The 57,671-nt window shown below is 72.3% G+C and carries 33 protein-coding genes and 2 tRNA genes (2 of these 35 running past the window's edge); 29 read left to right on the plus strand and 6 right to left on the minus strand.

Features of this window, described 5'->3' with window-relative positions:
* Nucleotides 1-608, minus strand: the 5' end (the start) of a protein-coding gene (locus ACQPZ4_RS05030; RefSeq protein WP_433056587.1) for a zinc-dependent metalloprotease. It extends 751 nt beyond the left edge of the window; only the first 608 of its 1,359 coding nucleotides appear in the window; it begins with the start codon at nucleotides 606-608; its stop codon lies off the left edge, out of view.
* A 56-nt stretch (nucleotides 609-664) separates the two neighbouring features.
* Here ACQPZ4_RS05030 and ACQPZ4_RS05035 point away from each other — a divergent pair, with 56 nt between their 5' ends.
* From ACQPZ4_RS05035 to ACQPZ4_RS05045, 3 genes are all read left to right on the plus strand, one after another.
* Complete coding sequence (locus ACQPZ4_RS05035) at nucleotides 665-1,699, plus strand: YlbL family protein (protein WP_433056589.1); 1,035 nt, start codon at nucleotides 665-667, stop codon at nucleotides 1,697-1,699.
* A gap of 49 nt (nucleotides 1,700-1,748) precedes the next feature.
* Nucleotides 1,749-4,760, plus strand: a complete 3,012-nt coding sequence (locus ACQPZ4_RS05040; RefSeq protein WP_433066267.1) for a UPF0182 family membrane protein — start codon at nucleotides 1,749-1,751, stop codon at nucleotides 4,758-4,760.
* 97 nt (nucleotides 4,761-4,857) lie between these two features.
* Nucleotides 4,858-4,931: transfer RNA gene (locus ACQPZ4_RS05045), tRNA-Met, on the plus strand.
* A gap of 46 nt (nucleotides 4,932-4,977) precedes the next feature.
* Here ACQPZ4_RS05045 and ACQPZ4_RS05050 read toward each other — a convergent pair.
* Nucleotides 4,978-5,640 carry a hypothetical protein gene (locus ACQPZ4_RS05050; RefSeq protein ID WP_433056590.1) on the minus strand — a complete coding sequence of 221 codons (663 nt, stop codon included), beginning with the start codon at nucleotides 5,638-5,640 and terminating at the stop codon, nucleotides 4,978-4,980.
* An 83-nt stretch (nucleotides 5,641-5,723) separates the two neighbouring features.
* Here ACQPZ4_RS05050 and ACQPZ4_RS05055 point away from each other — a divergent pair.
* The 5 genes from ACQPZ4_RS05055 (at nucleotide 5,724) to ACQPZ4_RS05075 (ending at nucleotide 19,253) form a co-directional block, all read left to right on the plus strand.
* Nucleotides 5,724-5,797 (plus strand) — tRNA-Met (locus ACQPZ4_RS05055).
* A 306-nt stretch (nucleotides 5,798-6,103) separates the two neighbouring features.
* Nucleotides 6,104-7,048 carry a hypothetical protein gene (locus ACQPZ4_RS05060; protein WP_433056592.1) on the plus strand — a complete coding sequence of 315 codons (945 nt, stop codon included), beginning with the start codon at nucleotides 6,104-6,106 and terminating at the stop codon, nucleotides 7,046-7,048.
* Nucleotides 7,049-7,413: 365 nt separating this feature from the next.
* Nucleotides 7,414-11,955: a LamG-like jellyroll fold domain-containing protein gene (locus ACQPZ4_RS05065; protein ID WP_433056594.1), complete on the plus strand. Its 4,542-nt coding sequence runs from the start codon at nucleotides 7,414-7,416 to the stop codon at nucleotides 11,953-11,955.
* A gap of 5 nt (nucleotides 11,956-11,960) precedes the next feature.
* On the plus strand, nucleotides 11,961-18,482 hold the full coding sequence (locus ACQPZ4_RS05070) for an RHS repeat-associated core domain-containing protein (RefSeq protein WP_433056597.1): 6,522 nt from the start codon (nucleotides 11,961-11,963) through the stop codon (nucleotides 18,480-18,482).
* A 15-nt stretch (nucleotides 18,483-18,497) separates the two neighbouring features.
* Nucleotides 18,498-19,253, plus strand: a complete 756-nt coding sequence (locus tag ACQPZ4_RS05075; protein WP_433056599.1) for a hypothetical protein — start codon at nucleotides 18,498-18,500, stop codon at nucleotides 19,251-19,253.
* Nucleotides 19,254-19,313: 60 nt separating this feature from the next.
* On the opposite strand, the gene ACQPZ4_RS05080 is transcribed toward ACQPZ4_RS05075, so the two are convergent.
* Entirely contained in the window at nucleotides 19,314-21,053 is a 1,740-nt protein-coding gene (locus ACQPZ4_RS05080; RefSeq protein WP_433056601.1) for an ArnT family glycosyltransferase, read from the minus strand.
* 82 nt (nucleotides 21,054-21,135) lie between these two features.
* Nucleotides 21,136-22,254, minus strand: coding sequence for a cellulose binding domain-containing protein (locus ACQPZ4_RS05085; protein ID WP_433056603.1), 1,119 nt, complete (start codon nucleotides 22,252-22,254; stop codon nucleotides 21,136-21,138).
* A 107-nt stretch (nucleotides 22,255-22,361) separates the two neighbouring features.
* On the opposite strand from ACQPZ4_RS05085, the gene ACQPZ4_RS05090 reads away from it, so the two are divergent.
* Nucleotides 22,362-23,417, plus strand: coding sequence for a Gfo/Idh/MocA family protein (locus tag ACQPZ4_RS05090; protein ID WP_433056605.1), 1,056 nt, complete (start codon nucleotides 22,362-22,364; stop codon nucleotides 23,415-23,417).
* Here ACQPZ4_RS05090 and ACQPZ4_RS05095 read toward each other — a convergent pair.
* Complete coding sequence (locus ACQPZ4_RS05095) at nucleotides 23,414-24,166, minus strand: alpha/beta fold hydrolase (protein ID WP_433056607.1); 753 nt, start codon at nucleotides 24,164-24,166, stop codon at nucleotides 23,414-23,416. The two genes, ACQPZ4_RS05090 and ACQPZ4_RS05095, sit on opposite strands and share 4 nt — an antisense overlap.
* 82 nt (nucleotides 24,167-24,248) lie before the next feature.
* Here ACQPZ4_RS05095 and sigJ point away from each other — a divergent pair, with 82 nt between their 5' ends.
* From sigJ to ACQPZ4_RS05110, 3 genes are all read left to right on the plus strand, one after another.
* Nucleotides 24,249-25,175, plus strand: a complete 927-nt coding sequence (gene sigJ, locus ACQPZ4_RS05100; RefSeq protein WP_433056609.1) for an RNA polymerase sigma factor SigJ — start codon at nucleotides 24,249-24,251, stop codon at nucleotides 25,173-25,175.
* The gene (locus ACQPZ4_RS05105) at nucleotides 25,172-26,353 is read left to right on the plus strand and encodes an NAD(P)-binding protein (protein WP_433056611.1); all 1,182 of its coding nucleotides are present in this window, start codon (nucleotides 25,172-25,174) and stop codon (nucleotides 26,351-26,353) included. The genes sigJ and ACQPZ4_RS05105 overlap by 4 nt, the downstream gene beginning before the upstream one ends.
* A gap of 67 nt (nucleotides 26,354-26,420) precedes the next feature.
* The gene (locus ACQPZ4_RS05110) at nucleotides 26,421-27,596 is read left to right on the plus strand and encodes a M6 family metalloprotease domain-containing protein (protein ID WP_433056613.1); all 1,176 of its coding nucleotides are present in this window, start codon (nucleotides 26,421-26,423) and stop codon (nucleotides 27,594-27,596) included.
* Here ACQPZ4_RS05110 and ACQPZ4_RS05115 read toward each other — a convergent pair.
* Complete coding sequence (locus ACQPZ4_RS05115; RefSeq protein WP_433056615.1) at nucleotides 27,584-28,702, minus strand: glycosyltransferase; 1,119 nt, start codon at nucleotides 28,700-28,702, stop codon at nucleotides 27,584-27,586. The two genes, ACQPZ4_RS05110 and ACQPZ4_RS05115, sit on opposite strands and share 13 nt — an antisense overlap.
* A gap of 176 nt (nucleotides 28,703-28,878) precedes the next feature.
* Here ACQPZ4_RS05115 and ACQPZ4_RS05120 point away from each other — a divergent pair, with 176 nt between their 5' ends.
* From ACQPZ4_RS05120 to ACQPZ4_RS05200, 17 genes are all read left to right on the plus strand, one after another.
* Nucleotides 28,879-36,315, plus strand: a complete 7,437-nt coding sequence (locus ACQPZ4_RS05120; RefSeq protein WP_433056617.1) for a condensation domain-containing protein — start codon at nucleotides 28,879-28,881, stop codon at nucleotides 36,313-36,315.
* Nucleotides 36,312-41,510: an amino acid adenylation domain-containing protein gene (locus ACQPZ4_RS05125; RefSeq protein ID WP_433056619.1), complete on the plus strand. Its 5,199-nt coding sequence runs from the start codon at nucleotides 36,312-36,314 to the stop codon at nucleotides 41,508-41,510. Before ACQPZ4_RS05120 ends, ACQPZ4_RS05125 begins: the two co-directional genes overlap by 4 nt.
* Complete coding sequence (locus tag ACQPZ4_RS05130) at nucleotides 41,503-41,685, plus strand: MbtH family protein (RefSeq protein WP_433056621.1); 183 nt, start codon at nucleotides 41,503-41,505, stop codon at nucleotides 41,683-41,685. The genes ACQPZ4_RS05125 and ACQPZ4_RS05130 overlap by 8 nt, the downstream gene beginning before the upstream one ends.
* Nucleotides 41,682-42,080, plus strand: coding sequence for a phosphopantetheine-binding protein (locus ACQPZ4_RS05135; protein WP_433056623.1), 399 nt, complete (start codon nucleotides 41,682-41,684; stop codon nucleotides 42,078-42,080). The genes ACQPZ4_RS05130 and ACQPZ4_RS05135 overlap by 4 nt, the downstream gene beginning before the upstream one ends.
* 2 nt (nucleotides 42,081-42,082) lie before the next feature.
* Nucleotides 42,083-43,132 carry a glycosyltransferase family 4 protein gene (locus ACQPZ4_RS05140; protein WP_433056625.1) on the plus strand — a complete coding sequence of 350 codons (1,050 nt, stop codon included), beginning with the start codon at nucleotides 42,083-42,085 and terminating at the stop codon, nucleotides 43,130-43,132.
* Nucleotides 43,129-43,989: a thiamine pyrophosphate-dependent dehydrogenase E1 component subunit alpha gene (locus ACQPZ4_RS05145; RefSeq protein WP_433056627.1), complete on the plus strand. Its 861-nt coding sequence runs from the start codon at nucleotides 43,129-43,131 to the stop codon at nucleotides 43,987-43,989. Before ACQPZ4_RS05140 ends, ACQPZ4_RS05145 begins: the two co-directional genes overlap by 4 nt.
* A complete protein-coding gene (locus ACQPZ4_RS05150; RefSeq protein WP_433056629.1) occupies nucleotides 43,986-44,924 on the plus strand; it encodes an alpha-ketoacid dehydrogenase subunit beta in 939 nt (312 codons plus the stop codon). The genes ACQPZ4_RS05145 and ACQPZ4_RS05150 overlap by 4 nt, the downstream gene beginning before the upstream one ends.
* Nucleotides 44,921-45,940 carry a 2-oxo acid dehydrogenase subunit E2 gene (locus tag ACQPZ4_RS05155; protein WP_433056631.1) on the plus strand — a complete coding sequence of 340 codons (1,020 nt, stop codon included), beginning with the start codon at nucleotides 44,921-44,923 and terminating at the stop codon, nucleotides 45,938-45,940. Before ACQPZ4_RS05150 ends, ACQPZ4_RS05155 begins: the two co-directional genes overlap by 4 nt.
* 9 nt (nucleotides 45,941-45,949) lie before the next feature.
* Nucleotides 45,950-46,996 (plus strand): NADPH:quinone reductase, encoded by a 1,047-nt coding sequence (locus ACQPZ4_RS05160; RefSeq protein WP_433056633.1) that lies wholly within the window; start codon nucleotides 45,950-45,952, stop codon nucleotides 46,994-46,996.
* Nucleotides 46,997-47,172: 176 nt separating this feature from the next.
* The gene (locus ACQPZ4_RS05165) at nucleotides 47,173-47,580 is read left to right on the plus strand and encodes a hypothetical protein (protein WP_433056636.1); all 408 of its coding nucleotides are present in this window, start codon (nucleotides 47,173-47,175) and stop codon (nucleotides 47,578-47,580) included.
* Nucleotides 47,577-48,584: a phosphate ABC transporter permease subunit PstC gene (gene pstC, locus ACQPZ4_RS05170; protein ID WP_433056638.1), complete on the plus strand. Its 1,008-nt coding sequence runs from the start codon at nucleotides 47,577-47,579 to the stop codon at nucleotides 48,582-48,584. The genes ACQPZ4_RS05165 and pstC overlap by 4 nt, the downstream gene beginning before the upstream one ends.
* Nucleotides 48,585-48,586: 2 nt before the next feature.
* A complete protein-coding gene (gene pstA / locus ACQPZ4_RS05175) occupies nucleotides 48,587-49,819 on the plus strand; it encodes a phosphate ABC transporter permease PstA (protein ID WP_433056640.1) in 1,233 nt (410 codons plus the stop codon).
* Nucleotides 49,816-51,528, plus strand: a complete 1,713-nt coding sequence (locus ACQPZ4_RS05180; protein ID WP_433056643.1) for a phosphate ABC transporter substrate-binding protein PstS — start codon at nucleotides 49,816-49,818, stop codon at nucleotides 51,526-51,528. The genes pstA and ACQPZ4_RS05180 overlap by 4 nt, the downstream gene beginning before the upstream one ends.
* Nucleotides 51,528-54,161, plus strand: a complete 2,634-nt coding sequence (locus tag ACQPZ4_RS05185; RefSeq protein ID WP_433056645.1) for a hypothetical protein — start codon at nucleotides 51,528-51,530, stop codon at nucleotides 54,159-54,161. The genes ACQPZ4_RS05180 and ACQPZ4_RS05185 overlap by 1 nt, the downstream gene beginning before the upstream one ends.
* Nucleotides 54,162-54,298: 137 nt before the next feature.
* A complete protein-coding gene (locus ACQPZ4_RS05190) occupies nucleotides 54,299-55,534 on the plus strand; it encodes a hypothetical protein (RefSeq protein ID WP_433056647.1) in 1,236 nt (411 codons plus the stop codon).
* Between the two features lie 177 nt (nucleotides 55,535-55,711).
* Nucleotides 55,712-57,004, plus strand: coding sequence for an Ig-like domain-containing protein (locus ACQPZ4_RS05195; protein WP_433056649.1), 1,293 nt, complete (start codon nucleotides 55,712-55,714; stop codon nucleotides 57,002-57,004).
* An 86-nt stretch (nucleotides 57,005-57,090) separates the two neighbouring features.
* Nucleotides 57,091-57,671, plus strand: the 5' portion of a protein-coding gene (locus ACQPZ4_RS05200; protein WP_433056651.1) for a WxL protein peptidoglycan domain-containing protein. The gene runs 559 nt beyond the window's last position; only the first 581 of its 1,140 coding nucleotides appear in the window; the start codon lies at nucleotides 57,091-57,093; the stop codon falls past the right edge of the window.

The following is a 57,671-nucleotide window of genomic DNA, read 5'->3' on the forward strand; positions in this document are numbered from 1 at the left end:
GCGGCCAGCGAACCCAGCGCGGTGCCCAGCTGCCCGCCGAGCAGCGCGCCGCCCAGCGAGGCGACCATCGACGTCATCGGCCCCATCTGGGCCCGCATCTCCTCGGGGACCAGTTCGGTCATCGCCGAGACCATGCGCGCGGCCACCGGGTCGCACAGCTTGCGCCAGATCGGCAGGGTCTGGTTGAGCCACTCGCCGCGGCTCCAGGCGGCGGTCGACTGCACGCCGGACGGGAGGGACGACTCCGGCTCGAGCCACAGGTCGGCCAGGCGCAGCGCCTCGATCACCGCGGCGCGCTCCACCGCCGTCACCGACGGGTCGCCGACCGGCTTCGGGGCGTCGGGGTCGGTCGCGTCGGGCGCCGGCATGACCGGGGCGCCGGGCATCGCGAAGCCGACCGGGAACTGCGAGACGCCGGCCGCCGGGCCGCCGCCCGTGAGGTGGGCCTGGGCCAGCTGCCGAGCCAGATCCCAGTTGACCGGACCGCCTCCGGGCGTGGCGAACAGCTGCTGCAGCTGGCTCAGGAATTGCTGCATCTGGCGCGGATCATTGGGATCCGGCACGTCGCCGCCGGACGGACCGAAGCCGAACGGGATGTCTGCTGGCATTCCACAACGGTACTCGCTTCCAGGTGCGTTGGGCCGGGAGCGCTAGGCTCGCCGCCATGAGACGTCGTGGGCTGACCGTGCTGTTCGGCGCGCTGCTGCTGTTGGTACTGGCCTGGCAGGCGACCGTGGTCAAGGTGCCGTACGTCGAGATGGGCCCCGGCCCGACCTACGACACCCTCGGCACGGACACGGGCAAGGCCGGCGGCCACGCGATCATCAGCGTCGAGGGCGCCGAGGCGACCAAGTCCAAGGGCCAGCTGCGCATGACGACGGTCTCGGTCCAGCCGGACATGACCCTGCTCGACGCGATGGTCGGCTGGTGGCAGAAGGACCGCGCGGTGGTGCCGCGCGAGCTGATCTACCCGCCGGACCGCACCCAGCAGCAGGTCGACGAGGACAACAAGCGCGACTTCCAGGCGTCGCAGACCTCGGCCGAGACCGTGGCGCTGCGTGAGCTCGGTTACCCCGTGATGGTCACCGTCGCCGAGGTCACCGCCGGCTTCCCGGCCGAGGGCAAGCTGCAGAAGGACGACGTCATCAAGACCGTCGACGGTACTGCCGTCAGCAGCCCCGACAAGCTCACCGAGCTCGTGCGGGCCAAGCCGGCCGGGACCGCCCACCAGATCGAGATCGTGCGCGCCGGGCAGACGCAGACCGTCGAGGTCGCGACCAAGGCCGGCGACGACGGCAACCCGCGCATCGGCATCCAGGCCGGCACCAGCCAGCCGCACCCGTTCAAGCTCACGATCCAGCTCGACCGGATCGGCGGGCCCTCGGCCGGGCTGATGTTCACGCTGGGCATCATCGACACGATCAAGCCCGAGGACCTGACCGGCGGAATGATCATCGCCGGTACCGGAACGATCAACGACGCCGGCGAGGTCGGGCCGATCGGCGGCATCCCGCAGAAGCTCGTGGCCGCGAAGGCCGCCGGGGCCAAGGTCTTCCTGACCCCCGCGGCCAACTGCGCCGAGGCGATGGACAACCCGCAGGCGGGCCTTCCATTGATCAAAGTGAACACCATCGACGACGCGCTGACCGCCCTCGACACGTTGCGGGCCGGTCGGACGCCGACGCTGTGTAGTAGATGACTACGCTGGACGAGTTTCCATACGCGAACGGGCGGAGCCGACCGTGGTAATGCGTAATCCGATGACGAGGGTGAGCCGGCGGGGACGGGTCACGATCGCCGTCCTGGTGGTCGTCTTCCTGCTGTTCACGTTGTTCGACCGGGTGGTCGGGGCGTGGGCGGACTACCTGTGGTTCTCCGAGGTCAAGTACACCCAGGTCTTCACCGGTGTGCTCACGACCCGGATCTGGATGTTCCTGATCTTCGGCGTGGCGGTCGGGCTCGTCATCGCCGGCAACCTCTACCTGGCCTACCGCACCCGTCCGCTGCTGCGGCCGCACTCGGCCGAGCAGCACGCGCTGGATCGCTACCGGCTGTTCCTGCTCCCGCACATGACGGGCTGGATCCTGCTGGTCGCCGGCCTGATCGGGCTGTTCTCCGGGCTCTCGGCGCAGGGGCACTGGCAGGACTGGATGCTGTTCAGCAACAGCACCCCGTTCGGCCAGACGGACCCGCAGTTCCACGTCGACCTGTCGTTCTACGTCTTCGAGTACCCGTTCTGGCGGTACCTGCTGGGCGTCGGCTTCACCGCCGTGGTCTTCGCCCTGATCGGCGCGCTCGCCCTGCACTACCTGTTCGGCGGCGTGCGGCTGCAGGGCGCCGGCGAGCGGATGACCGCCGCCGCGCGGGCCCACCTGACCGCCCTCGTCGCGCTGTTCGTGCTGCTCAAGGCGGCCGCGTACTTCCTCGACCGGCGCGGCCTGCTGCTGGACAAGTTCCCGACCCAGGACCTCTACGGCGCCGGGTACACCAACATCAACGCCCTGCTGCCGGCCAAGGAGATCCTGGCCTGGATCTCGATCGTGGTCGCGATCGCCATCCTGGTGTTCTCCAACGCCTTCATGCGCAACCTCGTGTGGCCCGGCCTGGCCCTCGGCCTGCTGGCGCTGTCCGCGGTGGCGGTCGGCGGCATCTACCCGGCCGCGGTGCAGTCGTTCACGGTCAAGCCGAGCCAGCTGCAGAAGGAGTCGCCGTACTTCAAGTACGCCATCGACGCCACGCGCGAGGCGTACGGGCTGAAGGACGTGCAGACGGTGCAGTACGGCGCGGACAACACGAATCCGCCCGCGTCACTGACGAACGGCTCGGACCCGACCGTCAACAACATCCGGCTGCTCGACCCGGCCGTGGTCGGCGACACCTACACCCAGCAGCAGCAGGTCCGCGGCTTCTACGAGTTCAACCCGAAGCTGGACATCGACCGCTACTCGCTGACCGACCCCAAGACCGGCAAGGCGCGCACCCAGGACTACATCGTCGGCGTGCGTGAGATCCGCTACGACCAGCTCCAGCAGAACAACTGGCAGAACCGGCACAGCGTGTACACGCACGGCTACGGCTTCGTGGCCGCCCCGGCCAACCAGGTGGTCTGCTCCGGTCAGCCGTTCTACGTCTCGGGCTTCCTGAGCGAGAACACCAAGCCGGACGACCAGGCCGGCGAGCAGTGCGCCTCGGACAGCGACCAGATCCCCGTCGACCACCCGCAGATCTACTACGGGGAGCAGATGGGCGACGTCTACGCGATCACCGGCAAGTCCAAGGCGGCCGACCGCAACTCCGAGTTCGACCGCCCGACCGGCGGCACGGGCAACGAGGACCAGTACTCGACGTACGACGGCAGCGGTGGCGTCAACGTCAACACCTTCTGGCGCCGGCTGCTCTACGCGGCCTACTTCCGCGAGACGAACTTCCTGCTCTCCGGGGTGCTCAACGACCACTCGAAGGTGCTGTACAACCGCGACCCGGAAACCCGCGTCCGCAACATCGCGCCGTTCCTGACCCTGGACAGCGACCCGTACCCGGCGGTCGTGGACGGCAAGATCCTGTGGATCATCGACGGGTACACCACGTCGGCGACCTACCCGTACGCGCAGAAGCTGGACTGGAACACCGCGATCCAGGACTCCTCGACCGGCGGCCGGGTCTTCCCGGAGCCCCGCCAGGACGTCAACTACCTGCGCAACTCGGTCAAGGCCACGGTCGACGCGTACACGGGCGAGGTCAAGCTCTACGCGTTCGACGAGAACGACCCGGTCCTCAAGACCTGGAACAAGGCCTTCGGCGGCAAGCTGGTCCAGCCCCGCTCGGCGATCTCGGCGAGCCTGATGGACCACCTGCGGTACCCGGAGGATCAGTTCAAGGTCCAGCGTGACCTGCTCAGCCGCTTCCACGTGACCACGCCCGAGGGCTTCTTCTCCGGTCAGGACTTCTGGGAGGTCCCGAAGGACCCGGCGAACTCCACGGCCGACCAGCCGCCGTACTACCTCGTCGCCCAGCTGCCCGGCCAGAACGACGCCCGCTTCCAGCTGACGGCGGCCATGGCCCCCCGCAAACGCGGCAACCTGGCGGCCCTCATGTCGGCGTCGTACGTCAACGGCCAGCCCCGCTTCGAGGTGCTGGAGCTACCGGCCAACACCGCGATCCAGGGCCCGAACCAGACCCACAGCAGCATGACTTCGATCGCGGACGCCAGACGCGAGCTGACCCAGTTCAGCTCGCAGAACTCGGACGTCTTCTACGGCAACCTGCTGTCCCTGCCGGTGGCCAACGGCATGCTGTACGTCGAGCCGATCTATCTGAAGGCCAAGAACGAGACCGCGTTCCCGCGCCTGCAGAAGGTCCTGGTCGCGTACGGCCCGAAGTACATGGCGTACGCCGACAACCTCGCCGACGGCCTGGAACAGCTCGTGAAACAGGTCACGGGCCAGGCCCCGGTCCCGCAGACCGACAACGGCAACACGGACCAGAACACCGGCCAGCCGGGCACCGGCACGACGGGCACACCACAGGTCCAGGACGCGGTGGCCGCCATGAACAAGGCGATCGCGGACCTGAAGGCGGCCCAGCAGTCCGGCGACTTCGAGGCCTACGGCCGCGCGCTGAAGGCCTTGCAGGACGCCATCGCGAGGTACGACGAGGCCGTCAAGGCGGCCGGCGCCACCCCGTCCCCGGGCGCGTCACCGAGCACCTCCCCGAGCAACGCCACGTCGGCGGGGGCCTCCCCGTCACCTTCGGCAGGCTGAAGGTTCACCCGGGCCGGGGTAACGACTCCCGGCCCGGGTGACACCGGACACGCAATTTGGATCCCGCTTTGCCGGTGCGCTAATGTGAACAAGCCGACGCGGGGTGGAGCAGCTCGGTAGCTCGCTGGGCTCATAACCCAGAGGTCGCAGGTTCAAATCCTGTCCCCGCTACAAATCGAAGGCCCTCAGCCCTGCGCTGAGGGCCTTCGCCATTTCGTCAGCCGCGGTTCCAGACGGTCACGTTGAAGGTCACCTTCGCCGGCGCGGAGCCGACGCCCTCGACGGTGACGACCTCGAGGATTCCGAGGACTCCGCCACCCATCCGGACGCACACGAACGTCTTCGGCAGCAGGTCGCGGTACGGCACGGACCCACCGGGAGTGCCGGCGGGACAGCCAGCGTAGGTCGCCTGCTCCCGCGGCGCGACCGCGATCGCCACCGTTGCGGCCGCCTTCAGCCCCTGAAAGTCCTGGCCGAGCAGAATGTCGCGGCCGTGGCCGCAGTCGGCGTTCGTCATCGCCCAGTCCGCCGCGTCGGACTCCAGATCGGCACAGTACGAGAACGGCAGCACGAGCGTGCCGGCCCGCCGCTGCCGCCCGACCTCCGCCGCCGGCGCCGACCCCACCGAAGGCGAAGTGGCAGGAGCAGCCCCGGCCGGCGTGGGCCCGGTGTAGACGACGACGGGATTCTCGCCTCGAGCCAGCAACGAGTCGATCGTCGCCTGCTGGTCGGCGATGGTCTGTTCCTGCCCCCTGTTCGTCCAAACCGCCGCGCCGAGCAGGACGGCCAGGACCATCGAGGCCACCGCCCCGGCCGCCGCGGCCAGGACGAGAGGGCGGTGAAGGTCCGGCGTCGGTGAGGTACCACTTGGGTTCGCCACGATTGAACGGTAGCGATGCCCCGCACCACTGCGGCCCCACTGATAAACGGGTTGGAGCGCTGCGGTAGAGTTGGCTCTGCCGACGCGGGGTGGAGCAGCTCGGTAGCTCGCTGGGCTCATAACCCAGAGGTCGCAGGTTCAAATCCTGTCCCCGCTACAAAGAAAGTCCAGGTAAGAGCGCGGCTCCCGAATTCGGGAGCCGCGTTTTTGATCTGCTTCCGGGCACCGTCCGGGCAAACGAAACAACACTACCGGCACCAGCACGACGGACGAAACCGGCATCCACACCGCGTCCTGCACGTACGACAACGCGGGCAACACGACCGGCCGCCCGGGCGACAACGGCCAGCAGACCCTGCAGTGGGACGCCGAAGGCAACCTGACGAGCGTCACCGACACCGCGGGCAGCACCACCGCGTCCGGCCTCACCTGGCTCGCCAGTGACGGCCAGGGCACCGCCGACGTGTCCGTCAACGCTACGACGCAGGCGGCGACGGTCCGGCGCCGGCAGCCCTTCGGCGAGCAGCGCGGGGCCATGGTGACGTGGCCGAACGAGAAGGGCTTCGTCGGCGGGACCAACGATCCGACCGGGCTGGAGAAGGTCGGCGCGCGGACGGACGAGCAGTACTACGGCAAGTCCGGTGCCGCCAACATGGACCGCCCGTTCGATCAGGCCCAGTGGGACCGCGATGCGCAGGCCGAGCTGGACCGGCAGAAGCGGGCGAAGGAGGCGCAGCAGAAGGCCTACTGCAAGGCCCACTGGGCCGCGCGCCGGCATCTGGCGGCGCGCTACCAGGAACTGCGCGGCGAGTACGGCCGGCTGCCCAACGGCGGTCGTGCGGCCGACGGGTACGAGGCCACCATCGAGGCGAAGCGGATCTTTCCCCGCTACCGGGCCGTGGAGGCCATCCTCGTGGACGTGGAGCGGCTCGACCCGGATCGGCTTCCCGGCGCCGGCGTGGTGGCCGAGGAGCTGCTCGAGGCGGCCGAGCACGCGCAGTCCCCGTTCGTCGAGCCGCCCTCCGCCGAGGTCGAGGCCCAGGCCGCGGCCGACGAGCGGCGGCTGTTCGCGGGTGTGGTGCGGGACTGGACGGCGCGGGCCGAAATCCGGGTCGACCCCCTGCCCTACCGGCGGGTGCTCCCGCCGGAAGAGTCCGCGGACTGGCGGGCGAAGCTGGTGCGGCGGTGGGGCGTGCGGGACTTCTCGTGGCATCCGGGCTGGAGGGTTTCTGGCTCGACGAACACCAGGACTGGGTCGCGTACGCGTCGCACGAGGAGACCGTGGCGTTCGGCGGCGCGCTCGCGGCCCGGCTCGCCGCGACGTGGCCCGCGGTCGAGGGCTGGCGGTGGCCCGGCTGGCCCATCGACGGGGTCTGATCAACGCATTCGGCCACGTGGATGCGTGTGATTTTATCCGCATTGACAAAACGGCATGCCACGGACGGTAGGCAAGGCCGGGCGGTGTGGGGGGATTCGGCCCACGGTGCGTCACGCGGTGTGCCGTCCGTGTCGAGAATGTCGCTCCCCGTCAATCTTGTCGTTCATTGACGCGACTCACAGCCAACTCCTAGCCTTCCGTCGCATCAGTCGACTTGATCACGGGGAGTGGCCGACGTGAAGCTCGTGCTGCCTGTTTCGCGTGCGCATTTTCGGCCCGGCTTACTGGCCGCGCTCCTCGGTCTCGTGGTCGCACTCCTGGTGGTGCCGCCCTTTGCGGGCCCCGCATCCGCTGCGCCCAAGCCCGTTGCCTGCCCGGAGACCGCGAACGACGCGGTGAGCGCGAAGCGGCAGGCGGCGGCGTGCAAGGGGCGGGTCGAGGTCCTGTCCGGGCGTACCGAGCGGGCCCAGGTGTTCGCCAACCCGAACGGCACGTTCACCTCCTCCGAGGCGATCGTCGTGCAGCGGGTCCGGACGGCGAGCGGCGGCTGGACGGCGCCCGACTCGACGCTGCGCAAGACGTCGTCGGGTGGTTATGCGCCGGCGGCGAGCTGGCTCGGTACCACCTTCTCGGGCGGTGGCAGCGGCCCGCTGGTGACGCTGCGGCGCGACGCCGGGGAGCTGTCGATGTCGTGGCCGACGGCGCTGCCGGCACCGAAGGTCGAGGGCAGCACCGCGACCTACGCCGAGGTGCTGCCGGGCGTGGACCTTCAGCTGACCGCCGAGGTCGAGGGCTACTCCGAGGTCCTCGTGGTCAAGACGCCCGAGGCGGCGAAGCAGAAGGCCCTCGAGAACGTGCACTTCCGCACGGGGACCAAGGGCCTGAAGGCGAAGACCGGGGACGCCGGGTCGGTCACATACGTGGACGGCGCCGGCAAGACCGCGTTCTCGTCGGGCACGCCGGCGATGTGGGACTCCTCCGGTGACGTGCCCGCCGACGCCAAGGCGCTGGGGACGCAGAGCCGCACGGCGCGGATGCCGGTGGCGGTCGAGGGTGGCGACGTCGTGGTCCGGCCCGACCTGAACGTGCTGCGCGGCGGGGACACGAAGTTCCCGGTGTACATCGACCCGGCCTTCAACGCCAGCGCCTGGACGATGATCAACAGCCGGTTCAAGTCGCAGTCGTACTGGAGCTACGACCGCAACGGCTGCCCGTCGCCGTACACGAGCGTGCAGTGCGCCAAGGTCGGGTACACCGACGAGGGCCAGACGATGATCTACCGCTCGATCTTCGCCCTGCCGACCTCCGCCTACGTCGGCAAGCATGTGCTGGACGCGAAGTTCTCCATGGACCTGCTGCACTCCTGGACGTGCAGCGACACCCGCACGAGCCTGTGGTGGGTCGGCGGGATCGACGCGAACACGAACTGGGACAACCACGAGGGCAGCTGGGGCTCGCTGCAGACGTTCACGGACAACCACACCTGCAACAAGGCCCGGGTCCGCAGCGAGTGGGGCATCACGGGCCTGATCCAGACGGCGGCCGGGCAGTTCTGGAACGGCGCGACGATCGGCCTGCGCGCGGGCGACGAGGCGAACCACAACGCGTGGAAGAAGTTCGACGCCGGGACCGCCCTGCTGACGGTCACCTACAACTCGTACCCGAACGCCCCGGATCAGCTGACGGTGTCGGGCAACGCGTGTGTGACGGGTGCGGGCCGGCCGGTGGTGAAGACGGTCCAGCCGGAGCTGCGGGCGCGCACCAGCGACGCCGATGGCACGGCGCAGGCGCACAATGTGTCGTTCTGGTGGTGGCCGCTGGGCGGTTCCCGCAACGACAACGACCGCGTGACGCAGGGCTCGGTCACGCCGGGCACGACCGCGATCGTGAGCATCCCGCCGAACAAGCTCGTCAACGATGGGGTGTACCAGTTCCAGGCCCGCTCCTACGACGGCACCGACGACGGCCAGTTCTCCCAGGTCTGCGAGTTCAAGGTCGACATCGCACCCCCGGGGTCACCGTCCCAGGTGTCCTCGACGGACTATCCGAACGACGGGCAGCGCCACGGCGGGGCCGGGGTGGCCGGCACCTTCAAGTTCTTCCCACCCGCTAGCATCCCCTCCGACTTCGCCGGCTACGCCTACACCCTGGACACCGGCAAAACCGCGCCCGACGCCATCCAGGTGGCCCCGGCGGCGGACAACACGGCGACGGTGACGATCACGCCGCCGACGGACGACTCGTTCACCCTGCGGGTGTGGACGAAGGACACCGGCGGCAGCTACTCGAAGGACCCGACCTCGTACACCTTCAGCGTCGCGCAAGGGGCGGGTCCGGACGGGCTCTGGGACTTCGAGGAGGGCGCCGGCAGCACGGCGTTCGACAGCTCCAACCACGGCAACCCCCTGACGCTGACGAACACGACGTGGACGGCGAGCCGGGGCGGCACCAAGCACGCGCTGGCGTTCAACGGCTCGGCCCGGGCCGCGGCCGCGGGCCCGGTCAAGAAGAAGGACGGGACGCCCGTGCGGACCGACGCCAACTTCACGGTCACCGCCTGGGCGAAGGTGGACACCCTCGCCCCGACGACCGCGTACGTCGTGGCCAGCCAGGACGGCACGCAGACCGCGGCGTGGGCGCTGACCTACCACGGGCCGACGGGCCGCTGGCGGTTCACCATGGCCGGCTCCGACGTGCACTCGCCCGCCATCTACGCGGTGGTGTCCAACGACCCGATCACCGCGGGACGGTGGACCTACCTGGTGGCCACGTACGACGCGTCGACACACCAGATGCGCCTCTACGTCGACGGCGTCGCCCAGACGGCCACGGCCACCGTGGTCGGCGGCTTCAACGCGACGGGCCCGTTCGTGGTCGGCCGGCAGCTGGGGGACCTCGGGCCGAACAACTTCTTCGTGGGCAGCATCGACGACGTGCGGCTCTTCGGGCGCGTGGTCGCGTCCACCGACCCGCAGTTCACCGCGCCCCTCAAGCCCGAGCAGCCGATCGTGACCTTCCCCAACGGCGCCAACACGACGGTGAACCAGCCGCTGCAGGTGACGCTGAGCGCGGGCGGCGACAAGACGGTGACGGCGATCCGCTACGGACTCAACACGTTCCCGCTCAACTCGACCGTCACCCTGCCCACCCCGGGCGGCTCGGTCACGGTGACCGTCACGCCGATCGCCCAGGGCCAGCAGCACTTCTTCGCCGAGTCCATCGCGGGCACCCAGAGCAGCGATACGACCAACGCGCTGTTCAACGTCGGCACGCCGCCGGCGATCACCGGTACGGTCACGGATCCGGTCAGCGGCACCGCGGTTGCCGGCGCGGTGGTGACGCTGCGCCCGACCGGTACGACCCGGGTGACGGACGCGTTCGGTGTCTACGAGTTCACCGGCCTGACCGCGGGGACGTACACGGTGTCGACCGCGGTCGGCGACGCCTGCGGGTTGTACGCGAGCACGCAGGTCGAGGTGACCGGGCAGATGTACGTGGACCTGGCGCTGTACCCGCAGTCCGACCTCTTCGGGTACACCTGCATGGCGCAGAGCCAGGCGTTCGACCCGGCCGACGGGCCCGTGCTCGACCTGAGCGGCGACGACGCGATGGCCCAGGTGGCGCTGCCGTTCGTGATGCCGTTCTACGGGCACAACCAGTCCACCGCATGGGTGTCGACGAACGGCTTCATCACCTTCGCCGACCCCGTCGCGGCCGGGGTCGCCAACTCCGGCGCGGACGCGGCGGCCATCCCGCAGGCGGCGGCCCCGAACGCGGTCATCGCGCCGTTCTGGCGGGACCTCGAGGTGGGTGCGGGGGCCAGCGTCCGGACCGAGGTCGCCGGGGCGTTCCCGAACCGCCGCCTGATCGTGGAGTGGCGCAACGTCCAGATGTGGGGGTCGTCGAGGCGCATCACGTTCGAGGCGATCCTGTCCGAGAACGGCGACATCGCCTTCAACTACGCCGACCTGGACCCCGACGACACCGAGAAGGGCCTGGACGCCACGGTCGGCGTCGAGAGCACCGGCGGCGAGTACGGACTGGTGTACCTCCACAACCAGCCCATCCTCGACAACGACAAGGCCGTGCTCATCGACTACCCGCTGGACGCCCAGCCGATCGGCACCGGCACTGTCAGCGGCACCGTGACCCGCAACGGGGCTCCGGTGGGCGGACTGACCGTGTCGCTGGAGCCGCAGGGCCTGACCACGTTGACCGCGTCCGACGGCACCTACGCCTTCGCCGCGGTCGAGGAGGGCGGGTTCTCGGTCTCCGCCGTGCAGGACTGCGCGACCGCCTCGGCCACCGGGCACGTGTCCGGGGCGACCGTCGCGAACCTGGCGCTGGCCCCGGTGCCGGACGAGTTCGGGTACACATGCAGCACGGCTACGCAGGCGTTCGTGGCGGCCGACACCACGGTGCTCCCGCTGACCGGCGACGACGCGCACACCTCGGTGTCGCTGCCGTTCCCGGTGAAGCTCTACGGGCAGCAGTACAGCACCGCCTGGGTGTCCACCAACGGCCTGGTCAGCTTCGCCGACCTGAGCTCGGACGTGCCGGACGACCGTGCGGCGGTGCCGGATGCCACCGCGCCCAACGCGGCCCTGTACCCGTTCTGGAACGACCTGGTCGTGGAGAGCGACTCGAGCGTCCGGACCGCGGTGGTGGGCTCGGCCCCGAACCGCAAGTTCGTCATCGAGTGGCGCAACGTGGGCATGTTCGGCAACGGCTCGCTGCGGCTGAACTTCGAGGTGATCCTCGCCGAGAACGGCACCATCACGTTCAACTACACCAGCCTGGACAATCCGCCAGAGCGCGGCACCGGGGCCGTGGTCGGCATAGAGAACGCCGACGGCACCGTCGGGCAGACCTACTCCGCGTTCCGTGAGGCGCTCGCCGACAACCGGGCCATCACCTACACCCCGCCGGCCGCGTGATCGCCATGCGGACAACTCGGCGCGCGTTGATCCTCGCCCTTCCGGTCCTTGTCGCGGTGTCGCTGGGCGCGCAGGCGCCCGGGTTCGCCGGGCCGCCCAAGCCGTTCACGCCGGCGTCGGCGGCGAACGTGCCGAGCGTCAAGACGAAGGCGGTGACGGCCGGGAAGCCGGTCAAGGACACGACGAAGAAGGCGCAGGACAGTCCGGCGCCGGTGTGGCCGGGTGCGTCGTCGGCGGACGTGGCTCCGGCGGCGTCGCTGGTGGCGGGTGGTCCGGTGTCGGTGACGGCACCGACGACGACGGCGAAGGCGCGGACGATCGGGGCGGCGAGTGTGCCGATCCCGTCGAAGGTGCACGTCGAGGTGCTGGACCAGCAGGCGTCGAAGCGGGCGAATGTTCAGGGTCTGCTGTTGAGGGTGGGCAGGTCCGACGGTGGTCAGGACACCGGTGCCGTTGGCGTGAAGGTCGACTATCGGAAGTTCGCGACCGCTTATGGTGCGGACTGGTCGACCCGGTTGAAGCTGGTCGACTTGCCGGCGTGTGCGTTGACGACGCCGGAAAAGGCGGAGTGCCGGGGCACGGATCTGCCGAGTCACAACGATGCGAAGGCCGGCACGGTCACCGCCGATGTCGCGGTGTCGTCGGCGTCGCGGATGGTCGCGTTGACCGCGGGCAACTCTGGCGCGTCGGGTTCGTACGGGGCGACGAGCCTGTCGTCGTCGAGCACGTGGTCGGCTGGTGGGTCGGCGGGTGACTTCTCGTGGTCGTTCCCGATGCGGACGCCGCCGTCGTTGGGCGGGCCGTCGCCGACGTTGCAGATCACGTATTCGGCGCAGTCGGTCGACGGGCGGATGGTCACCTCGAACAATCAGCCGTCGATCGTGGGTGAGGGCTTCGAGCTCTCCACCAGCGGGTATATCGAGCGGCGGTACAAGACGTGCGCGGAGGACCCGAAGACCGGCGGGCCGGCGGCGTCGAAGACCGGCGACATGTGCTGGGCGACCGACAACGCGACGATGAGCCTGAACGGGTCCGGGTCCGAGCTGATCAAGGACGGTTCGGACCCGAACAAGTGGCATCCGCGCAACGATGACGGGTCGCGGATCGAGCACAAGCTCGGTGCGGCCAATGGTGACAATGACGGCGAGTGGTGGGTCGTCACCACGGTCAACGGGACGCAGTACTGGTTCGGCCGCAACGTGCTCCCGGGCGCGCCGGCGAACACGACGACCAAGTCGACGTGGACCGAACCGGTGTTCGGCAACGACAACAACGAGCCCTGCCACGGGGCCACGTTCGCCGCGTCGTCATGCACGCAGGCGTACCGCTGGAACCTCGACTACGTCGTGGACCCGCACGGCAACACGATGTCGTACTGGTACGGCGTCGACAAGAACTTCTACAGCAAGAACAACAGCACGGCGACGCAGTACGACCGGGGCGGCTACCTCGACCACGTCGTCTACGGCACCCGCGACGAGAGCCTGACCACCGCGGGGGACTGGACCACGGGCACCGACACCGGGTTCAGCGGGCATGCGGCCGCCCGGATCAACTACGACTACGCGGACCGGTGCCTGGCTTCCTGCGGTACCAAGGACAAGGCTCATTGGCCGGACACGCCCTGGGACCTCAACTGCGACAGCGGCGCCGCCTGCACCCAGACGTCTCCCTCGTTCTGGACGACCCGCCGCCTCGCGTCGATCACCACGCAGGTGTGGGAGGCGTCGTCGACGCCGCCGGCGATGCGGGATGTGGAGCGCTGGACGCTCACCCACACGTTCCCCGACCCCGAGGACGGTACCCGGGCGGGGCTGTGGCTGGACAAGGTGGCGCACGCCGGCCTCGTCGGCACGACCACGAACCTGCCGGACGTGAGCTTCGTGCCGACGCAGATGGCGAACCGGGTCGACGGGGTGGATGCGTCGCCGTCGATGAACTGGTCGCGGTTGACGGCGATCAACACGGAGACCGGTGGGCAGATCCAGATCGTGTATCTGGGGAAGGACTGTTTCGTCGGGTCGAGGATGCCGGCGTCGCCGGAGAACAACACTCTGCGCTGTTACCCGGTGCGGTGGACGCCCGACCCGATCACTGGTGAGGTCACCGACTACTTCCACAAGTACGTCGTGGACAAGGTCATCGAGAACGACCTGACCGGCGGTTCGAAGCGGGTCCTGCACCAGTACACGTATATCGGCGATCCGGCGTGGCACTACGCGGACGACGACGGCCTGATCTCGTCGGATCAGAAGACGTGGAACGTCTGGCGCGGGTACGCGAAGGTCGGCACATCGGCCGGCGAGGCCCCGACGGCGCCGGGTAACCCGGATGAGCGAACCTATTCGGAGACGCTGTACTTCCGGGGCATGAACGGCGACCACCTGCCTTCGGGTGTGCGCACGGTGAACGTGGTGGACTCGCAGGGCGGCAGCGTCCCGGACGACGACGCGTACTCGGGGATGATCCGCGAGACCCGGACGCTCAACGGCGTCGGCGGCCCCGAGGTCTCGGGCGCGATCAACGACCCGTGGCAGTCCGCGGCCACCGCCACCCGCACCATCAACGGTGTCACCACGACCGCGAAATACACCAACACCGCGGCCGTGCACAACCGCACCGCGCTGGACGACAACCGCGGCTACCGCCGGTCGTCGAGCAAGAACACGTTCGACGCCATGGGCATGATCGTCGCCGCGACCGACTACGGCGACGACGCGGTCACCGGCGACGAGCAGTGCACGACCACGACGTACGAGCCCCGCAACACGTCGGTCTGGCTCATGTCGTCGCAGCAGCGCACCCAGACGTTCGCGCTGAACTGTGACCAGGTGGCGGCCGGCCCGATCACGGCGGCCGACGTCATCGGCGACAGCCGCCTGTACTACGACAATGCCACCACCTTCGGCACCGCTCCGAGCAAGGGCGACGTCACCAAGAGCGAGGGCCTGAGCGTCTGGAGCGCCACCAGCCCGACGTACTACCAGGTGGGCCGGACCACCTACGACGTCCTCGGCCGTCCCCTCGAGTCGTGGGACGCCATGGACTACCACTCGGCCACCGAGTACACGCCGCTGACGAGCGGGCCGGTCACCCAGACCATCGACACGAACCCCCGCACCTGGACCACGACGACCACGTTCGAGGCGGGCTGGGGGCTGCCCACGGCCACCGTCGACCAGAACGGCCGGCGCACCGACATGGCCTACGACGGGCTCGGCCGGCTCACCGCGGTCTGGCTGCCCGGGCACGACAAGAACACCGCCCCGGCCGACACGCGGTACGACTACCTGATCCGCACCGACGGGGTCAACGCGGTCACCAGCCGGCGGCTCAACCCGGCCGGCGGCTACAACACGACGTACTCGCTCTACGACGGCCTGGTCCGCGAGCGGCAGACCCAGGCCGCGTCGCCGTCCGGCGGCCGGCTGCTCACCGACTCGTTCTACGACACCGCCGGGCGTGCCGTGCGCAGCTTCGCGGCCTACCACGACGCCTCCGCGGCCCCGGGCACGACGCTGGTGGCGCCGGTCGACGAGGGGCTCACGATCCCCTCGCAGACCCGCCTCGAGTTCGACGGCGCGGGCCGGCAGACGGCGGAAATCTTCCAGCCGTACAACACCGAGCGGTGGCGCACGTCGACCTACTACGGCGGCGACTACACCGCGGTCACCCCGCCGCTGGGCGGCACCGGCTCGCTCACCGTCACCGACGAGGACGGGCGCACCACCGAGATGCGCCAGTACGCCACGCGCGTGCCGGACCACCTCAGCACCAACCCCAGCAGCTACGACAAGACGTCGTACACGTACAACCGCCGCGGCCTGCTGTCGAAGGTGGTGGACCCGGCCGGGTACGAGTGGACCTACGACTACGACCAGCGCGGGCGCAACACGTCGTCGAAGGACCCGGACAGCGGTACCACGACCAAGGAGTACGACAACGCCGGGCGCCCGACGAAGACGACCGACGCCCGCGGCAAGGTCCTGATCACCGCGTACGACAACCTCAGCCGCAAGACCGGCCTGTACCAGAACTCGGTCACGGCGGCCAACCAGCTCGCGGGCTGGACGTACGACACGACGAAGTTCGAGGACGGCGTCACCAACGCCAAGGGCAACCTGACCGCGTCGATCCGCTACGTCAGCGGCCAGCAGTACAAGTCGACGGTCGTGCAGTACAACGACCAGTACCAGCCCACCGTCGCCACCATCACCATCCCGGCGTCGGAGACCGGCCTGGCCGGCGACTACACGTACTACACCGGCTACAACCCCGACGGCTCGGTGAACAGCACCGGCTCCCCGGCGGTCGGTGACCTGCAGTCCGAGACGACCGTGACGGGCTACAACGCGCTGGGGATGACCGACAACCTCAGCACGTTCTACGGCGCCGACCAGCGCCGCTGGCTGGTCGAGCGCACGTCGTTCAACGCCCTGGCCCAGCCGACGCAGTACTCGCTGTTCAACGGCACGACGAGCACCGACGACAACGACAACGGCGGCCCGCGGACGTACCTCAGCCGCTCCTACGAGCTGGAGACGGGCCGGCTGGCCGGGCTGAAGACCGAGCGCGACCAGGTGTCGCCGAACACGGTCTCGGACCTGCACTACACGTACAACGACTTCGGCTCGGTCAGCAAGATCGCGGACACGCCGGCCGGCGGCACCGCGGACACGCAGTGCTTCACCCACGACCGGTACGAGCGCCTCACCGACGCGTGGACGCCGAACTCCGGCGACTGCTCGACCGGCCCGACGGCGACCACGGGCGGCCCGGCCCCGTACCGCGTCCACTACGACTACGACACCATCGGGCGGCGCACCGGCCAGACGCAGTACGGCACCAGCGCCGGCACCCGGTCGACGACGTACACGTTCCCGACCGGGGCCACCCCGGCCACCACGACCCGCCCGCACACCGTCACCGGCACCAGCACCACCGACGACACGGGCACGCACACCGCGACCTACGGCTACGACAACTCGGGCAACACCACCGGCCGCCCCGGCGCCGGCGGGCCGCAGACGCTGACCTGGGATGCCGAGGGCAACCTGGCCGGCGTCAGCGACGCCACGGGCAGCACGACGTTCCTGTACGACGCGGCCGGCGGCCGCCTCATCCGCAAGGACGGCACCGGCAAGACGCTCTACCTGCCCGACATGGAGGTCCGGTACACCACCGCGACCGCCAACAAGACCTGCACCCGGTACTTCGGCTTCGGCGGCACCACCGTCGGGCAGCGCACCGCGGGCGGCCTCACCTGGCTCTCGGCCGACGCGCAGGGCACCGGCGACATCTCCGTCGCGGCGTCCACGCAGGCGGTGACGGTGCGCCGGCAGCAGCCCTTCGGCGAGTCCCGCGGCGGCGCGGTCACGTGGCCGAACGAGAAGGGCTTCGTCGGCGGCACCAACGACCCGACGACGGGCCTGGTCAGCATCGGCGCCCGGTACTACGACGCGGCCCTGGGCCGGTTCCTCTCCGCCGACCCGGTCGTCGACCCCGAGGACCCGCAGCAGCTGCAGTCCTACGCCTACGCCGAGAACAGCCCGGTCACCCACAGCGACCCGACCGGCCAGCGGACCGACGAGCAGTACTACGGCAAGTCGGGCGCGGCGACGATGGAGCGCTACGTCGACCCGGCCGAGATGGACCGCCTGCGCCAGCAGGAGCTCGACCGGCAGAAGCGGGCCAAGGAGGCCGAGCAGAAGGCGTGGTGCAAGGCCCACCCGATCAAGTGCGGGTGGCAGAAGGCGAAGACGGCCACGGTCAACTGGGTCGACGAGCACAAGGCCGAGATCATCGGCTTCACCGCCGGCTTCGTCGCCGGCGCGGTCTGCAACCTGGCGATCGGGGTCACCGGCGTCGGGGCGGTGGCCTGCGGGGCGCTCGCGGGCGCGATCACGAACATGGTGACGTACGCCTATCAGACCAAGGTCGAGGGGAAGGGCAACTTCTCCTGGGGCGGGATGCTCAAGACCGGAGCCGTCGGGGCGGTGGTCGGCGGGCTGGGCGGCGGGCTGGGCTCGATGGTCGGGTCCGGCGTCACGGCCGGGCGCGCGGCCCTGGCCGCCGGGGACGGGCTGAAGGCCGCGGTCCAGGTCGGCAAGCAGGCGATGGGGGCCGAGGCCCGCAACATCGCCTCGAGCACGGCCGGCGCGGTCAAGGGCGCGGGCTCGCTCATCGGCGGTCTGAAGAACGCCTTCTCCAAGCCGGGGCCGGCGGCGAACACCACCCTCGGCGAGGTCAAGGACATCGTCCTGCGCGACGTCAACCAGTCCGCCGAGAGCCGGCTCAAGGCGGGACCGAAGAGGTTCTGGAGCGACAGTAAACTGCTCCGGTCGGTGTTCCAGCCGCGCAAGGGCTCGTTCATCCAGCAGACGACCGGCAAGTGGGAGATCGACGAGGGCAACCACCGGATGGCGGAGCTCCTCGCCCGGGCGGCGGCATCGTCCCGGGGGAGCGGCACGAGCACCATCACGTACGCAACGGAGATCTTCATCAAGAACTTCACGCCACGCGGCTGACGAGAGGGGGGTTCGTTGGCGATCATCAACGGCCGGGCGACGGCGGTGCGGGCCGCGGCGGCCATCGTGACCCGCGGCTCGATCGAGATCCGGTCGCTCGCCGGCGACCTGGCCGGGGCGGCCGCGCACGGCCGGGTGCCGCCCGCCGCGGAGCTGGCCGCGGCGGCCGGGCGGATCCGGATGATCGCCGACATCCTGCACAACCTCGCGCCGCTGGCCCGGGACTCCGGGCTCGGCCGGGAGCGCGGCGCGCGGCAGGAGCTCGTGCAGCGCTGGGGCATCTCGACGCCGGATGGCCGGGAGTGGATCGCCGCGGCCCTCGCCGGCGAGGGGCCGGAGTTCGCCGGCTACCCGCAGGAGCTGGAGCGCGAGTGGCAGCGGTGGCTCGAGCGGAACCCGCCGCCGCGGGAGCCGTCCCCGTTCGAGGCGATGGGGCCGACGCCCGAGTGGCGCGCCGGCGAGCTCGCGCTGCTCGACGGGGAGAACGTCGACGCCGCGGCGAGCGCGGTGCTCGAGCTGACGCGGCACGAGCCCGACCGTGCCTGGGTCACGCGGTTCCTGCTCGAACTCGTCGAGGGCGACCGGGCCGCGGAGGTGCGCGCGGTGGCGGTGACTTGCCTCGGGCACGTCGCCCGGGCCGACTACGCCATCGACCGGGAGGCGGTGCTGCCGGTGCTGCGGCGCCTGCTGGACGATCCCGCGCTGCGGGTGCGCGCCCGGGAGTCGATCGACGTGATCGAGCAGTACAGCCCGGGGGTCACGCCGGAGTGACGGGGCCGGCCCGCTGCGCGGTGGCTACCTCGGATGCGTCGATCGGCGGCGCGCCTGGTTTCAGGAGATCAGGTAGATCACGTAGCCGTCGATGTGCACCAGCTGGTACGGGGTGCCGGCCTTCTCCAGCTTGGCCTCGACCACCGGCAGGCGGTACGTGCCGTTGGCGATCTCCAGGAACGTGGTCGGCTTGTCGCACTTGTAGTACGGCAGGGAGCGGCACGGATTGTCCGAGAAGACGTATGCCGCGCGAGGGTCGGCCGTCGTGGCCGTCCACTGGTCGTAGTACCGGTTGTTCGGCGCGATCTCCAAGGTGTCGGTGACCGCGCCGCAGGTGATGGACTCCTCGGCGCGGAAGGCGATCCGCGCGCACGTCCAGTAGTCGCCGTAGAAGTGCTTGACGCCGTGCGTGCGCAGCGTTTCCACCAGGGCCGTGCTGCGGAGCGCGTCGGCGTGGGTGCGCGGGATCTCCATGAACGTGCGCACCGTGCCGAAGGCCAGGGCCGCCGTGTACGCCGCCAGGATCGCCACCCCCGCCACGCGCAGGACGCGGGGTTTCGCCACCGCGACCAGCGTGTGGAAGACCGCCGGCAGCGCGACCACCAGGCCGATCAGGTACCGCGAGTGGCCGCCGGGGTAGCCGACCGCGGCGTCGCTGTTGGCGTACAGGTAGAACGTGATCAAACCGCCGACCAGCATCGCCAGGTGGAGGGTGGCCGGCCGGTCCGAGCCGCGGCGGCGCCAGGCCTGCCAGACCGCCCAGACGGCCAGCAGGGTGCCGAGGCCCAGGAGCAGCATGTAGCCGGTGCCCCAGGTGACTCTGGTCGCATAGCAGGCGCTCGACCAGGACGTGACCGGGTTCAGCGCGGGCAGTTCGTCCACCGGGCACACCGGGTTGCCGGTCATCATCGGGACGCTCTGCGTGACCGCGTTCCACGCCGCGTGGGCCTTGGCCGACAGACCTTCCGGGGCCTGGCCGCGCAGGACGGTCAGGGTGGAGATGGAGTCGCCGCCGGGCGGGGCGTTCAGGTTGTACACCAGCAGCGGGAGCATGCCGATGACCAGGCCGATGCCGGCGGACACCGGGGCGACCAGCTGGAGGAGCTCGCGGCGGCAGTGGATCAGCAGGGCCAGGCCCGAGGCCAGCGCGAAGGGGGCGACGAGAAGGTCGGCCCACAGGCCGGTGCCGGCCGCCACGCCCCAGGCCGCGTACAGGGCCAGGCGCCAGCGCTGCTCGCGCAGGACGCGGTACGGCTCGTAGGTCGTCACCAGGCGCGCCGCGACCAGGAACATCAGCGAGGAGAAGAGGAGGGTCTCGCCGTAGCCGCCCATGGCGGTCAGTTCGCGGCTCAGCACGTACGGTGAGCCCAGGGCCAGGAGGGCCAGCGAGATCAGGGCCCAGCGCGGGCCGTACACGATGCGGGCGAACCAGTAGCTGCTCACGAGGAACAGCACGAACATCAGCACCAGGCCGAGCCGCAGCGAGAACAGCGAGTTGCCGAAGAGGTGGAAGAGGGCCGCGCCCAGGTACGCCTCGTGCGGCCCCATGTACGCCTGGCCCGGGAAGAACGTGGGGCGCTCGGTGCCGGCGGCGATGTGCAGCGCCTGCAGGCCCTGGTAGCCCTCGTCGCTGTTGGTCTCCGGCCAGTCCCAGGCGATGAGGATCAGGCGGATCAGGCCGCCCAGCACGACCAGGCCGGCCGCGGTCCAGGCGTGCCACCGGCGGCCGGTCGCCTTGCGGTCCGCCTCGTCGGCGGCCGGCGACGCCAGCGTGGGCTCGCCAAGGGCTTCGGTCTGCACGTCGCCGCTCCTCCACGGTGAGAGTACCGGCGGACGATACAGGCTCGGGCGGGCCGGCGCTGGTCCGGCCCGCCCCACATGCCTAGGACAGCGTGCAGCTCACCGCGGGGACGGCGTTCGTGCTGTTGTTCCACGAGGCGAGGAAGCCGAACGAGGTGCCGCTTCCAGGAGCCAGGGCGCCGTTGTACCCCACGTTGCGCGCCGTCACCGCCGCGCCCGTCTGCGTCACCGTGGCGTTCCAGACCTGGCTGACCTGCTGGCCGTTGGCGAACGTGAAGGTGGCCGTCCAGCCGGTCGACGCGGCGGACGAGGTGTTCGTCACGGCGACCTCGCCCTGGAAGTTGCCGCCCCACTGCGAGACGACCTTGTACGTGGCGGTGCACTTGCCGCCGCCACCGGTAGTAGAGGCCGAGGCCGAAGGCGACGTGGAGCGCGACGGCGACGGGGACGTGGAGCGCGACGGCGACGTCGACGGTGTCACGCCGCTCAAGGCCTGGACGACCGCCGGGTACCAGGACGCCGCCATCTTCTCGAAGCCGGCGTCGTTGGGGTGCACGCCGTCGCCCGTGTCGGTCGTCGCGTTGAAGCCGGTCCACAGGTCGGCCAGCGTGATCGGGGACTGCGCCGTGGTCAGCCCCGCGGCCCAGGACGGCAGCGCGCTGTTCAGCGCCACCACGTCCGCCGGGCAGGTGGCGCACGCGGCCGCGCTCATCGGGATGATCTGCGCCACGACGATGCGCACCGAGGGGTTCTGGGCGCGCATCTGGCCGACGAGCTTGGTGAAGGCGGCGAGCTTGGTGGCCAGCGGGATGTACCCGCCCCACATGTCGTTGGTGCCGAGGTGCATCAGCACCACGTCCGGCCGGGCCGCGGCCAGCCAGGGCGGGAGCTGGTTGTTGTCGGCGATCCCGGTGGCCGAGAAGCCGCCGTGGCCCTCGTGGTCGAAGTCGTACGAATAGCCGGGGTTGCAGCCGCCGCCGTCGGAGACGCCGCCGACGAAGTCGATGTTCGTGTACCCCGCGAGCTGGAGGCGGTGCCAGAGCTTGGCCCGCCAGCAGCCGGGGCCGGCGGTGATCGAGTCGCCGAGCGGCATGATCCGCAGGGGAGCGGCCGCGGCCGAGCCGGCCGGCTGGACCGCCACGACGGCGACCGCGGCGACGAGGGCCGCGATCAGGACAGGAAGAACGGTACGGCGAAGCATGGGAGAAAACTCCTTGGTGGGGGCAGGCGAGGGCGCGGTACGCCGGCTCCCACTGGCATCGCGCGTCGACTCTAAAGCGACGTCCACCGATTTGGAAGACTGGCCCCATGAGCGACACCACCCTGCGCGTCGGGCTCGTCGGCTACGGGCTGGCCGGTTCGGCGTTCCACGCGCCGCTGATCAGCACCACCCCCGGGCTGAGCCTGGCCGCGATCGTGACGTCCGACCCCGAGCGGCGCAAGAGTGCCGGCGAAAGGTACCCGGACGCCCGCCTCGTCGAGCGCGCCGACGACCTCTGGACCGCGGGTGACCTCGACGCCGTCGTCGTCGCCTCGCCCAACCGCACCCATGCGCCGCTGGCCCGGGCCGCGCTCGAGGCCGGGCTCTCGGTCGTCGTGGACAAGCCGCTCACCCCGACGTCGGCCGAGGGCGCGGAGCTCGCGGCGCTGGCCGCCGAGCGGAACCTGGTGCTGACCGTGTACCAGAACCGGCGCTGGGACGGCGACTTCCTGACCGCGCGCAAGCTCGTCGCCGCGGGTGAGCTCGGGAAGGTGCTGCGCCTGGAGTCCCGCTTCGACCGCTGGCGGCCGGTGCCCAAGGGCGGCTGGCGGGAGAGCGGCGACCCGGCGGAGGCGGGCGGCCTGCTCTTCGACCTCGGCAGTCACCTCGTCGACCAGGCGCTGCAGCTGCTCGGCCCGGCCACCGAGGTGTACGCCGAGGTGCACACCCGCCGCGCCGGCCTCACCGTCGACGACGACACGTTCGTCGCCCTGCGGCACGAGGGCGACGCGCGCTCGCACCTGTGGATGAGCGCCCTGGCCGCCAAGGCCGCGCCCCGGCTGCGGCTGCTGGGCGACCGCGGGGCGTACACGAAGTTCGGCCTCGACGTGCAGGAGGACGCCCTGCGCGCCGGCCGGCTGCCCACCGAGGCCGGCTGGGGCCGGGAGCCCGAGAGCGCGTACGGCGTGCTCACCGGCTACGACGGCGTGGACCGCACGGTGCCGACGGAGGCCGGGCGGTACCAGGACTTCTATGCGGGCTTCGCGGCCGCCCTGCGCGACGGCGGGCCGGCCCCGGTCGACCCGGCCGACGCCATCGCCGCGCTCAAGGTCCTCGAGGCGGCCCGGCAGTCGGCCGAGCGCGGCGAGGTCGTGAAGCTCTAACAGGCGGCCTTCGCCGCGGCCAGGATCTGCTCCGTGACCGGGTCCGGGTGGGTGATCAGCGTGAGGTGCGACCCACCCGGCACGGTGCGGACCTTGGCGTTCGCGCGCTTCGCCATCGCCTGCTGCGACTGCGGCGTGATGATCCGGTCGGCCGCGCCGATGACGTACCAGGACGGGATCTTCTGCCAGGCCGCCGCCTGCGACGGGGTGGTGAAGGCGGCCATGGCGGCCGGGCGCTGCTCGGCCCACAGCTCCCTGGCCGTGGTCTTGGGCAGGTCGGGGCCGAACGAGCCGACGAAGACGGACTGCTTGAGGTACAACTCGGAGCCCACCTTGTCGTAGAGCGTCGACGCCGGCCCGCTCAGCGCCGAGCCCGCCCCGCTGAGCTGGCCCGTGGTCTCGCCGACGGCGGGCGCGGCGGCGTCGACGTAGACCAGCTCCTTGACGTTCGGGCTGCTCGCGGCCGCGTTGGTGATCACCGAGCCGCCGTAGGAGTGCCCGGCCAGCACGACCGGCCCGTCGATGGTCTTGAGGAACGCGGCCAGGCCGGCGGCGTCCGAGGTCAGGCCCTGCAGCGGGTTGGCGTAGGCGCGCACGACGTACCCGGCGCGCTGGAGGCGCTCGGTCTCGCCGTTCCAGCTCGACGTGCCGGCCCAGGCGCCGTGCACCAGCACGACGGTCGGCTTCGGGGCGCAGTCGGCGGCCGGGGCCAGGCCGAGCAGGAGCGCGAGGGTCAGGATCATGCCCATGACCAGCAACGGTGACACCGGGGTGCGGAGTGGCCCATCACCCCCATGTCACGAGTCCGGGCGAGGTACCGTCTTGTCACGCATGGGCACCGATGACTTCACGCCGCACCGCCGCCGCCTGCTCGACGTCGCCTACCGCATCCTCGGGACGGTCACCGACGCCGAGGACGTCGTGCAGGAGGCCTGGCTGCGCTGGTCCGCGGCCGACCGGGCGGCGGTCGGCAACCCGCAGGCGTTCCTGGTCACGGTGACCACCCGGCTCGCGATCGACCGCCTGCGCCAGGTCCGGGCCCGCCGCGAGGCCTACCCCGGCCCCTGGCTCCCCGAGCTCGTGAGCACCCAGCCCGACCCGCAGGGCCGCGCCGAACTGGCCGAGAGCGTCGAGCTGGCCCTGCTCGTCGTGCTGGAGACCCTCTCGCCGTTGGAACGTGCCGCGTTTGTACTGCACGAGGCCTTCGGACTCGCGCACGCCGAAGTGGGGGACATCATCGGCCGCAGCGAGGCCGCCACCCGCCAGCTCACCCGGCGCGCCCGCGACCACGTGCGGGAGGCGCGGCCCCGGTTCGAGGCCGACCGGGCCCAGCGCCGCCGGCTCACCGAGCGCTTCCTGGGCGCCTGCTTCGGCGGCGACCTGGCCGGGCTGGTCGAGCTGCTCGCGGCCGACGTACGCCTGGTCAGCGACGGCGGCGGCCGGGCCAAGGCGCCGCTGCGGGTGATCGAGGGCGCGGACCGCGTGGGGCGCTTCCTCACCTCCATCTCCAACGACGACGGGGCGCAGCGCTTCCTGGAGTCGATCGGGATGGCGACCCCGGCCGAGTTCGGCGTGGCGATCGAGGACGTCAACGGGGTGCCGGCCATCGTGGTGCGGGCGGCGGGGCGGGTGATCCTGGTGTTCTCGGTGGAGCCCCTGGACGGCGAGCGGATCGGCACCGTCTTCCTGGTGGCCAACCCGGAGAAGCTGGCGCACGTGTCACGTTCCGAGGGAGACGCCGCGTCTGCCTCGGCATGACGAACTCCATCACCATCGTCGGCGGCGGGATCGGTGGGCTGACCGCGGCCATCGCGTGCGCGGAGCGCGGGCTGACGGTCACGCTGCACGAGGCCCACAACACCCTCGGCGGGCGGGCGCGCTCCACGCCGGGGCCGTACGTGGCGAATGACGGGACGCACGTGCTGTACAGCGACGGGGAGCCCTTCAGGTGGCTGGCCGAGCGCCGCCTCGTGCAGCCGTTCAGCAAGCCCACCCCGGGCGAGCTGGCCAAGTTCCGGTTCCGCCGCGACGGCCGCATCCGCGCGCTGCCGCCGATGTCCCTGCTGCGGATGGTCCGCCACCGCGGCCTGGCCGCGCCGGTCGACGAGCCGTTCGGCGCTTGGGCCACCCACCGCTTCGGCCCGGAGGCCACGGCGGCCGCGGCGGGCCTGGTCGGCGTGATCACGTACACCGCGGACCCGGGCCGGCTCTCGGCGGCGTTCGTGTGGGAGCGCCTGCTGCGCGCGGTCGCCCCGACGTGGCCGGCGGTGCGGTACGTGCACGGCGGCTGGTCGGCCATGGTCGACCGGATGGCCACCCACGCCCGGGGGCTGGGGGCCACGCTGGTCACCGGTTCGCGGGTCGACGCCCTGCCGGACGGCCCGGTGATCGTGGCCACCGGCCTGGACGCGGCCCGCGGCCTGCTGGGCGACGACACCCTGCGCTGGCCGAGCGGCCGCGCCGCGCTCATCGACCTGGGCCTGCGCGCGGACCGCCGCGACCCGTTCGTCGTGTCGGACCTGGACGAGGGCGGCTTCGTCGAGCGGTACTCCCAGCCCGACCCCACCCTCGCCCCGCCCGGCCACGCCCTGGTCCAGCTGGAGCTCCCGGCCGGCCCGGACGAGCCGATCCCGGCCGCGACCGCGCGCGCGGAGGCGCTGGCCGATCTCGCGCTGCCGGGCTGGCGCGAGCGGGTGACCTGGCGCCGCGACGCCTTCGCCAACGGCCGCACGGGCGCCGTCGACCTGCCCGGAGCAAGCTGGCGCGACCGCCCGGCGATCGACCGCGGCGAGGGCGTCTGGCTGGTCGGCGACAGCGTGGCCGCGCCCGGGATGCTGGCCGAGGTCGCCCTCAACTCCGCGCGCACGGCCGCGCAGGCGGCAGCCGTGAAACTTTCACCGGCGGCGTTTCGAAAGGCATCGACGGTACGCGATTGATGGGGGGATGCTTCGGCCAGTGGGGCGGCGGCCGCCAACGCCGCCCCGACGATCGAAGGAGCCGCGCATGTCGCGTCTGGTTCGGCGCGTTGCCGTCGCTGGGGGAGTGGCCGTCGTCGCGGCGGCGTTGTTGCAGGGTGCGGGGCCCGCGTATGCCGATGTGCCGGCCGGGGGGTGCGCGCTGCCGGCCACCGGGGCGGCGCTCTCCGAGGGGATCCAGAACCAGGGGCAGTTCGTGCCGACGAGCGGTACCGTCGCCGCGAAAATGATCTTCGTGGACTTTCCCGACGCGCCCGCCAACGGGCCCACCACGGCGCTGTATCAGCAGGTCGTGCCGGGTGGGCAGCAGTTCTTCTCCACCGTGTCGTACGGGAAGCTCAGCCTGCAGGTCGACGCCGACACCAGCCGCTTCTATCGCATGCCGCGGGCGTCCACCGCGTACGGGTGGCAGCGCGGGCTGACCTATGAGGCGCATCGGCAGTACATCGCCGATGCGCTGGCCGCGGTCGGGCGGTCCACCTCGTTCCGGGGGGATCAGCTGCTCTACATCGTGCCGACCCGGGCCGCATCGGCGATCTCGTTCTCGCCGACGTTCATGGGGGCGATCACGGCCGGCGACGGGACCTCGCTGGGCAAGACGGTCACGTTCGGGCAGGACATCTGGAACGCCGGATGGGGCTTGAAGGTGCTGGCCCACGAGACCGGGCACGCGATGGGGCTGCCCGACCTGTACGCGTTCAGCGGCTCCGACGCGCACCGGTTCGTCGGCGGCTGGGACCTCATGGGCTGGATTCCCGGGCCCTCGCCGGACCGGTTCGCGTGGCACAAGTGGAAGGCGAACTGGCTGGCCTGGGACCAGGTCGGCTGCGTCACCGCGCCGGGGCGGTTCACCGACACCGTGACGCCGGTCGAGCAGGCCGGGGCCGGGCGCAAGATGACGGTCATCAAGACCGGCGCCACCACCGTGCTGGTCGCCGAGGTGCGGTCCCGCCAGGGCGTGGACGCCAACGCCTGTACGACCGGCGTGCTGATCTACTCGGTGGACACCGCGGTCGCGTCCGGCAACGGGCCGATCCGGGTCAAGGACGCGCGGCCGGGCACGACCGGGTGCCGGCAGCATCCGCTCGACGACGCCGCGTACGACGCCGGGATGTCCTATGTGGACTCGGCCACCGGCGTGCGGATCGACGTCGTGTCGCGCAGCGGCGACACCTACACCTTCAACATCGCCTATCGGGTGTGAAGCATCCGTTCCAGCTGGTCGGCGGCCCGCTCCGGGCCGGCCGCGGTGGGCTCGACGAAGCCGGTCGCCCGCCCGCGGTAGCCGGTGTCGGTCAGGGCCGCCCACAGCCGGTCGGCGGCCGCCTCGGCGGTCCACTGCTCGGCCGGCAGCCAGCGGGCCAGGTCGTGGCGGGCCAGGCGCTGGGCCACGTCCGGGCGGTCGGCGCCGTGGGCCAGGATCACCTGCGGGGTGCCGGACAGCAGCGCGCGCACGGCGGTGCCGATCCCGCCGTGGTGCAGGATCGCGCCGCACTGGGGCAGCGCCGAGGGGAAGGGCAGGCTCCGGTACCACGGGAAGCCCGCGACCGGCTCCGGCGCGACCACGACGACGGGGTGGTCGACCAGCCCGGCGGCGGCGAGGGCGACCTCGTACCAGCGGGGGTGCAGCATCTGCCCGGTGCCGCCGGTGAGCAGGATCGGGCGGCCCGGCAGGTCGACCGAGTCGCCGTCCTCGTCCCCGGCGACGAAGCCGGTCAGGGCCGCGCCGGAGCGGGTGCCGGCCGCGTCGAACCAGCTCGGCCACAGGCCCAGCGTCGGCACGCGCAGGAACTCGGCCCAGTCGGCGACGGCCGGGAGCCCGAGGCCGGCCCGCACCGCGTCGACGCCGTCGGCCAGCCCCTTGCGCGCGTGCATCCGGGCGACCGGGGCCACCATCAGCTGCACCGGGGCGACCGCGACCCAGGCCGCCGGCGCGCCCAGCAGCTCGGCCGCGACCAGCACCGACAGCGCCGAGGTGTGCCGGCCGACGAGGACCGTCTCGCCCGGCCGGTGCCGCTCGGCCAGCAGCGCGACCTCGCGCCCGAGCTCGTCGAAGAGGCCCCGGTCCTCGTAGTACTTGCGCAGGTCGTCGGGGCGGCGCACGGCCAGCAGGTCGGCCGAGCGGGCCTGGTCCGCGCGGTAGCGCTCCTCGGTGTCGATGGCGGCGAAGCCGTAGGGCGCGTGCCGCGCGAACGGCGCGTGGCTCACGAGCGTCACGTCGTGACCGCGTGCGGCGAGCGTCGCGCCGATGCGCGCGAACGGCAGCACGTCGCCGGCCGAGCCGTGCGCGACGAGCAAGAAGACGGCCATGGCGGACGAGTATGACCACCCCGCCGGGCGTCAAACAAGACTCATGAAATTGGAGCATCGAAATCCGTGCACCTTGACGATGCGCCGCCGCGCTGCGTAGCGTGCGAGCGGTTGGAAGCGCTCCCAACACCCTCAAAGGCGCTCATTCCAGCTCGAATCGTTGCGGGGGACGATTGATGGTCACGCCTGCCTTAGGCCGACTCGACCCGGCCCGGCGAGCCTTGCTCGCCCGCCTGGTCGCTGCCGACCGGGCCGCCGCCCCGGACGCGATCACCCCGCGCCCGCGCGGCGGGGGGCCCGTCGCGTGCTCGCCCGCGCAGCGGCGCATCTGGGTCGCCGACCGCCTCGGCGTGGCCCCGCCGGCCACGTTCGGCCTCCGCCTGCGCGGCCGCCTCGACGTCTCGGCCCTGCGCAGCGCGTTCGCCACCGTCGCGGCCCGGCACGAGGCCATGCGCACCGTGTACGAGGTCGTCGGCGACGCGCCGTGGCAGCGGGTGCTGGACCGCACCGAGGTACGCCTCGACGTCCGCGCCGGCGACCCGCACGCCATCGCCGCCGCGGCCGTGCGGGAGCGCTTCGACCTCGCCACCGGCCCGATCTTCCGGGTCACCCTGGTCGAGACCGCCCCCGACGACCACGTCCTGCTGTTCGTGGGGCACCACATCGCCTTCGACGAGCACTCGGTCGGCCTGCTCCGGCGCGAGGTCGCCCTGGCCTACGCCGGCCACGACCTCGGAGCGCCGCCCGCGCTGCAGTACGCCGACTACGCCGCCTGGATCGCCGGCCGCCCGGTCCCGGAGTCCCGCACCCGCTACTGGCGCGACCGGCTCGCCGGCCTGGGCGACACCCGCCTGCCCTTCGCCCGCGACCGCGCGGCCGGAGCGGCGACGCGGGCGCTGCGGCTGGAGCTGGCCCCGGGCGCGCTGGACCGGTTCCGCCCCGCGACGCCGTTCGCCGCGCTGCTCGCGGTGCTGTCGGACGCGGTGGCGCGGTACACCGGCGAGACCGACGTGGCGATCGGCACCATCTCCTCGGGGCGCCCGCGCGTCGAGCTGGAGCCGATCGTCGGCTGCTTCCTCAACCCGGTCCCGCTGCGCACGGATCTCAGCGGCGCGCGGGACCTGGCCGAGGTCACCAAGCGGGTGCGCCGGACGGTCACCGCGGCGCTGGCCAACGAGGTGCCGTTCGAGACCATCGGCGCCGCCGGGCCGCTGTTCCGCGTTGCGCTGCACCTGCACCAGCCGCGGGCGGCCGAGGAGTGGGCCGGGCTTGCCGTTGAGACCTGGCATCACGACGTGCCCGCCGTTGAGCAGGATCTCGTCGTCGAGGCCATGCCCCGCGCGGACGGGAGCGCCGAGCTGGCCTTCCGCCACGCCGCGCTGGAGGACGGGGCGCTCGAGCACTTCGCCGAGCACGTGCGGCGGCTCGCCGAGGGGCGGCCGGTCGAGCCGCCGCGGCCGACCTACTGGCGCAAGGACCCGCGTACGGTGCTCGACCTGATCGACGCCCAGGCCGCGCGGACGCCCGGCGCCGTCGCGCTCGAGGCCGCCGATGGGCAGACCCGCACGTACGCCGAGCTGATGTCCAATGTGGACAAGCGGGCCGCCGCGATCGCGGGCAGGCTGGTGCCGATCGCGCTGCGGCGGACGCCCGAGCTGGTCGAGGAGGTGCTCGCGGTGTGGCGGGCCGGGGCGGCCTATGTGCCGATCGACCCCGGGTACCCCGAGGCGCGGCAGGCGCTCATCCGCGAGGACGCGCAGCTGGACCCGGGCGGTGGCGTGGCCTACGTGCTGCACACGTCAGGATCCACCGGGCGGCCCAAAGGGGTCGTCGTCGAGCATCACGCGCTCACCAACTTCGTGCTCGACATGGCCGCGCGGCTGGAGGCGCGGCCCGAGCACCGCTGGCTCGCCGTCACCTCGCTCAACTTCGACATCGCGGGGCTGGAGCTGTTCCTGCCGCTGGCCACCGGCGGGCGGATCGTGCTGGCCGACGAGGAGGCGCAGCGGGACGGGCACCGCCTCGACGCGCTGGTCGGCGCGGCAGGGGTCACGCACGTGCAGACCACGCCGTCGCGGTGGCGGCTGCTGCTGGCCGCCGGGTTCGACCGGGCCGATGTCGTCGCGCTGGTCGGCGGGGAGGCGCTGCCGCTCGACCTGGCCCGGGAGCTGCGGGCGAAGAGCCGGGCCACGCTCAACGTGTACGGGCCGACGGAGACCACGATCTGGTCCGCGAGCTGGCCGGTCCCCGCGGACGTGGACGAGGTGGCGATCGGGGAGCCCATCGGGTACACCCACATCCGCATCTGTGGCGAGGACGGGCGCGAGCTGCCGCACGGGGCGGTCGGGGAGCTGTGCATCGGCGGGCTCGGCGTGGCCCGGGGCTATCTCGGGCGGCCCGGGCTGACCGCCGACCGGTTCCGGCCCGACCCGTGGGGGGCGCCCGGGAGCCGGCTGTACCGCACCGGGGACCTGGCCCGGTGGGGCGGCGACGGGCGGCTGCGCTTCGTGGGGCGGGCCGACAACCAGATCAAGCTGGCCGGGCACCGGATCGAGCTGGGGGAGATCGAGGCGCACCTGGCCGCGCTCCCGGGCGTGCGGCAGGCCGCGGTCGCCGTGCGCGACGGGCGCCTGGTCGGCTACGTGGTGGGAAGTCCGGAGCGGAACGACCTGGGTCACAAGCTTCCCGAATACATGATCCCGCGGGTGTACGTCGAGCTCCCCGACCTCCCCCTCACGCCCAACGGCAAGCTCGACCGGGCCGCGCTCCCGGATCCCGAGCCGGTCGCGAGCACCGGGGTGGCGCCCCGCACCGCGACCGAGCGGCTCGTCGCCGAGCTCTGGCAGGAGGCGCTCGGGCGCGACGGGATCTCGGTCGACGACGACTTCTTCGCGCTCGGCGGGCACTCGCTGCCCGCCATGACCGTCGCCGCACGGCTCTCCGTCGCCACCGGATACGAGGTCGCGGTGCGGACGGTGTTCGCGCACCCGACGGTGGCGGCGCTCGCCGGCGCCGTGGACGAGCTCGTGAACGCGCCCGACCCGACCCTCGACGTGCCGGTCACGCCGCGGGCCGATCCCGCCGCGCCCGCGCCGCTCGCCCCGGCGCAGCTCAGGCTGTGGTTCCTGCAGGTGCTGGAGCCGGACGACGCGGCGTACAACATGGCGCTCGTCTACAACCTCACCGGCCCGCTCGACGTCGAGCGGCTGCGCCGCGCGCTGGAGCTGGTCGTGGAGCGCCACGACACGCTGCGCACCCGGTTCTTCGAGGCCGACGGCGAGCCGCTGCAGGTCGTGACCGCGCGGCGGCCGGTGCTCGAGACCGGCGACCTGGACGACGTTCCGCGGTGGACCAACGCGCCGTTCGACCTGGGCGAAGGAATGCTGCTGCGGGCCGGTCTGGTCACCAAGAGGCCCGACGAGCACGTGCTGTGCCTGGTCATGCACCACATCGCCGGGGACGGGCGGTCGCTGGGCATCCTGACCGAGGAGCTGCACGCGGCCTACGCGGGCGCGGCGCTGCCCGACCTGCCCGTGCGGTACACCGACTTCGCCGAGTGGCAGCGCGCCCGCGGGGACGAGCGCGACCTGACGTACTGGGCCCGCCGGCTGCAGGGGGTGCCGCACCTCGACCTGCCCACCGACCGGCCCCGCCCGGCCGTGCAGAGCTCGCGCGGCGGGTTCGCGCGGCGCCGCCTGAGCGCCGGGCTCGCCGACGCCCTCGACCGGCTCGGGGCCGCGCACGGGTGCACGCCGTTCATGGTGCTGCTCGCCGGGTACCAGGCGCTGCTGGCCAGGCACACCGGCCAGACCGACATCAGCGTCGGCACGTCGGTCTCCGACCGCGCCCGGCCCGAGCTGTCCGGGCTCATCGGCATGTTCATCAACACGCTCGTGCTGCGCACCGACCTGTCCGGCGACCCGACCCTGGCCGAGCTGCTCGGGCGGGTGCGCGAGGTCGCGCTGGGGGCCTACGCGCACCCGGAGATCCCGTTCGAGCGGCTCGCCGCCGAGCTCGGGCTGGCCCGGGACCCGTCGCGCACCGAGCTGTTCCAGACCATGCTCATCCTGCACACCGAGGCGGGCGCGACGACGGAGCTGCTGCCGGGCCTCGCCGCCGAGCACGCCGAGGACGGGCTGGCCCAGGCCAAGTTCGACCTGATGCTCGACGCCTGGCGCGAGCCGGACGGGCTGCAGCTCTCGCTCAACTACCGCACCGACCTGTTCGACGCGGCCACCGCCGACCGCCTCCTCGCCCGGCTGGAGCGCCTGCTGGCCGCCGACCCCGGCCTGCCGCTGTCCAAAGTGGACCTGCTGCACGAGGGCGAGCGGGACGAGCTGATCGCGCTCGGCACCGGCCCGGAACACAGCGAGGCGCCCGACGTCGTGGACCTGATCGCCGCGCAGGACCCGGGCGCGGTCGCGGTGTCCTGCCGCGCGGAGTCGCTCACCTACGGCCAGCTCAACGACCGTGCGGCCCGGATGGCGGGGTGGCTGCACGAGCAGGGCGTACGCCCGGACGACCGGGTGGGCGTGCTCATGCCGCGCTCGCTCGACCTGATCGTCGCGCTGCTCGCGGTGCTCAAGGCCGGCGCCGCCTACGTGCCGATCGACCCGCGCTACCCGGAGGCCCGCCAAAACTTGCTGGCCGGAGAATGCACAAAAACCATCAAAACGGTCACGCAACGCGACGCATACCAGTCCGCGGTTGACGAACAAAACCTGGCGTACGTCATCTACACCTCCGGCTCGACGGGCACGCCCAAGCCGGTCGGCATCACCCGGCACGCGCTCAACGCGCGAGCGGCATGGATGCGCCGCCGGTACAACATCGGCAAAACGGACGCAGTGGCACAGTTCGCGACCGTCAGCTTCGACACCCACGTCGAGGAGGTCTGGCCGACCCTGACCGCGGGCGCCCGCCTGGTGCTGCTGCCGCCCGACGAGGACCTGCCGGAGCTGCTGGAGCGCGAGCCGGTCACCGTCCTGGACCTCCCCACCCCGTACTGGCACGAGCTCGTGGGCACCACCACCTGGCCCGAGTCGCTGCGCCTGCTCATCCTCGGCGCCGACACCGTGCGCGCCGACAAGCTGGCCGCCTGGCACGCCGAGGTGGGCGATCGGGTCGAGCTGCTCAACACGTACGGCCCGACCGAGACCACGGTCATCGCCACCACCGGCCCGCTCGGCCCGGACGAGACCTCGATCGGCACCCCGATCGCCGCCACCCGCGTCTGCATCCTCGACGACGGCATGCGGCTGCAGCCCCGCGGCGTGCCGGGCGAGCTCTGCATCGCCGGCGACGGCGTGGCCCGCGGCTACCTCGGCCGCCCCGGCCTCACCGCCGACAAGTTCCGCCCCGATCCGTTCGGCCCGCCCGGCGCCCGCCTGTACCGCAGCGGCGACCGCGCCCGCTGGCGCCCCGACGGCCGCCTGGAGTTCCTGGGCCGGCTCGACGACCAGGCGAAGATCCGCGGCTACCGGGTCGAGCCGGGCGAGGTGGAGACGGTGCTCGGGAGCCTGCCCGGCGTCCGCCAGGCCGCGGTGGTGGTCCGCGACGGGGCCCTCGCGGCGTACGCGGCCCCGGAGGCGTTGGACCCGGCCGAGCTGCGCCGGGCACTCGCCGAGCGGCTCCCCGCCTTCCTGGTGCCGACCCACCTCACGGTGCTCGACCGCATCCCGCTCACCGGCAACGGCAAGGTCGACCGGGCCGCCCTGCCCGCCCCGGCCACCGCGACCGGCGGCTACGTCGCGCCGCGCACCCCGGCCGAGGACCTGGTGGCGCAGATCTGGGCCGGCGTGCTCGGCGTCGAACGCGTGGGCGCGCACGACGACTTCTTCGCCCTCGGCGGCCACTCGCTGCTGGCCATCGCGGCGGTGGCCCGGCTCTGCGCCGCGACCGGGCGCGACGTGCCGGTGCGGGCGCTGTTCCTCGCCCCGACGGTCGCCGGGCTGGCGGCGGCGGTGGACGACTACCGCGCGGAGGCCCCGGTCCTGCGGCGCGCGCTTTCCAGAGCCCCGTTGTCGTACGGCCAGCAGCGCCTCTGGTTCCTCCAGCAGCTCGACCCCGGGGACGCCTCGTACAACATCGCCGTCGCGTACCGCCTGCGCGGCCCCCTGGACCCGGCCCGCCTGGAGGCCGCGCTCAACGCCGTCGTGGCCCGGCACGAGTCGCTGCGCACCCGCTTCGTGGCGGGCGACGACGAGCCGGTGCAGGAGGTGACGGCCGCCCGCCTGACGCTGGAGCACGGACGCGACGTCGCGGCGTGGACCAATGCGCCGTTCGACCTGGAGTCCGGCCTGCTGCTGCGGGCCGGGCTGGTCACCGACGGCGCCGACGACCACGTGCTGTGCCTGGTCGTACACCACATCGCCGCCGACGGCCGCTCGCTCGGCGTGCTGGTGCGGGAGCTGCGCGCCGCCTACGCCGGGGAAGTGGTGCCGGAGCCGCCGGTGCAGTACGCCGACTTCGCACTCTGGCAGCGCGCCCGCGCCGAGGGCGACCAGCTGGACTTCTGGCGGGACCGGCTCACCGGGGTGCCGATCCTGGAGCTGCCGACCGACCGGCTCCGCCCGGAGATGACCGGCGTCGAGGGCGGCTTCGTGGTCCACGACCTGCCGGCCAGCCTGGCCACCGGGGTGCGCCGGCTCGCCGCCGAGGCCCGGTGCACGCCGTTCATGGTGCTGCTGTCGGTGTACCAGGTGCTGCTGGCCCGGCTCAGCGGCCAGGACGACTTCTGCGTCGGCACCCCGATCGAGAACCGGCCGCGGGTCGAGGTGGCGGACCTCGTCGGGTTCTTCGTCAACACCCTGGCGCTGCGGGCCGACCTGGCCGGCGACCCGACGTTCCGGGAGCTGCTGGGCCGCACCCGGGACACCGCGCTCGCCGCGTACGCGCACCAGGACGTGCCGTTCGACCGGCTGCTGAGCGCGGTCGACGTGCCGCGCCGGCTGGACCGCACGCCGCTGTTCCAGACCATGTTCACCCTGCACACCGAGGAGGCGGCCGGCACCGACGTGCTGCCCGGCGTCGAGGCGGCGTTCCACGACCCGGGCGTGCGGCAGGTGAAGTTCGAGCTGAGCCTCGACGTGTGGCGGACCGCCGACGCGCTGCGGCTGGTGCTCGGCCACCGCGCCGACCTCTTCGAGAGGGCCACCGCCGAGGGCCTGGTCCAGCGCTTCGAGGCGCTGGCCACCGCGCTGCTGTCCAACCCGGACGGTCCACTGTCGACGGTCGACGCCGGCGGCGACGCGCCCGCGCGGGCGGCGTTGAGCAAGGCCGAGCGCCCGAGCGCGGTGACCCGAGGAACGACGACCTACATCCCGCCCCGGGACGCGGCCGAGGAGCTGGTCGCCGGGGTCTGGCAGGACGTGCTCGGGCTGGAGCGGGTCGGGGTGCACGACGACTTCTTCGCCGTCGGCGGCCACTCGCTGCTGGCCATGAAGGTGGCCGGCCGCCTCCGCGCGGCGACCGGCACGGCGGTCCCGCTGCGGACCATGTTCGCCCACCCGGTCCTCGCCGACCTGGCCGCCGCCGTGGAGGAGCTGATCGTGGCCGACCTGGAAGCCCTGACCGACGACGAGGCGGCGCTGCTGCTGGGGGAGGCCCGATGACGCTCTCACCGACGAAGCGAGCCCTGCTGGAGCGCCGCCTGGCCGGAAAAGCGGCGCAGGCGACCGTCGCGATCCCCAGGAGGCCCGAGGGCACCCCGGCGCCGCTGTCGTTCGCGCAGGAGCGGTTCTGGTTCCTGGAGCAGCTCGCCCCGGGCAACACTGCGGCCGTGATCCCGATCGTACTGCGCCTGCACGGCGCGCTCGACACAGCCAGGCTGGCCGCCGCCATCTCCGGCGTCGTCGCGCGGCACGAGACCCTGCGCAGCCGCTTCGCCGACCCCGGCGACGGGCGGCCCGAGCTGCGGGTGGACGAGGCACAGGCGGTACCGCTGCCGCTCCTGGCTCTTGACGAGCTGGAGGCGCACCTCGCGGCGCCGTTCGACCTCGCCGCCGGCCACCTGCTGCGGCCCGCGCTGATCGCACTCGGCCCGGACGACCACCTGCTCGCGATCGCGATCCACCACATCGTCACCGACGGCTGGTCGATGGACCTGTTCGCGGGCGAGGTGGCGGCGCTGTACGCCGGCGGCACGCCGCCCGAGCTGCCGGTCCGCTACGGCGACTACGCGGCCTGGCAGCGCGCGAACACCGGGTTCGCGGCGAGCGTCGAGTTCTGGCGCGGCACGCTGGCCGGGATCGAGCCGCTCGACCTGCCGACCGACCACCCGCGCCCGCCCCGGCAGACCTTCGCCGGGGCCGAGCACAGCCTCGCCCTGGGCCTGCGCGACGAGCTGACCGCGCTGGCCCGCGACCACGGCGTCACCCTGCACATGGCGCTGCTGGCGGCGTTCCAGGCGGTGCTGGCCCGGCTGACCGGGCAGACCGACTTCGCGGTGGGCTCGCCGGTGGCCGGGCGGCAGCAGCCGGAGCTGGAGAAGCTCATCGGCATGTTCGTCAACACGGTGACGCTGCGCGCGCCGCTGGCCGGCGACCCGACCTTCGCCGAGCTGCTCGGGCGGGTGAAGGAGACCTGCCTGGACGCGTACGCGCACCAGGACCTCCCGTTCGAGCAGCTCGTGCAGGAGCTCGACGTGCCGCGCGACGTGCGCCGCTCGCCGGTCTTCCAGACGCTGTTCGCGCTGCAGAACTACGCCGAGTACGACGGGCGGGACTGGGGCGGGCTGACCCTGGGGCACTGGCCGGCGCCCGTCTCCGCGACGCGGTTCGAGCTGGAGCTGTACGTCAAGGAGGCGCCCGACGAGCTGTGGGCGACCGTCGTCTACAACACCGACCTGTTCTCCCACGACACCGCGGTGCGCTTCGCCGGCCATTTCCGGCGCTTCCTATGCAAAATAGCGGAAAACCCGAACCTACGACTGTCCGATGTGGACCTGCTCGATCCGGACGAGCTCGCGCTGGTCCTGCGCGCGCCCGAGCGGGTCGAGCTGCCCGGCACCACCGTGCCGGCGCTCATCGAGGCGCGGATGCGCGAGCAGCCCGACGCCGTCGCGGTCACGTTCGGCGGGAAGCACCTGACCTACGCCGAGCTGGACGAGCGCTCCGCCGCGCTGGCCGCCCGCATCCCGCGCGGGAGCCTCGTCGCGGTCTCCGCCGAGCGCTCCTTCGAGCTGGTGATCACGCTGCTGGCGGTGCTGCGCGCGGGCGCGGCGTACGTGCCGCTGGACCCCGAGTACCCGGCCGACCGCCTGGACTTCATGCGCGCCGACTGTGGGGCGCGGCCGCTGGAGGAGCTCGAGGAAGGCGAACGCCAGGTTTCCGGCGACATCGCCTACGTGATCTACACGTCCGGGTCGACCGGGCGGCCCAAGGGCGTTCCGAACACCCACCGCGGCCTGCTCAACCGCCTCGACTGGATGCAGCGCCGCTTCCAGATCGGCCCCGGCGACGCGGTGCTGCAGAAGACCCCGGCCGGCTTCGACGTCTCCGTCTGGGAGTTCTTCTGGCCGCTCATGGCCGGCGCCCGGCTGGTGCTGGCCGCACCGGGCGGGCACCGCGACGCGGAGTACCTGCGCGACCTCATCCGAGCCGAGCAGGTCACGACGCTGCACTTCGTGCCCTCGATGCTCGCGGTGTTCCTGGGAACAGAGGACGTGGCCACCTGCACGTCGCTGCGCACGATCGTCTGCAGCGGCGAGGCGCTCCCGGCCGACCTGGCCCGCCGCTGCCTGGCCACCCTCCCGGCCGAGCTGCACAACCTCTACGGCCCGACCGAGGCCGCGATCGACGTGAGCGCCTGGCACTGCGACGGCGACGCCCTCGCCGGCCTGGCCCGGGTGCCGATCGGGGCGCCGATCCAGAACGTGGCCCTGCACGTGCTCGACGCGCGGCTGCGACCGTGCCCGGTCGGCGTGCCCGGCCAGCTGTTCATCGCCGGCGTCGCGCTGGCCAACGGCTACCTCGGCCGCCCGGCCCTGACCGCGGAGAAGTTCCTGCCGGACCCCTACGGCCCGCCCGGCAGCCGGATGTACGCCACCGGCGACCTCGCCCGCCGCCGCCCCGACGGCACCATCGACTTCCTCGGCCGCCTCGACACCCAGGTCAAGCTGCGCGGCCTGCGGATCGAGCTGGGCGAGATCGAGGCGGCAATCAGAAGCGCCGCGCAGGACGCCGCCGTCGTCGTGCTCGACGACCGCCTGGTCGCCTACGTGGTGGGCCCCGAGCAGGACTTCCGGTCCCTGCTGAAGAAGACGCTCCCCGACTACATGGTGCCGTCGGCGTTCGTGCACCTCGACGCGCTGCCGCTCACCCCGAACGGCAAGCTCGACCGCCGCGCCCTGCCCGCCCCGACCGTCACCCGCCGGGCCGACGTCGCGTTCGCCGAGCCGGAGACCGACGCCGAGCGGCTGGTCGCCGGCATCTGGCAGGAGCTGCTGCAGGTCGAGCGGGTCGGGGCCGAGGACGACTTCTTCGACCTCGGCGGGCACTCGCTCATCGCCACCCAGGTCGTGGCCCGGCTGCGCAAGGCCGGCGGGGGCGTGTCGGTGCTGGACGTGTTCCAGTACAAGACGGTGCGCGAGCTGGCCCGCCTGCTGTCCGAGCCGGACCGGGGCCCGCGGCCGCTGCTGCACGAGCTGACCTCGTCGAGGACGCGGACGGCCTCGATCGTGGCGGTGCCCTACGGCGGCGGCAGCGCGGTCGTCTACCAGCCCCTCGCCGACGCCCTGCCGAAGGACTGGTCGCTCTTCGCGGTCGCCATCCCGGGCCAGGACATCGGGGTGCGCGAGGAGGCGCTGCCGTTCGAGGAGCTGGCCGCGCGGCTGACCGCGGAGGTGCTGGAGAAGGTCGAGGGGCCACTCATCGTCTACGGGCACTGCGGCGTCGGCTCCTCCGTCGCCGTCGAGCTGGCCCGGCGGCTCGAGGCGGCCGGCCGTACCGTCGACGCCGTCTACATCGGCGCCGTGTTCCCGTTCGCCCGCCCCACCGGCCGGTTCAGCGGCCTGCTGGCCAAGCTGGCCGGGCGCGAGGCGCTGCTGTCCAACCGGGTGTACGAGAACTGGCTGCGCTCGATGGGCGTGGAGATGGCCGAGTTCGACAAGGACGAGGCCGACCTCATCATCCGCAACATGCGCGAGCACACGCGGCTGGCCGAGGAGTACTTCACCGCGCTGTTCGCCGCCCAGGTGACGCCGCTGCAGGCGCCGATCGTGTCCGTCGTCGGCAGCCAGGACACGCAGACCGAGTTCTATCGGGAGCGCTACCGGGAGTGGCACTTCCTGACCGGCGCCACCGCGCTCGTGGTGCTGGACGAGGCCGGGCACTTCTTCCTGAAGTACCGGGCCGAGGAGCTGGCCCGGATCGTCACCGAAGTCCATCAGACGGACGAGCAGACCCGCGATCCCGAGGGCGGCTGGGAGGTCGCGGGCCGCTCGTCGACCGTCGAGCGGACCGACGGGCCGGAGCCGAGCCTGGGCCGGTTCATGGCGGTCGCGGCCGGGCAGCTGGTGTCGATCGTCGGCTCGGCGCTCACCGAGTTCGCCATCCCGCTCTGGATCTACCTGCAGACCGGCTCCCTGGTGCGCTTCGCCGTCTTCGCGGTGCTGGGCCTGGTCCCCGGCATGCTCGTGGCGCCGCTGGCCGGGGCCGTCGTCGACCGCTTCGACCGGCGCAAGGTCATGCTGGCCGGCGATGTCGCCGCCGGGGCCAGCCAGGCCGCGCTGCTCGCCCTCGCGCTCACCGACACGCTGAAGATCCCGCTCTTGTACTGCCTGCTGGTCGTCCTGTCGATCGCGCTCACGTTCCAGCGGCTGGCGTTCTCCTCCGCGGTGCCGCAGCTCGTGCCCAAGCGGTACCTCGGCCACGCCAACGGCATGGTCCAGCTCAGCTTCGGCGCCGGGCAGTTCCTGGTCCCGCTGGTCGCGGCCGGGCTGATGGCCGCCGTGGGCCTGCGCGGGGTCCTCGTGCTCGACGTCGTCAGCTACGCCGTGGCGATCGGCGTCACCCTCGCCGTGCGGTTCCCCAAGACGCTGGCCTGGGCCCGCCGGGAGACGTTCTGGCAGGAGGTGGTGGGCGGCTGGCGGTACGCGCTCGGAGCCGGCGGCCTGCGCCCGGTCCTCGTCTTCTTCGCCGTGCTCAACCTGTTCATGACGCCGCTGTTCCTGCTGCTCTCGCCGCTCGTGCTGTCCTTCGGCGACCTGAACGCGGTGGCCCGGGTCAGCATGGCCGGCGGCCTCGGCGCGATCGCCGGCGGCCTGCTCATGAGCTTCTGGGGCGGCCCGCGCCGGCACCGGGTCCGCGGCATGCTCCTGGTCGTGCTCGGGCTCGCCCTCTTCAGCGCGCTGCCCGGCCTGCGCCCGAGCGAGCTGCTGGTGGCGGCCGGGGCGCTCGGCATGTCGCTGGGGCTGACCCTGGCCAACGGCGTGTACACCACGATCGTCCAGGTCAAGGTCCCGCAGCGGTTCCACGGCCGGGTGTTCGCGGTGAACACGGTCATCGCCTTCTCCACCATCCCGATCGGGTACGCCGTCGTCGCCCCGCTCGGCAGCCACCTGCTCGACCCGCTGATGGCCCCCGGCGGGGCGCTCGCGGGCAGCGTGGGCGCGCTGATCGGCACCGGCCCGGGCCGCGGCACCGCGCTGCTGTTCCTGCTGCTCGCCGCGGTCATGGTGGCCCAGGTGCTGGTCTCGCTGCGGCTGCCGAGCCTGGCCCGCTTCGACGAGCGGGTGCCCGACGCCGCCCCCGACGACCTGATCGGGGCCCAGACCAGGCAACGCCGGAAGGAACAGTCCCATGGATGACTACGCCGTCGTGCTGAACGACGAGGAGCAGTACTCGATCTGGCCCGCCGCCGACCCGCTGCCGCCCGGCTGGCGCGCGGAGGGCTTCCGGGGGCCGCGCCAGGAGTGCCTCGACCACATCGACCGGGTCTGGACCGACATGCGGCCGGCGAGCTTACGGGGAGCGCAGGGATGACACCGGACGAGACCACCGTCGCGCGGATCTGGACCGACCTGGGACTCAAACCGGCGGCGGCCGAGGACGACTTCTTCGACCTCGGCGGCGAGTCCCTCGTGCTGGTCGGGTTCCTCGCCCGGGTACAGCACGAGCTCGGCCTGGAGCTGCCCGTCGACGAGCTGTTCGAGGAGGACCTGACCGTCGCGTCCGCCGCCCGCCTGCTCGACAAGGTGCGGCTGGAGACCGGCCTGGCCGCGCTCGAGGGCATGTCCGAGGCCGAGGTGGCCGGGCTGCTGAGCCGCGCCTCGCTCGATGGCAAGTCCGAGGCCGAGGTGGCCGGGCTGCTGAGCCGCGCCTCGCTCGAGGGCATGTCCGAGGCCGAGGTGGCCGCGCTGCTGAGCCGGGCCGAGTAGCCGTGCGGGTGCTGCTGGCGCAGAACATGCCCTGGCTGCCGGGGCACGGCGGCGCCACCAAGTCCAACCGGCTGCTGCTGGAGGAGCTCGCGGCGCGCGGGCATCGGTGCGTGGCGGTGGCCCGCGGTGCACCCGGCGTCAGGACGATCGCGGGCGTCGAGGTGTTCGCGGCCGACGGGCCCCGGCTGCCGCGCCTGCTGCGCGACGTCGCGGCGGCGGAGGAGCCGGACTGGACGCTGGTGCCGTCCGACGATCCGGGCCTGATGATGCTCGGCTCGGCGCTGCGGGCCACCCCGGACCGCGTCGTCTACCTCGTGCACACCCTCCAGCAGCTCCCCTTCGGCCCACGCTCGTTCTACCCCAGCGAGTCCGGCCGCCGCCTGGTCGCGCGGGCGCGGGGCGTCCTGTCGGTCAGCCGCGCCGCCCGGGACTACGTCCTCGTGCACGGTGGCCTGGAATCGACGGTGCTCTACCCGCACGTGTACGGCCCGAGCCCGGACGTGTTCGCCGCCGCCGGCCCGGTCACGATGGTGAACCCGTGCGGCTTCAAGGGGCTGCCGGTCCTGCTCGGGCTGGCCGACGCCCGGCCGGACCTCCGCTTCCGCGCGGTGCGGACCTGGGGCAGCACCGACGCCGACCTCGCCGAGCTGGCCGCCCGGCCGAACATCGGCGTGGTCCCGGCCGCCGAGAACATCACCGACGTGCTGCGCGGGAGCCGGGCGGTGCTGATGCCGTCGCTGTGGGACGAGACGTTCGGCTACACCGCGGTGGAGGCGATGCTGCACGGCATTCCGGTGCTCGCGGCCGACGTCGGCGGGCTGCGCGAGGCCAAGCTCGGGGTGCCGCACCTGCTGCCGGTCGACCCGATCACCCGGTACGAGCCGGGCGCCGCCCATCCCCGCCCCGTCCTCCCGCCGCAGGACCTCGGGCCCTGGCTGGCCGCGCTGGACGACCTCCCACCCGAGCTGTCCGCGCGGGGGCGGGCGGCGGCCGCCGCGTTCGTCGCCTCGCTCGACCCCGGGGCGCTCGAGAAGTACCTGGTGAACCTGTGACGGACGACGACCTGCGGGCGCTGCTGCTCATCCGGCACTTCGAGACCGCCCTGCTGGACCTGTACGCGCAGGGCCTCCTGCACGGCACCACGCACACTTGCCTCGGCCAGGAGCCGGTGCCGGTCGCGCTGATGCCGCTGCTGGACCCGGACGACTTCGTGTTCAGCAACCACCGCGGGCACGGGCACTACCTGGCCCGCTTCGACGACCCGGCGGGCCTGCTGGCCGAGATCATGGGGCGCGCGGGCGCGGTGTGCAACGGGGTCGGCGGCAGCCAGCACCTGCGCCGGGGCCGCTACCTGTCCACGGGCGTGCAGGGCGAGAGCCTGCCGCTGGCCGCCGGGGCCGCGCTGCACCTGGCCCGGACCGAGCCCGGGCGGCTCGCCTGCGCGTTCATCGGCGACGGGACGTGGGGCGAGGGCGCGGTGTACGAGGCGCTCAACCTCGCCGCCCTGTGGCGCCTGCCGCTGCTGGTCGCGGTCGAGCACAACGGGATCGCGCAGAGCACCCCGTCGGCGGCCGCGATGGCCGGCACGATCGCCGCGCGGGCGGCCGGGTTCGGGATTTCATTTTTGAAACTCGGCTCCGCGGACGTCACGGACCTGCGGGCGGCGCTGGAGGAGCCGCTCAAGCACCTGCGCGACGGGGCCGAGCCGCTGGTCGTCGAGTTCGCCACGCACCGCCTCGGCCCGCACAGCAAGGGCGACGACACCCGCCCGGCCGCGGAGGTGGCCGCGCTGCCCGACTGGTACCCGCCGCACGCCGGCTCCCCGCTGGACCTCGAACAGCGCGAGCGGGTCGCGGCCGTGGTCGCCGACGTGACCGCCCGCCCGCCGTCCACCTGGGACGTTCGATGAGCCGAGTCGCCGAGAGCCTGAATCTTGCTTTGCAAAAGCTGCTGGACGAGGACCCGCGGCTGTACCTGCTGGGCGAGGACATCACCGACCCGTACGGCGGCGCCTTCAAGGTGACCCGGGGCCTCTCCACGCGGTTCCCGGACCGGGTCCTGGGCACCCCGATCAGCGAGTCGGCGATCGTCGGCGTCGCCAACGGGCTGGCCCTGGCCGGGGACAAGGCGATCGTCGAGATCATGTTCGCCGACTTCGCGCTGCTCGCCTTCGACCAGATCGTGAACGTGGCGGCCAAGTCGACGGCGATGTTCGGCCGGCCGGTGCCGATGCCGGTCGTCGTGCGCTGCCCGACCGGGGGCAACCGCGGCTACGGGCCGACCCACAGCCAGAGCCCGCAGAAGCACTTCCTGGGCGTGCCGGGGCTGGACGTCTTCGAGCTGAGCCCGTTCACCGAGCCGCTGCCGCTGCTGCGCGGGATGCTCGCGAGCGGCCGACCGGCGGTCCTGTTCGAGGACAAGGTGTTGTACGGCCGGCAGCTGGGCGTCCCGCGCCCGTTCACGGCGGACGGGGACACCGTCGTGGTGGACGGTGCGCCGAGCGACGACTTCCTGATCGTGGCGCCCGGCGGCCTCGCGCACCGGGCGCTGGAGGCGATGGAGGCGCTGCTGATGCGGTACGAGCTGTGCGGCGCCCTGCACGTGCCGGCCCGGCTCTACCCGTGGGATCCCGGCCCCGTCCTGCGCCACCCGGCCCGGCAGGTCCTCGTCGTCGAGGACGGGCCGCCCGGCGCCTCCTGGGCCACCGAGGTCGCCTTCCAGCTGCACGCCGCCGGCCGGCAGGTGCGGGTGCTGCACGCGGCGGACACGGTGGTGCCGACCGCGGCCCACCTGGAGCGGGAGGTGCTCGTGCAGGCGGGTTCGATCGTGGCGGCGCTGACATGACCGAGATCCTGGTGCCGAAGCTCAACACCAACGACGACACGTACACGCTGCTGGAGTGGCTCGCGCCGGCGGGCTCGCTGGTGGAGCCGGGCGACCCGGTGGCGTCGGTGGAGACCTCGAAGGCGGTGGAGGAGCTGCCGAGCGGGGGCTCGGGCTATCTGCGGCAGCTGCTGCCGGAGGGCGCGTCCTGCGCGGCCGGGTCGGTGATCGGCCGGCTCGAGGGCGCGCCGTCGGCCGCGGCGGTCGTGGCTCCCGCGGACATTTCGGACATCGTGATCACCGAGCCGGCGCTGCGGGCCATGGCCGAGCGGGGGATCGAGCGGTCGGCGGTGGAGGCGCTGGGGCGCAAGGTGATCCGGGTCGCCGACCTCGACGCGCTCGGGGGTGCCGCGGCGGCGGTCGAGGAGCGGCTGCCGGCGGTGCAGCGGGCCGTGGCCGCCGTGGTCACCGAGTCGGCGGCGATCCCGCAGGCGTTCGTGGCGATCCGGGTGCCCGCCGAGGCCGCGGGCGCGCGCGGGCGCGAGCTCACCAGGCAGTACAAGCGGATGATCGGCCTGCCGGAGCTGACCATCGCCGCGATCGGCGCGGTCGCGGCCGGGCATCCCGACTGCTTCGCCGCGTTCGTCCCGCCCGACCGGGTGCGCCGCGCGGCCGCGATCGACGTCGGCGTGACCGTCGACGTGGGCCGGGGCCTGCACGTGCCGGTCATCCGCGACGTGCCCGCGCGCTCGCCGGCCGACATCGCCGCGCGGCTGATGGAGCTGCGCACCACGGCGCTGCGCGGCGCGTTCCGCCCGGCCGACCTGGCCGGCCCGGCGATCCTGCTCGCCCTGCACACCGACCTCGACGTGACCGCGGCGGTGCCGCTGGTGCTGCCCGGGACCACGTGCGCGGTCTCGCTCACCGGCCGGGTCGACGGCCACGTCCAGCTCGGCCTCGCCTACGACCACCGCGTGCTCAACGGCCGCGGTGCCACCCTGTTCCTCAAGGCGGTGGCGGCCCAGCTCAACCCCTAGGTTGGTCGTATGACGACGAACAGGGCGATCGTGTACACCGAGTTCGGCGCGGCCTCCGTGCTGCGCCAGACCGAGCGGGAGATCGGCGAGCCGGGGCCGGGCGAGGTCCGCGTCCGGGTGGTGGTGTCCGGGGTGAACCCGACCGACTGGAAGACGCGCACCGGCGCCACCGCGATGGCGCCCGTCTCCGGCGCGGGCCAGGTGCCCAACCAGGACGGCGCGGGCGTCGTGGACGCCGTCGGGGCCGGTGTCACCGGGCTGGCCGTGGGGGACAGGGTCTGGCTGGTCATGGCCGCCTACCAGCGGCCGGGCAGCGGGACGGCGCAGGAGTTCACGGTGGTGCCGGCCGACCGCGCGGTGCTCCTGCCGGACGCGGCGTCGTTCGAGGCCGGGGCGAGCCTCGGGGTGCCGGCGATGACCGCGCACCGGGCGCTCACCGTGCACGAGGGCGCCCCCGCGCGGCTGGCCCCGGGCGCGCTGGCCGGGCGCAACGTGCTGGTCGCGGGCGGGGCCGGGGCGGTGGGCAACGCGGCCATCCAGCTCGCGGTCTGGGCCGGGGCCCGGGTCGCGGCCACCGTCAGCAGCCCGGAGAAGGCCGAGCTGGCCCGGCGTGCGGGCGCGCACCACGTGGTCAACTACCGCGACGCGGACGCCGCCGACCAGGTCCGCGCGGCGCTGCCGGAGGGCGTGGACGTGGTCGTCGAGGTCGCCGCGGCCCACAACGCCGAGCTCAACCTGGCCGTCCTCCGCTCGGGCGGGACCATCGCGGTATACGCCAACGACAGCTCCGGCGGCCCGCTCGACGTGGACGTGCGGCGGCACATGGTGCTCAACGTGCGGTACCAGTTCGTCCTGCTCTACACCGTGCCGCGGGAGGCCCTGCGGGACGGCGCGGACGCGGTCAACGCCGCGCTCGTCGACGGGGCGCTGCGCTTCGGCGAGGAGGCCGGGGTGCCGTTCCACGAATTCCCACTATCTGACACGGCGGCGGCCCACGCCGCGGTCGAGTCCGGGGCGATCGGCAAGGTCCTTATCCGCGTTTCTCCACGCGGTTAGGCCGACCCGGGCATCGACCGATCGGTCAGCCCACCTTCCGGGCGATCCACGCTTCGTTCGGCGTTCACACTTTCCCCATCGTGGCGTGGCCCGGCCTTGTCAGGTTCAGCACTGCATCCCGGCGGTTTCGTACGGGAGTTCGCAGCGCGAGTCTGGGAGACGGGTTGATGCCGCACGTGCGTGTCCAGGTCCTGTGTGGACCGGCCTCGGTGCATCCGCGCCGCATGGGCTGGCCGTCGGGGACGATCTCGCACGGCGAGTGGTACGCCTGGCGGCTCATCGGCACCAACAACCACGAGCTGGGCCGCAGCGCGGTCAGCTCCGGAAGCTACGAGTCGGCGCTGGCCGCCTTCGACGAACTGCGCGACGGCCTGGACCGGGCCGTGCAGCTGCCCGTCGCCGAGCGGCCCACCGGCCGCTGGGGCTGGCGCCTCGAGCTCGACGGCGCGCCCGTCGCGGTCAGCGGCCGGTGGTACCAGCGCGACAAGCTCAGCCTGCTCGGCGCGGCCAAGTTCGTGGCCCTGTGCGCCGAGGCGGAGCCGGCCGAGGGCGTCGTCGCCCTGCTCGACCGGGGCGCGCGATGAGCAGCGACATCGCCGACACCGCGGCGCGGCAGCTGCGGCGCAAGATCGTCGACAACGCGGGCACGGCCGACAAGGTCTACCGGGGCGTGGGCCGGGCGGGCGGCAGCCTCGTGTTGGTGCTCATGGTGCTGGTCGGCACGTTCCTGGTGTACCGGGCCTGGGAGGCGCTGAGCGTCGCCGGCTTCGGTTTCGTCACCACCGAGGAGTGGAACCCCGACGGCGGCGGCTTCGGCATCGCCGCGGTCATCGTCGGCACCGTGCTCATCGCCGTCGTCGCGATCGCGGTCGCGGTGCCGCTGGCGATGGGCACCGCGCTCTACATCTCCGAGTACGCCCCCCGCTGGCTCAAGCGGACCCTGGTCGCGATGGTCGACCTGATGGCGGCCGTGCCCAGCGTGGTCTTCGGCCTGTGGGGCGCGTTCTTCCTCCAGTGGAAGATCATCTACCTCTCGAAGTGGCTCGCCGACTGGTTCGGCTGGCTGCCGTTCCTCGACGTCACCGGCGTCGCGCGGCACGACCCGCTGGCCACGATGACCACCTACACCTCCTCGACGTTCATCGCCGGCGTGGTGGTGGCCCTCATGGTCGCGCCGATCGCCTGCTCGGTGATGCGGGAGGCGTTCGGCCTGGCCCCGATGGGCGAGCGCGAGGGCGCGTACGCGCTCGGGGCCACCCGGTGGGGCATGATCCGCAGCGTCGTGCTGCCGTTCGGCCGCGGCGCCGTCGTCGGCGGGACGATGCTCGGCCTGGGCCGGGCGCTGGGCGAGACGATCGCCGTGGTCATGATCATCTCGCCCCGCTTCGAGATTCAGCCGCACATCCTGGAGCACGGCACCAGCTCGGTCTCGTCCCTCATCGCGCTGCGGTACGGCGAGGCCAGCCCGTTCGGCATCTCCGCGCTCATGGCGGCCGGCGTGGCCCTGTTCGTGATGACCCTGATCGTCAACTTCGTCGCCGCCTGGGTGGTCTCCCGGTCCCGGTCCGGCGCCATGAGCGAGGTGTGACGATGGTGCAGCAGGTCGAGACGGCCGCCCCGCGGGACACCGGCCCCGCCACGACCACCGTGCCGGCCCGCCCGGCGCAGGCGAACACGCAGGGCCGGCGGCGCACCAGCGGGCTGCGGCGGACCGACACCTGGGCGATCATCGGCGCGTTCGCCGCCGGCGGCGCGACCACCGGGGTGCTGTGGACCCAGCTCGGGCCGTTCACCGGCATCGTCGGCTGGGTCGTCGTGACGTGGATCGTGACCGTCCTGTGCTACGCCGGGCTGGTCTCGCTCGACGAGAACTCCGCGGTGATGCGCGACCGGATCAGCTCGTTCGTCGTGCACTCGCTCGCGCTGGTCCTGCTGGCGGCGCTCGTGTTCGTCATCGGGTACACGTTCAGCCGCGGCTGGCGCGCGATGGTGCACCTGAACTTCTACACCCAGGACCTGCGCACGACGCTGGCCACGGACCCGCTCACCAAGGGCGGCATCCTGCACGCGATCGTCGGCACGCTGATCGAGCTCGGCATCGCGCTGGGCATCGCGGTGCCGCTCGGCCTGGTCGCCGCGGTCTACCTCTACGAGGTGCCCGGCCGGTTCACCCGGTTCATCCGGACCGTGGTCGAGGCGATGACCGCGCTGCCGGACATCATCGCCGGCCTGTTCATCTACGCGACCCTGATCCTGATCTTCCACCTCGGGCCGTCGGGCTTCGCGGCCGCGTGCGCGCTCGCGGTGACCATCCTGCCGATCATCATCCGGGCCGCCGACGTGGTGCTCCGCCTCGTGCCGGGCTCGCTCAAGGAGGCGTCGCTGGCGCTCGGGGCCAGCCGGTGGCGCACCACCTGGCACGTGCTGCTGCCGACCGCCCGCTCGGGCCTGGCCACCGCGGTGATCCTCGGCGCCGCCCGGGCCATCGGCGAGACCGCCCCGGTGCTGCTGACCGCGGGCTCGACCGGTTACCTGAACCTCGACCCGTTCAACGGCGCCATGATGTCGCTGCCGCTGCTGGCCTACACCCAGGTGCAGTCGCCGGAGGCCAACGAGATCGCGCGCGGCTTCGGCACCGCCTCCGTGCTGCTGATCCTCGTGCTGATCCTGTTCATCATCACCCGCATCATCGGCGGCCGCGGCCCCGGCGAGCTCACCGCAGGCGGGTACCGGCGCCGTGCCGCCGCCTCGGCCCGTGACGTGCGACGCATGTCCCGGCCCACCCCATCACCCGTATTCGGCCAGGAAGAGGCGGCACCATGAATCCACGGCGTTCCCGATGGCGCCGCCGCACGGCGGGGCTCGTCGTCGCGCTCGTCGGCGCGATGGTGAGCATCGTCGCGCCCGCGGAACCGGCGTCGGCGGCCGACTACGTGCCGATCACGGGTGGCGGCTCGACCTGGTCGTACAACGCGTTCCACGCCTGGATCGGCAACATGGGCCAGTACGGCATGCGGGTGGACTACGACCGCAGCGGCTCGACCGTCGGCCGGCAGAAGTTCCGCGAGGGCACCCTGGACTGGGCCGCCTCCGACATCCCCTACGGCGTCAAGGACGGCAAGAGCGAGGACCCGCCGCCGCCGCGCGGCTACGTCTACATGCCGGACACCGCGGGCGGCACGACCTTCATGTACAACCTGAAGATCGGCAACAAGCGGGTCACCAACCTGCGGCTGTCGGGCGAGAACATCGCCAAGATCTTCACCGGCGTGATCACCAAGTGGAACGACCCGGCGATCAAGGCCGACAACCCCCAGCTGGCCCTGCCGGGCATCACGATCGTCCCGGTGGTCCGCTCGGACGGCTCCGGCTCCAGCGCCCAGTTCACCCAGTGGATGGTGGCCACCCAGGGCGGCGCCTGGTCGGCGTACTGCACGAAGGTCAAGCGCGACCCGTGCACGCAGACGTCGGCGTACCCGGTGCTCAACGGCTCGGCGATGATCGGCCAGCCCGGTGACCTCGGCGTCTCCGGCTACGTGAGCCAGGCGGGCGCCGTCGGCTCGATCGGCTACGTCGAGTACTCCTACGCGATCGCGGCCGGCTTCCCGGTGGCCAAGGTGCTCAACCCGGCCGGGTACTACACCGAGCCCACCGCCGGTCACGTGGCCGTGTCGCTTCTCGCGGCGAAGATCAACAACGACAAGAACGACAAGGCCAAGTACCTCACGCAGGACCTGCGGGACGTCTACACCAACCGCGACGAGCGGACGTACGTGCTCTCGTCCTACTCGTACATGATCATGCCGACCAAGGTGGAGTACGGGTTCACCACCGGCAAGGGCAAGACGCTCGGCGACTTCGGCGTGTATCTGCTGTGCGAGGGGCAGTCGGCGGTCGACGCCCTGGGGTACTCACCATTGCCGATCAACCTGGTCCAGGCGGGCTTCGGCCAGCTGGCGCTGGTGCCCGGGGCGGTGGTGCCGGCCCAGACGGACATGAAGAAGTGCAACAACCCGACGTTCTCCACCGACGGCACCAACACGCTGGCCAAGAACGACCCGAAGCCGCCGGCCTGTGACAAGCAGGGCGCGACCCAGTGCACCACCGGCACGGGCGGCGCCGGCGGCAACAGCGGCGGCTCGGGCAGCGGCGGCGGCGGTTCGGGCGGGACCGGCGGCACGGGCGGCGACGGCGGCGGCGCGGGCGGTTCGGGCACCAACGGCGGCGACGGCGGGACGGGCGGAGACGGCGGCACGAGCGGCTCCGGCGGCGGGGCCGCCGCGGACTGCGACGCCGACACGGGCATCTGCGCCGACGGCGGAGGCGGGGGTGGCGGTGGCGGCGGCGGTGCGGGCCAGCCGCGGACGGCCGAGGCGGCCGCCGTGGACACCTCGCCCCAGCTGACCGACTTCATGCAGAACGCGCTCATGCTGGTCGCGGCGCTCCTGCTGCTGGGCCTGGCGCTGATCCCGCCGCTGGCCGCGCAGCTCGGCGCCGGCCGCCGCTCGCGCGACGGGTTCGGTGACCGGTGATGCGCCGCCTGATCACACGCGTCATCGGCAGCCCGGCCGCGCGCCGGCGCCTGGCCAGCGGGCTCGCCGCCGCGGTGGCCGCCCTCGGGCTGGTCACGCTCGGACCGGTCGACCCGGCCCGGGCCGAGGGCGGCGCCGACCAGATCACCGGCAACGGGATCACCGCCAACGCGGTCACCGTCCGCTGGGACAAGGGCCTGCTCGGCAAGGACAACACCACGGTCGTCAAGGCGCGCGACACCGGCGACCCGTACGCGTTCATGCACGAGGACTTCAAGGATCTCGAGGTGACGGTCGGCCAGACCGAGAACCTCGTGCACCAGGCCATCAAGGTGACCTGGAAGGGCAAGCCGATGAAGGGCTTCTTCAACGGCAACTACCTGCAGATCATGGAGTGCTACGGCGAGGCGGACGCGGGGCCGGATCCGGAGAACTGCCAGTACGGCAGCGAGGGCCTCAAGCAGGCCTCGACCGGCGGGGTCAGCATCGCCAGCCGCAAGGGCAACGTCTGCGCGACCCACGTGCCCAGCGTGACCGAGCCGCCGGCCGCCCCGGGGCTGTCGGCGGGCCTCGGCTGCGACCCGGCGGAGGACCCGGGCAAGCCCGGCTACAGCCACCACGACCCGGCCAGCAGCCTCGACACCTACACGGTGCCGTTCGTGCCGGTCGGCACCACGGACAAGAAGTACCAGCCGGTGGACTGGCCGTTCAACAAGTACAACACCAACGAGATCCAGCAGGCCGGCACGCGGGCCGACGGGACCGGCGACGTGTACTTCAACGCGCTCACCAAGGTCGAGGCGCCCGGCCTCGGGTGCGGCGAGGTCAAGGCCGACGGCAAGCCGCGCGACTGCTGGCTGGTCATCGTGCCGCGCGGGGAGTACGAGCCCAACGGGTGGAAGCTGCAGGACACCGACGCGCCGTCGATCATGCAGGAGTCGCCGCTCGGCGCGGCCACGTGGGCCCAGCGCATCCAGATCCACCTCGGGTACAGCCCGCTGCAGAACAACTGCGCGATCGGCTCGGCCAAGGAGCGCAAGACCCAGGGCACCGAGCTCATCCAGCACGCGGTCTACTCGTGGCAGCTCGCGATGAACACCGCGGCGAACTGCAACAAGCTCTACGGGTTCGCCGCCACGCCCGAGGCCTCGAACACCTCCAAGCTGGTCAACCCGACGTCCGGGACCGGGCTCGCCTTCACCACGGTGCCGATCGGCAGCGAGGCCCCGCGCGGCGGCGGCGAACTGCCCGACCTGCCGCCGATCGCCTACGCCCCGGTCGCCGTCTCGGCCATCACGCTGGGCTTCCACGTCAACCTCGGCAACGCCGGCTACCGCAGCACGCCGATCAAGCTGACGCCGCGCCTGGTCGCCAAGGGGCTGACCCAGTCCTACCGCTCGGATCTCTCCGACCAGACCGCCAACTCCGGCACCGGCCCCGAGTGGGCCCGGCAGAACCCGGCCTTCATGACGGACGACCCGGAGTTCAAGAAGCTCAATCCCGACCTGCCCTCCCGGCCCGGCGCCTCGCTCATGGCGCCGCTGCTGACCGGCGACCACTCGGGCGTCATCCAGCAGGTCTGGGCCTGGATCCTGACCGACGCCGCGGCGCGCGCCTGGCTCAGTGGCGAGCGGGACGAGTACGGCATGATCATCAACGACGAGTACAAGAAGCTGGACCTGGAGACGGAGCCGCTCGACTCGTTCCCGCGGGCCAACACGTGCTTCAACACCGGCCGCCCGGAGGACAAGATCCCGGACCGGTGCACGCTGGACCTGCTGCCGTACATGGAGAACTACGACGAGGTGGCGTTCCGCATCCGGGCCGCCAACAACCCCGAGGGCGCCGACTGGAACCCCACCCTGCGCTCGCCGACCGGCGACGCGGGCTGGTGGGAGGTGGCCCAGCCGATCGAGTTCCCGGGCCAGATCTTCATGTGGGGCGTCATGGACTCCGCGAGCATGGCGAACTACGGCGTGGTCCCGGCCCAGCTGTGCAAGGGCGACGGCACGGGGTGCGTGTCGCCCAACACGTCGACGATCACCACCGCGGTCAACAGCGCCAAGGCCGACAGCGCGGGGCTGCTGCAGGTGAACCCGGCCAGCCCCGGCACCGGCGGCTACCCGCTGACCGCGGTCACCTACGCGGCCGTGCCCAAGGACCAGGAGCCGGACGCGCTGGCCGACTACGCGCAGCTGATCAAGTACGCGGTCAACGAGGGGCAGACGCCGGGCGTGGCGCCGGGCGAGCTGCCGTACGGGTTCCTGCCGCTGCCCGAGGCCCTGCGCACGACCGCCACGTCGGTCGCCAACGCGCTGACCAACCCGGCCCCGGCGACGACCGCGCCCGAGACCACGGCCGCCGCGAACAACAACAACTCGAACAGCGGCGGCAACGGCAGCGTGCCCAACACCGGCGGGCGGCCGTCGGCGTCCGGCTCCACCTCGTCCGGCCCGGCCTTCGTCACCACCTCGACCAGCCCGGCCCCGGCGGCGCTGGCCACGCCGGCGCTGTCGATCGGCGCGATCCGGTGGGCCCTGGCCATCGTGATGATCGCCGGCCTGGGCGGGGCGCTCGGCGGGCCGCTGATCCGCTTCGCCTTCAGCCGACGGCCCACCGACTTCGGTGGATGAGTCTCAATATCCATGTAACCCGTGCTTCATGTGGGCGTACCAGCACGTATCGCCACCTTCTACACACATCCGGTATCGGCTCCGAGGCTCGGTTCCACAAGATGTTGTCGCTCCCCCCATCGCAGGAAAGGACGCACATGATCAACACCAAGCGGCTCGTGCGGCGACTGATGGTCAGCGGTATCGCCGCGGCGACCGTCGCCACGGGCCTCGTGCTCGGCGTGGCCGGGCCCGCCTCGGCCGACCCGGTCTCGGACCTGGTGGGCGTCGGCTCCGACACCACGCAGGACGTCGTCAACGGTGCCGGTGACGCCATCGGCCTCGGCGTCGTCGGCTCCTGGGACGCCATCGACCCCAACACCAAGGCCCAGCACGCGGTGATCACGCCGAAGCGCGGCTGCTCCTTCAACCGTCCGAACGGCTCCGGCCAGGGCGTCACCGCGCTGCGCCAGTCGGGCAACGTGGCGGCCGCGATCGCCGCCCCGTTCGCCGACGAGGTCGACCTGCCGGAGGTGGGCTGCATCGACTTCGCCCGGTCCTCCAGCGACCCGGGCACCTCGCAGTCGAACACCGGCCGCTGGGTCTACATCCCGTTCGCGCTGGACGCGGTCGGCGTGGCGAGCTCGCACTTCGGCGACGCCACGGCGGCCAACTACAACGCGCTCAGCTACGACCCGACCAACGCCGCGACCGGCACGGGCACCCTGCAGCGCCTCTACCGTGACGGCCAGACCGTCACGATCAACGGCACCACGTACGACCCGCAGTGCAACGCGACGCCGTGCACCGGTGGCGCCACCCCGATCCACCTGTACATCCCGCAGAACGGCTCGGGCACCCGCTCGTTCTGGCTGAGCAAGCTGGGCATCGGCACCGTTCCGGCGTGGCTGCACGACCACATGTGGACCGGCACGGACTACAACGGCGCGCTCGTCGAGGAGCACGACGGCACGGTCCTGCAGAACGACCCGAACGGCATCGCCCCGTTCTCGATCGCGCAGTGGGTCTCGCAGCGCAACGGTCACAACGACCGTCGTCACGGCGCCCACCTGCACAGCCTCGTGAACGTCGGCGTCACGCCGAACGTGACGAGCAACCCGCTCGCCGGCAACTTCCCGACGGTCGAGACGGGCGGCCTCAACGCCACCTTCATCATCCGCCGCGAGGTCTTCAACGTCGTCGAGTGGAAGAAGGTCAACGTGGGCAACGCCGCGTTCGACGCGAAGCTCTACTCGGTCTTCGGTCCGGGCCAGGGCCTCTGCGGCAAGTCCTCGGTGATCCTCAGCTACGGCTTCGGCCTGCTCAACGCCGCTCCGCTGGGTCACACCTGCGGCGCGATCGTCGACAGCCTCCGGGCCTTCGGCACCGACTGACAACCGTGAAACCGGGCCGGTGCCTGGCCGGCCGATCGCCGGCCGGGCACCGGACCTTCGCACAGCGACCTGGACCCCGAACCAACCACTCAGTCTCCCTGGGGGGCCAATCCCCAGGGTCGTCCAGGGCTGTGCAGCGGGCATTGCCCTCTATCAGAAAGGTCAGTGTAGCCCCTGATGAAGACCACTTCCCTGAAGCGCCGGGCCCTCGTGGCCGGTGTGGTGCTCGGGGCGATGGGCGCGACCCTGCTCGCTCCCTCGATCGCCCAGGCCCAGGTGCCGAACCCGCTGCCCTCGGGCATCAACATGGGTGGCCTGCACCTGACGCCGACGTCCGGTGCCGCCGATGTCACCCCGACCTTCAAGGCTGACACCGCCTGCCCGGCCGGGACCAACCTGGCCAACGTGAACACGATCGACCTCCTCGACGTCGAGCAGACCATCTCGAGCAACGTCACCGGTCCGCTGGTGCTCGCCCCGAACTTCGGCGGCAGCTTCATCCAGGACATGGCGACGGTGCAGCTGCTGGCCGGCAACGGCGGCGCGGAGTCGTTCCTGTTCCTGATCGACTGCCGCACGGGTGCCGGTCACGGCACCTACACCGACGCGGTCCAGGTGGACTTCGCCGCCGACGGCAGCTGGCAGATCCACGGTTCGGGCCCGGTGCAGGCGCAGACCACCACCACGGTCTCGCCGGCCTCGCAGACGGTGTCCCCGGGCACCAACGTGACCGTGACGGCGTCGGTCTCCCCGGCCGCCGCCGCGGGCACGGTCGAGTTCAAGGACAACGGCACCAGCGTGTTCACCACTCCGGCGGGCAGCGGGACGTTCACCTTCTCCTCGGCCGCGCTCGGCCTGGGCAACCACAGCATCACCGCCACGTTCCACGCGACCGACTCGGCGGCGTACGGCGACTCGACGTCCTCCGCGGCGTCGGTCCTGGTCGCCAGCGACACCCAGTCGGCGACCGAGACCATCCAGGTCGGGGTCCCGCAGGAGCAGGGCGTGTTCGCGATGACGGTGGACCCGGGCATCGTGGACATGGGCATCGCGCACCTGCAGGGCACGGGCGACGCTCGGCACTTCCACGCTGAGGGCAGCCTCAAGAACGTGAACGTCTCCGACGGTCGCGACCAGACCGTTCCCGGCTGGTCCGTGACCGGCCAGGTCGGCGACTTCACCAAGACCGACGACGCCACCAAGAAGTTCTCCGGCACCAGCCTCGGCTGGCAGCCGTCGGTGGTCGCGCAGAACGCGGCCTCCAACGTCACCGCCGGTGCGGGCGTCGGCACGGGCGTCAACCCGGGCCTGACCAGCGCCAGCAGCCTCGGTGGCGCGCAGTCCGGCAAGGGTCTCGGCGACAGCAAGCTCGGTGCGGCCCTGTTCCTGGACTTCCCGCGGGGCACCCAGCCGGGCACGTACGCCGCGACGATCACGATCACCGGCCTCGGCGGCACCCCGCTCGCCTAAGGCCCCCTAGCACGACGGGAGGAGCGCGCGGCGCCGTCCGCGGGCTCCTCCCGGAACTTCCCCCGACCCGAAATGGACGTGCTGCGATGACCTCTCCGCGCCCCTCGCGTGCGATCAGCGCCCTGCTCGGCCTGCTGTTCGCCGTTGCCGCCATCCTGCTGCCGGGCCACCCGGCCGGCGCGGAGCCCACGCCGTCGGGCTCGATCACCTGGTCGGCCCAGCCGTCCAGCGCGAGCGGGCCGGACAGCCGCAAGGAGTTCTCGTACGCCGACATCAAGCCCGGCACGGTCATCCACGACTACGTGGCCGTGACGAACTTCAGCGCCGACCCGGTGACGTTCCAGATCTACGCGACCGACGCGCTCAACGGCAACGGCGGCGTGCTGCAGCTGCAGCCGGCCGCCGAACAGCCCACCGACCTCGGCTCGTGGGTCAAGCTGCAGAAGAACAGCGTCACCCTCAAGCCCAACGAGCGCGCCATCGAGCCGTTCACCATCACCGTCCCGGCCACCGCCACGCCGGGCGACCACACCGGCGGCGTGCTCGCCTCGATCGGTGTGGAGGAGAACAGCACCAACGGTCCCGTGAAGGTCGACCGCCGGCTGGGGGTTCCGCTGTACATGCGGATCGCCGGTCCGCTCAACCCCGGCATCACCGTCGAGTCGGT

Source organism: Dactylosporangium sp. CS-033363 (genome assembly GCF_050942475.1).
Classification (GTDB): domain Bacteria; phylum Actinomycetota; class Actinomycetes; order Mycobacteriales; family Micromonosporaceae; genus Dactylosporangium.

Bases quoted from the DNA above. Each gene is read 5' to 3' on its own strand.
- ACQPZ4_RS05070 (WP_433056597.1), top strand. From the start codon at position 11,961: ATGCGGACAACTCGGCGCGCGTTGATCCTCGCCCTTCCGGTCCTTGTC.
- ACQPZ4_RS05185 (WP_433056645.1), top strand. From the start codon at position 51,528: ATGCGCCGCCTGATCACACGCGTCATCGGCAGCCCGGCCGCGCGCCGG.
- ACQPZ4_RS05040 (WP_433066267.1), top strand. From the start codon at position 1,749: ATGCGTAATCCGATGACGAGGGTGAGCCGGCGGGGACGGGTCACGATC.
- ACQPZ4_RS05035 (WP_433056589.1), top strand. From the start codon at position 665: ATGAGACGTCGTGGGCTGACCGTGCTGTTCGGCGCGCTGCTGCTGTTG.
- pstA (WP_433056640.1), top strand. From the start codon at position 48,587: ATGGTGCAGCAGGTCGAGACGGCCGCCCCGCGGGACACCGGCCCCGCC.
- ACQPZ4_RS05090 (WP_433056605.1), top strand. From the start codon at position 22,362: ATGAGCGACACCACCCTGCGCGTCGGGCTCGTCGGCTACGGGCTGGCC.
- ACQPZ4_RS05160 (WP_433056633.1), top strand. From the start codon at position 45,950: ATGACGACGAACAGGGCGATCGTGTACACCGAGTTCGGCGCGGCCTCC.
- ACQPZ4_RS05155 (WP_433056631.1), top strand. From the start codon at position 44,921: ATGACCGAGATCCTGGTGCCGAAGCTCAACACCAACGACGACACGTAC.
- ACQPZ4_RS05105 (WP_433056611.1), top strand. From the start codon at position 25,172: ATGACGAACTCCATCACCATCGTCGGCGGCGGGATCGGTGGGCTGACC.
- ACQPZ4_RS05150 (WP_433056629.1), top strand. From the start codon at position 43,986: ATGAGCCGAGTCGCCGAGAGCCTGAATCTTGCTTTGCAAAAGCTGCTG.
- ACQPZ4_RS05195 (WP_433056649.1), top strand. From the start codon at position 55,712: ATGAAGACCACTTCCCTGAAGCGCCGGGCCCTCGTGGCCGGTGTGGTG.
- ACQPZ4_RS05095 (WP_433056607.1), bottom strand. From the start codon at position 24,166: ATGGGCATGATCCTGACCCTCGCGCTCCTGCTCGGCCTGGCCCCGGCC.
- ACQPZ4_RS05130 (WP_433056621.1), top strand. From the start codon at position 41,503: ATGGATGACTACGCCGTCGTGCTGAACGACGAGGAGCAGTACTCGATC.
- ACQPZ4_RS05135 (WP_433056623.1), top strand. From the start codon at position 41,682: ATGACACCGGACGAGACCACCGTCGCGCGGATCTGGACCGACCTGGGA.
- pstC (WP_433056638.1), top strand. From the start codon at position 47,577: ATGAGCAGCGACATCGCCGACACCGCGGCGCGGCAGCTGCGGCGCAAG.
- sigJ (WP_433056609.1), top strand. From the start codon at position 24,249: ATGGGCACCGATGACTTCACGCCGCACCGCCGCCGCCTGCTCGACGTC.
- ACQPZ4_RS05085 (WP_433056603.1), bottom strand. From the start codon at position 22,254: ATGCTTCGCCGTACCGTTCTTCCTGTCCTGATCGCGGCCCTCGTCGCC.
- ACQPZ4_RS05125 (WP_433056619.1), top strand. From the start codon at position 36,312: ATGACGCTCTCACCGACGAAGCGAGCCCTGCTGGAGCGCCGCCTGGCC.
- ACQPZ4_RS05115 (WP_433056615.1), bottom strand. From the start codon at position 28,702: ATGGCCGTCTTCTTGCTCGTCGCGCACGGCTCGGCCGGCGACGTGCTG.
- ACQPZ4_RS05110 (WP_433056613.1), top strand. From the start codon at position 26,421: ATGTCGCGTCTGGTTCGGCGCGTTGCCGTCGCTGGGGGAGTGGCCGTC.
- ACQPZ4_RS05190 (WP_433056647.1), top strand. From the start codon at position 54,299: ATGATCAACACCAAGCGGCTCGTGCGGCGACTGATGGTCAGCGGTATC.
- ACQPZ4_RS05120 (WP_433056617.1), top strand. From the start codon at position 28,879: ATGGTCACGCCTGCCTTAGGCCGACTCGACCCGGCCCGGCGAGCCTTG.
- ACQPZ4_RS05180 (WP_433056643.1), top strand. From the start codon at position 49,816: ATGAATCCACGGCGTTCCCGATGGCGCCGCCGCACGGCGGGGCTCGTC.